Raw genomic sequence first — 47,545 nt, 5'->3', positions numbered from 1 at the left:
GGGCCGGGCCGGCGGTGAGCGTTCGTTGCTCGTCGTAGTGCAGGGGCTGGATACCGCCGGTAAAGGCGGTGTGGCTAGGCATGTCATGGGCATGGTCGACCCGCAGGGGGTGCAACTGCGCTCATTCGAGGTACCGACGGAGGAAGAGGCATCGCACCACTTCCTGTGGCGCATCCGCCGCGCGCTGCCCGTGCCGGGCCGCATCGGCGTGTTCGACCGCTCGCACTACGAAGACGTGCTGGTCCAGCGCGTCGACAACATCGTTCCGGAGGACGTGTGGCGGGGACGCTACGCCGAGATCAACAGCTTCGAGGAGCAGCTCGTCGAGAGCGGCACCACCGTGCTGAAGTTCGCACTCATGGTGAGCTACGACGAGCAGGCCCAGCGCCTCATGGAGCGCCTCGACCGCCCGGATAAGCGCTGGAAGTTCTCGGCGAGCGACCTGAAGACCCGCGCGAAGTGGGACGACTACCAAGAGGCCTATGCAGACGTGTTCCGCTTTACGAACACCGAGTATGCGCCCTGGTACGTCGTGCCTGCGGACCGGAAGTGGTACACCCGTGCGGCCATCACTGAAATCATCACGCGCACGCTCGTAGAGATGCAGCCGCGCTGGCCGGAGGCCGGTTACGACGTCGCGGCCATGCGCGAGCAACTCGCCCAGACCATGTCGAAGGCGGCGTTGGAGGAGTCGCTTGACGGCACCGCCAGCACCGTGCAAAGCGCCATCGAGTCGTCCATCGACGTGCGCAAGGAGGCCATCGAACTGCGCGGCGATAAGCACGCTGCCAAGCAGGCGAAGCAGCAGCGCGAGGAGTGGGAAGCCGATCTCGCCGCAACGCTGGAGCAGAAGAAAGCACTCTTGCAGGCTCGCCGATAAGCGCCTCGATCAGGCGTCGACGGTCGGTGTCAGACGCCCACCGGTGGTTGAGTAGCGGGCGTAGCCCGCGTATCGAAACCCCGGCCAGAGATGATTTCGACACGCCGCTTCCAGCGGCGGCTCAATCATCGGATCGAGACAGGCTCACCTTCCGGTGGCTGAGTAACGAGCGAAGCCCGCGTATCGAAACCACAACCGGCTACTATCCCGCGACGAGTCGGCGCTCGGCGTCGCTCAGTTGCGCACCGAAGGTGGCGATGGTTTGGCGACGCACGTCGTCGGGCAAGGAATCGAGGAGTGCCTTGAGTTCTCTGGCCACCACGACGTGTCGCGGGTGCGCGGCGCGGTACTGCCAGGCACGGTTCACGAGCTCACGGTCGGCCAACTGTTTCTTCGCGAGCCTGTCGAGTACGGTCATCACCGTCGTGTAGGCGAGCTCGCGCTCCTGCCTAAGTTCTTGGTGCACGTCCGCGACGGAGCGAGGCCCATCGGCCTCCCACAGCAGCTCCATAATGCGCTGCTCCAGCTCTCCTCGCGATGCCATACGCATCATGATAGTAACTGCCGAAGAAATCGGTCGGCATTGGGGTCATTTACTCCTACGAAATGTCGTAGCCACCCATGGCGATGGGCGACAGGCCGAAATATTCGGTGTTATTCGCGCGCATACGACTATCCGTAGTAACCTGCCGCCATGGAACCAGTGACCCTTGCACGGTGGCAATTCGGGATCACCACCGTTTATCACTATCTGTTCGTCCCAATCACCATCGCACTGTCGATGCTGGTGGCTGTCTTGCAGACCATCTGGGTCAAGACCGGACAGCACCGCTTCCTGCAGTTGACGAAATTCTTCGGAAAACTCTTCCTCATCAACTTCGCACTCGGCGTCGTCACCGGCATCGTGCAGGAGTTCCAGTTCGGCATGAACTGGTCGGAATACTCACGCTTCGTCGGTGACATCTTCGGCGCCCCGCTCGCGCTCGAGGCGCTGCTGGCGTTCTTCCTTGAATCCACGTTCATTGGCTTGTGGATCTTCGGCTGGGACAAGCTGCCGAAGAAGCTCCACCTCGCAACCATCTACTGCGCAGCCATCGGCACCATGATCTCGGCCGTGTTCATCCTCGCCGCGAACTCCTGGATGCAGAACCCCGTCGGCGCAGTATTCAACGTCGAGTCCGGACGCGCAGAAATCGACGGCCTGGCAGGCTTCGGCGCACTGTTCACCAACCCGGTGTTCATCGCCACCATCACCCACACGCTCACCGCTGCCTACATGGTGGCGGGCGGTCTGATCTGCGGCATTTCCGCCTGGCATCTCGCGAAGCTGAACAAGGCGGTTCGTGACGAGGGCGCCAGCGACGAGCACATCAAGACCTGGCGCTGGGCCACGAAATTCGGCGCCTGGGTGCTGCTGATTTCCTCCATCGGCGTCATCCTCACCGGCGACCTGCAGGCCAAGGCCATCGCGCAAACGCAGCCCATGAAACTCGCCGCCGCTGAGGGACTGTTCGAAACAGAGAAGGACGCGTCGTTCTCGCTGCTCACCATCGGCGACCGCAACGCCACCGAAGCGGTCTTTGAGCTGAAGGTGCCGAAGCTGCTCTCCATCTTGGCTGGCCAGGAGGAGGTCAAGGGCATCAACGACCTCGACAAGCGCTTCCATGAAGAGGGCTACTTCATGGCCGACGAAGGTCGCCAGAAGCTCCAGCAGCAGGTGTACGAGGCCACGCAGAACGGCACGATTTCACCCGAAATCCAGAAGTCCTACATGGATCTCAACTACCGCCCGGACATCATCGTGAGCTACTGGTCGTTCCGCATCATGATGACCCTCGGATTCATCGCAATGGCGATCGCCGCGGTGGTGCTGGTGATGCTGAGCGGCGGACGTAACCCGATGCCATCGAAATTCCTCACGGCCTGCGCATTCGCCTTGCCGCTGCTGCCGCTGCTCGGTAACTCGGTCGGCTGGATCTTTACCGAGATGGGCCGCCAGCCGTGGATCGTCGTGGGTGTGCTTCCCACCGCTTCGGCGGTGTCTCCGACGGTGAGCTCGGGCGAGGTGCTGTTCTCCATGATTGTCTACACCCTGTTGTATGGCGGACTCGCTGTGCTCGAGGTGTGGCTGTTCATGAAGTACACCAAGCACGGACTTCCCGACGTGGAGCCCGTCGAACTCAACGATGACCCCGACAAGCCCATGAGCTTCGCGTACTGAGAGGAGCTGGAGCAATGTTGTTACTCGAAACCGCAGTTCCCCCGTTCACGCTGGTCTGGTTCCTGCTCGTCGCAGTGCTCTGGATCGGCTACTTCTTCCTCGAGTGCTTCGACTACGGCGTGGCGATGCTCATCAAGATCATCGGTGGCAATGACAAGGAGAAGCGCGTCATCGTCAATACCATCGGCCCGCTGTGGGACGGCAATGAAGTGTGGCTGTTGACCGCAGGTGGCGCCATGTTTGCCGCCTTCCCGGGCTGGTACGCGTCGCTGTTCTCCGGCCTGTACCTGCCACTGCTGCTCGTGCTGATCGGCCTGATCCTGCGCGGCGTGGCCTTCGAGTACCGTTCGAAGCACCACACGTCGCAGTATCGCAACATGCTCGACTGGTTCGCCGCCCTCGGCTCGTTCCTGCCTGCGCTGGTGTTCGGCGTCGGGTTTGCGAACTTCGTCTCCGGGTTGCCGAACGACGGCAAGCTGTGGAACGGCAACTTCTTCGGCCTATTCATGCCGTTTGCCCTGGTGGGCGGCCTGATGCTCGTCGCGATCTGCCTGTTCCACGGCTCGGCATTCCTGGCGCTGAAGACGTCGGGCGTCGTGCACGAGAAGGCCAAGAGCTTCGGCACCAAGGTGGGCTGGGTCACCGTCGCGCTCACCGCGATCTTCGTGCTCTGGCAGAACATCGCCTACCCGGCGAAGAGCGAGTTCGGCGACTTCTCGGTGCTCACGTGGATCGTCGGAATCCTGAGCGTGGTGGCGCTCGTCGTGGCTGTATTCATGGTGATGAGAGACCGCGACGGTTGGGCGTTCATCTGCACCGGTCTCGCCATTGTGACGCTGTTCACCGGCATCTTCTTGAAGCTGTACGGCAACATCGGCTTCGCGCAGGACGAGACGGTGGCCGTCGGCGATCGCCTGAACATGATCACCGCCGCTTCGTCGGAGACGACACTCGTCATCATGACCGTGGCCGCGGCCATCTTCGTGCCGATCGTGCTGGCCTACCAGGCGTGGAGCTACTGGGTGTTCTCCAAGCGCATCAGCACGAAGTCGATTCCCGACGACGTGTCCCCCGCCGCGTAGGTCCCCTGGCGACCAGCTAACCAGATTAAGGAATGCTGGAGCCCACCGAATCTGGTGGGTTCCAGCATTCCTTATCTTTCCACCGCCCGTAAGCTAGTGATAACGATTTCACACAACGAAGGAGCACAGACCATGCCAGAGCATGCACTCGCCGGCCCGTGGCGGCAGGCCGCGCTGATTCGCCCCACCCACACACGCTCGATATCCCCCGAGAACTTCACCGGCGCCCCCGGCGAGGGCGGCAAGGCCACCACGGGCACCGGCGCGGAGGCTTCCCGCGAACTGGGCGTCGGATGGAAGGTCTCCCCCAGCATCAAGCTCGATGCCGGCACCACCTTCACCCTCGCCGACATCAGCGGCTCCGGCTGCATCACCCACATCTGGCTCACCACCGACATGCGCAAGATGCGCTCGCTCATCCTCCGCGCGTACTGGGATGGCGACGACGCACCCGCCATCGAGGTGCCCCTCGGCGACTTCTTCTGCCATGGCTGGAACCAGTTCGCCCAAGTCAGCTCGCAGATGATCGCCGTCAACCCGCACGGCGGCTGCAACTCGTACTGGCCGATGCCGTTCCGCAGCGGGGCGCGCTTCACCATCGAGAACCTGAGCGACGAGGACGTGTTCGTCTACTACCAGATCACCTACGAAGAGGGCCCCGTGCCCGAGGAAGCGGCCTATCTGCACGCCCAGTGGCGACGTTCGCAGCCCGTCACCGACGGCCTCCACGTGATGCTCGAGGGTATTGAGGGCCGCGGCCACTACGCGGGCACCTACATGGCCTGGGGTGTCAATTCCACCGGCTGGTGGGGCGAAGGTGAACTCAAGTTCTACATGGACGACGACGTGGACTACCCCACCATCTGCGGCACCGGCACCGAGGACTACTTCGGCGGTGCATGGAACTTCGACGTACCCGGCCAGGGCTACACCGCGTTCACTACGCCATTCCTCGGCATGCCACAGGTGATCCGCCCAGACGGCCTGTATGAGAGCCAGCAGCGCTTCGGCATGTACCGCTGGCACACGCCTGATCCGATCCGCTTTTCCAAGCGCCTCAGCCGCGTCGACGTGCAAACACTCGGCTGGCGCTCGAAGGGCCGCTACCGTCAGCTGCGCGACGACGTTGCCACCACGGCGTTCTTCTACCTCGATCGCACCTCGACGAACCGGCCCGCAGCTCCCACGGCCGACGAGATGGAGCCGTAAACCGGGGGTCTACTGAGGTTGCGCGACTGAGCGCACGCCAGATGCCGATTTTGCCCTGTTTGGGGCGGTTTTCACGATCTGGTGTGCGCTCAGTCGCGTCTCGCGTTCTAGACCACAGTCCGAGCATGAGAGACTAAACCCCGATGCCCGGACCGATTCACCCCCGCCTACTCCAGCGCGCCGCAGCCACGCGCAGGTACCTCGTCGCGTCTGTGGTCGTCGGGGTGATTACCGCGCTACTGGTCACCGCGCAGGCGTGGCTCATCGCCACGGGTATCACGCAGACCTTCGCACTGGGCCACCTTCCCGACGGTTGGCCCCGGCTATTGTTCCTGCTTTCCGCCGTATTCCTCGCCAGGGCGGCATTGGCTTGGGCGAATGCGTGGCTCTCGCACCGCTCCGCGGCGGCGGTGAAGTCACAGCTGCGACGAGACATCGTCGCGGCGCACCTGCGCACCCCCGTGGGCGGGACCCCGTCGGCGTCGCTGATGCGGCTCGTCACCCGAGGGCTCGACGACCTCGACGGCTACTTCTCGAAGTACCTCCCCCAGCTCGGCCTCGCCGCCACGGTGCCGTTCATCGTCGGCGCCTTTGTGCTGTGGGCCGACCTGACATCGGCGATCATCATGGCGATCACACTGCCGCTCATTCCGCTGTTCATGGCGCTCATCGGGTGGACGACGCAGAAGGCGACGAAACGTTCGTTCACAATGGCCGACCGGCTCGCCACCCATTTCGCGGACCTCATCACCGGCCTCCCGACGCTCCAGGCGTTCGCCCGGGCGAGGGCGCAGAAACGAGGCGTCGATCTCAGCGAGGAGCGCTACGCGGAGGCGACGATGCGGGTGCTTCGGGTGTCGTTCCTATCGTCGCTCGCGCTGGAGCTGCTCGCGTCGCTGTCGGTGGCAGTGATCGCGGTCACCATTGGCTTCCGGCTGGTCTTCGACGAAGTCAGCTTCTTCACCGCGCTGTTCGTGCTCGTGCTCGCACCCGAGGCCTATCTGCCCGTGCGCATGGTGGGCACGCATTTCCATGACTCCGCCGATGGGGTGGCCGCCGCCGACGCGGCCTTCGCCATCATCGACGGCGCTCCCACCCACGACGGCACCTCGCCGGCGCCGCGCTCCGGGGCACTGCGTTTCGACGATGTCACTTTCACCTATCCGAGCGCGGACAACCCTGTGCTCGCCCATTTCAACCTCGAGCTGGGCGAGCAGGAGATCGTCGCGCTCACCGGCACCTCCGGCGGCGGGAAAACGACGGCGCTGGCGTTGGCGATGGGTTTCCTCACCCCCACGAAGGGGCGCGTGAGCGTCGGTGGCACCGACCTCGCGAGCATCGATCTCGCGACGTGGCGCGAGCAGGTGGCCTACGTCGCGCAAGACCCGGGGCTGGTGCGGGGCACCGTCGGTGACAATGTGCGTCTCGGCGCCCCGGAGGCCACCGACGACGAGATCGTCGACGTGCTGCGGCTCGCGGGGGCCGATTTCGGCCTCGACAAGGCCGTCGCCGACGACAGCGAAGGGCTCTCGGCAGGCGAACGCCGGCGCGTCGCCCTCGCCCGAGCGCTGCTGCGCATCCGACATGGCGCCCGGCTGCTGATTCTCGACGAGCCCACCGCCGGGCTCGACTCCGACCGCGAGGCGCACGTCGTCGACGCGGTTCGAGCCTCGGGGGCCTCCGCGCTGATCGTCAGCCATCGCCCGGCGGTGCTGCAGGCCGCGGATCGAATCATCGAGTGGCAAGGGGTAACGTCATGATCCGTTTCATGCGCGACCTCCTGCGCGCCGTCCCCGGCGGACGCGCACGGTTCGCACTCGCCACGCTGCTGGCCGCCGCCGCGTCTGCGTGTTCCGTCGCGCTCATGGGCGTGTCGGCGTGGCTGATTTCCCGCGCGGCCGAGTTCCCGCCCGTGCTCTACCTCCAGGCCGCCGCCGTCGGCGTTCGGGCGTTCGGCATCGGGCGCGGCGCGGCGCGTTACGCGGAACGTCTCGTCGGTCACGACGTCGCGCTCCGCGTGGTGGGCGTGCTGCGCTCCCGCACCTACGACAAGCTCTCCCGCACCACCTTGATCGGGCGCCGTCAGGGCGACCTCCTCACCCGCGTCGTGCAAGACATCGCCGCCGTCCAAGACGTGGTGGTCCGCGTCGCGCTGCCGGCGCTGTCGGCGTCGCTGGTGATCGTCGCCACGACGGTGTTGCTGGGCAGTTTCAACCCGCCGAGCGCCGCGGTGCTGTTCGTCACCGCGGTGGTGGCCGGCATCCTGGTGCCCATCCTCGCGCAGCGCATGAGCCACGCCGTCGACCGCGCCGCCGTCGCCACGCGAGGCGAGCTCGCGGATGCGACGAGGGAACTCGCGCTGGTCGGGCCGGACCTCGTGGCGAACAACGCCGAGGCGCGCACCGTCGCCAGGATGCTCGACATCGACGAGCAGCTCCGCCTGCAGGAGGCGCGCGGCGCCTGGGTGCGGGGGCTCGCCACCGCGGCGCAGATCGTCGCGGCGGGGATCGCGGTCGTCGCGGCGCTGTGGATTGGTGGCGAGGCCGTGGCCGCGGGCACGCTGAAGCCGCGCCTGCTCGCGGTGCTCGTGCTCACCCCGCTCGCGCTGCACGACGTGTTCCAAGACTTCACGAAGGCGGCGCAAACCTATACGCGCGCTAAGGCCTCCATCGAGCGGGTGCAGCAGGTGCTCGACGCCGACCCCGTCGGCACCGGCGACGTGCTCCCCGGCGACGGGGTGAAGGTGCAGCTGCGGGACGTCACCGTCGGCTGGCCAGGCGGCGAGCCGGTGCTCGAGCACCTCGACCTCACCGTCGCTCCGGGCGAGAAGGTGGCGCTGGTCGGGCCGTCGGGTGTGGGCAAAACCACCGTCGCGGCCACACTTATGGGGCTGATCCCGCCGCTCGCGGGCGAGGTGGAGCGTGCCGGCCGGGTCGGATATCTCGCGCAAGATGCGCACATCTTCGCCACCTCCGTCGCAGAGAACGTACGCATCGGCAACAAGGACGCCACCGACGACGAGGTGCGCCTGGCGCTGCAGCGGGCTGGGTTGCGCCTCGACCCGGAGCGCGTCGTCGGCGAGGGGGGATCCACGTTGTCAGGGGGCGAGCGGCGGCGCCTCGCCCTCGCCCGCGTGCTCGCCGCCGAGCGCGATCTCATCATCCTCGACGAGCCCACCGAGCACCTCGACCACGACACCGCAGCGCACCTCATGACCGACGTGTGGGAGGCCGCCGCTGGGCACCCGGTGCTCGTCATCACCCACGATGAGGATGTCATGCGCGCCTGCGACCGCGTCGTGCGGCTGCCGTAGCCCCGTCGACACGATCGTGCCGATACGCCACATCGACGCAGGCGCAGCCCACACAAATCCCCAGAATCGGCATGGACGTGCCTATTTGGCTTGCATCACACGACCGCACCCTTCAGAATAGGGGAAACCGGCACGTTCGAACCGATAGGAGCACGCATGGATTTGGGCGCCACCGTGCGCGAGCGCAGAAAAGATCTGCGCCTCACGCAGCAGCAGCTCGCCGACCTCGCCGGCACCTCAGAGCGCTTCGTCCGCGCGCTCGAACACGGCAAGCCGACGGTGCAACTGAACCACGTCGTCGCGGTCCTGGACGCACTCGGGCTCGAGCTTCGCGCAGAGGTCCGACGATGAACCTCACCGAAGTCGAGCGCGCGATCGTGCGCAAAGCCGGGCACATCGCGGCAACCCTCACTCGTGGGTGCGACGGTGTGACCTTCGCGTATGTCGACGGGTACGCGGGGCCGCCCGTCGCAACGACACTCCCTGTGGACGCGCCACCCGTTGTTACGCAGCCAGGGCAGCTTCCAGCTTTCTTCACGGGGCTACTGCCCGAGGGCCGCCGGCTCACGGCACTGCGCCAGAGTGTAAAAACCAGTGTTGACGACGAATTTTCCCTGCTGCTGGCGGTCGGCGGCAACACCGCGGGTGACGTCACCGTGCTACCGGACGGCACCGACCCCACGCCCGTCCCTGCACTCATCAGCGGCGACGAAATCAACTTCGCTAAGCTGAGGGAACGCACCGGCCTCGTGGAGCGCACGGGCCTCGCCGGCACCCAAGACAAGGCATCGGGTGCCATGATGTCGCTTCCCGTGAAGCTTGGTGGCACGGATGCGATCATCAAGCTCGATCCTCCTGAGTATCCGCTGGCTACGGTCAACGAGCACTTCTTTCTGAAGCTTGCCCGCGGCCTGCGGCAGCCCGTCGCGCACAGCGAGCTGATCACCGACGTCAACGGCGAGACAGGCCTCGTCGTCCGGCGGTTCGACCGCGTACCTGAGCCACGGGCCGTCGAGGACGCCTGCCAATTGGCAGACCGGTACCCCGCCGACAAGTACCGCATGACCGCCGCCGAGGTCATCAACGTCGTCGCAGAGGTGTGCCCCGCTCGTCTCGTCGCGATGCAGGCCGTCTTTCAGCAGTTCGTGTTCGCGTGGCTCACCGGCAATGGCGATCTTCACGCGAAGAACGTGTCCGTGCTGCAAACCCACGACGGCGAGTGGCGCGTCGCGCCCATCTACGACATCCCGTCGACGCTCCCCTATGGCGATCGGACTTCGGCACTCACCGTAGCGGGCGCACGGGAGAATCTCACGCGACGCACGTTCCTACGCCTTGCTGATGAGGTGGGGCTCCCAGAGCGTGCAGCGAGCAGAGCCATCGACGAAGCGCTGCGCGCCACGCAGTCGTGTATTGCCAGCGTGAGCGCGGGGACGCTGCCCTACTCGACGCACGTCGTGCGGCAGTGGACGCGCCAGCTTCGTCGCCGCAGAATCGATGTGGCTGGCTGACGCCCCCGAACCGCGCGGGATCACGTCGGTGGCTCCCGTGGCCACGGCGGGCGATAGGCTGTGAGGGTGGACCGACGACTCAAAGTGGCGCAGATCACTGACAATTACGGCCCCGGATCGAATGGGCTCATGGTTGCTGTGCAGCAACTGGAGGGCAACCTCCTCGACGCTGGGCACGAGGTGATCGTCGTCGCCCCCGCCGCGAAGGGTGTCAACCCACACGCTGGGCGCCCAGGCCGCACCGAGATCCGCCTCCCCAGCGTGCGAGTGCCACGGATGCCCACCCGCGTCGCCAACGGCCGGCACTTCGAGCGCACCATCAAGCGTCTCGGAGAGCTCCAACCCGACGTGCTGCACGTGCACGGTTTCGGCACCGTCGGTGCGCTCGGCCTGTGGGCCGCCAAGCAGCTGAATATCCCCATGATGCTCACCTGGCACACCGATTTCGACGCCTACGCCGACCACTACTCGTCGGTACTCCCCCTGCTCACAGTGGTATTGAAGTCGTTCGCGAAGATCTCGCACGGCGGCATCATCGACGGTAAAACCATCAAGGCCGCCGAAATCCGCTACGAGGATCGGGGCAAGTCTACGGCGTCCCTGCTCGGGCTGTGCGCCAAGATGCTGGAATCGGCAGACCTCGTCACCACTCCGTCGCCGAAAACCCTCAACCGCTGCCTGCAAATTGCCCCGACGGCGAAGGTGATCTGCGTGCCGAACGGCGTTGACCCGCTACCGCCAGGCCCGCCACCCGTCGCTCGAGGCGACGGGCCCCTCGTGCTCTACGCGGGGCGGATCGCTCCAGAGAAGGGGCTGCCCTTGCTGATCGACGCGTTCGAACTCGTCGCGGCGCAACGCCCCGACGCGCAACTCATGGTGGTGGGCGACTGGCAGCGCTACCCGAAGATCAAGAAGGCGCTCGCCGCCGCGCGCGACCGCGGCCACTGCGTACTCCCGGGCGAGCAGCCACGTGATGCGCTCGGCGCGTTCTACGGCATGGCCGACGTGTTCGCGTTCCCCAGCCAGACCGACACCCAGGCGCTCGTGCTGCACGAGGCCGCGCTAGCCGGTCTTCCGCTCGTCGCCGTCGATCACGAGCTGCAATTGGTACTCGAGCCCGGCGTCAACGGCGAGCTTGCCCGCCCGACGCCGGCCTCGTTCGCTGCCGCCATCTTGCGGGTGATCCGCAACCTCGACGATCCCGCCTGGAAAGCGCAGGCGGCGCGCCGCTCCGTCGAGCTCGCCAGCCAGTGGAGCGTCCAGTCACAAGCCGAAGAGATGCTGCGGCTCTACGCCGAGGTCGCATCCGGCCGAGCACCAACGTCAACGAGGCACTGAACATAGATCAAGTTCGTGGCTCGACTACCCGCCACGAACTTGATCTATCTTGGCCTGTCTCAGGCGTCAGCCTTCGAGCGCGTCAGGCCCCTGCTCTACGAGCACCTTGAACTGCGCTGCGTCGAGGACGGGAATTCCAAGTTCCTCCGCCTTCGCGAGTTTCGAGCCGGCACCGGGACCAGCTGCCACGTAGTCAGTCTTCTTCGACACCGAGCCCGCCGCCTTGCCGCCTGCGGCGATGATGGCTTCCTTCGCCCCCTCGCGGGTGTAGCCCTCGAGCGTTCCCGTCGCGACGACGGTCAGCCCAGCGAGCACTCCATCGTTCGCCATCGCTGCGCCGGGCCCGGGGTGGCCGGGCGTCGCGAACCGCACGCCGGCGTCGCGCCACCGTCGGATGATGTCTTGGTGCCAATCGACGGCGAGCCAGTCGACGAGCGACGCCGCGATCGTCGGGCCGACGCCTTCCACCTGGGCGAGCTCCTCGGCCGACGCCTGCTCGATGGCCTCGAGCGAACCAAACCAGCTGGCCAGCGCACGCGCCGCCACCGGCCCAACGTGGCGAATGTTGAGGCTCACCAGCTGGCGCCACAGCTCCTTCGTCTTGGCCTTCTCCAACTCGGCAAGCAGTTTCTCCGCCTGCGCGCTCGGCTGAACCTCGCCCTTCACCTTCTTCTGGAACGGCATCCGCACCGACGGGTTCCCCTCAGCGTCGAGCTTGGGTTCGCCGGTCTCCGCGTCGGTCACCACCACCTCGATCGGCACCAACTGCTCCAGCTGCAAATGGAACAGCTCGGCCTCCGTCACCAGCGGCGGCGTCTCCGGCACCGCCGGCTGCGTCAGCGCCGCCGCCGTCACCTCCCCCAACGCCTCGATGTCCAGCGCGTTTCGTGAACCGATGTGCTCGACGCGCCCGCGCACCTGCGCCGGGCACGACTTGGCATTCGGACAGCGCAGGTCCACGTCGCCCTCCCGCATCGGCCGCAATTCGGCGCCACACTCGGGGCACGCGCTCGGCATCTCGAACTCGCGCTCGTCGCCGTCGCGCAGCTCCGCAACAGGCCCAAGCACCTCGGGGATCACGTCGCCGGCCTTCCGCAGCACGACGGTATCCCCGATGAGTACGCCTTTCGCGCGCACCACATCTTGGTTGTGCAGCGTCGCCTGGCGCACGACAGAGCCCGCCACCCTGACCGGCTCCATCACCGCATACGGCGTGGCGCGTCCGGTGCGCCCAACGCCCACCTTGATGTCCAGCAGCTTCGTGTGCACCTGCTCGGGCGGGTACTTGTACGCGATCGCCCAACGCGGGGCACGCGACGTCGCCCCCAGCCTGCGCCGCAGCGCCAGCTGGTCAACCTTGACCACCACCCCGTCGATCTCATGTTCCAGCGTGTTGCGCCGCTCCCCGTAACGCTCGACGTAGGCCACCACCTCGGCAGGATCACTCACCGTGGCCACGTGGGGGCTCGTCGGCAGGCCCCACTCGCTCAGCAGCGTGTACACCTCGGATTGGGAGGCGACCTCGGGTTCCCACGCTCCGATGCCGTGCACGATGAGCTCGAGTCGCCGCAGCCGCTCCTCGCCGGCGCGCAACTCGAGCCCCGACTTCTCGTCGAGCAACTGGCGGAGCGACCCCGCCGCCGCGTTACGCGGATTTGCGAGCGGCGGGAAGCGTCGCTGCGCGGAGGCCTGCGCCTTGTCCTCCTGGAAGTTCGGGCGCCCGCGCAGCTGCTCGACCACCTCGTCACGCAGCCCCTCCAGCGCGCGGTTCAGCTCCTCGAAGGCCTGCTTGCGCAGGTACACCTCGCCTCGCACCTCGACGATGTCCGGGTGCCCCGTGCCCAACAGCCGCTTCGGGATGCCGGGAATACGTCGGACGTTCACGGTGACGTCCTCGCCGGTTACGCCATCACCGCGGGTGGCAGCGCTGACGAGTTCACCGTGCTCATAGCGCAGGCTGAGCGCCAACCCGTCGATCTTCAGCTCGCACAACCACCTCGCCTCACCCCCGGTGCTCTGGGCCGCTTTGTGTAGCCAGGCGGTGAGCTCGTCGGTGGAAAACACGTTGTCGAGCGACAGCATCTTCTCAGCGTGCCTCAGCGGCGGGAACCCGCGCCCGACGGCGCCCCCCACCGTCTGCGTGGGTGAATCCTGGGTGACGAGCTCGGGGAACTCTCGTTCAAGCGCTTCGAGTTCATGCACCAGCGCGTCGTAGTCGGCGTCGGAGACGCTAGGCGCGTCGCGCACGTAGTAGGCGTTGCGGTGCTGCTCGATGGTTTCCCGCAGCTCGCGGGCGCGCTCTTTGGCGGAGTCGAACGATGAGGTCATGCACCCATCTTGGCATCTAGCGCGCAAGCTGGCTGGAGGCGCTCAGTACCAGCGGTTGCGCTTCCAAAACGCGTACGCGCCGGCGTACCCGCCGTAGCGGCTGTTGACGTAGTTGTGTTGCCAGCGCAGCGCGACGACGGGGTCGTTCCAGTTGGGTCCCAGCTTGGAGCAGGGGTAGGCCTGCGCGAGTCCGCACGCCCCGCTCGAGGGATTCTTGGCGTTCGGGTTCCAGCCGGATTCCTTGGAGACAATGTAGTCGACGTACTGCCACTGATTCTCCGGGATTCCGGCGGCGCGCATCCAGTCGTACTTCGTGCCGGTGCGCTTGCCCGCGGTGGCGGGGGGATTGTCAGGCGTGGCGGTAGGCGTCTTGGGATCGGGGGTTGGCGCAGAGGTGGGTGCAGCCGCGGGTTTCTTGGTGCCGACGGTGGTGACCTCGGCGACGGCGTTCTTCAGCACCTTCTCCGAATGCTTCTTCGACGACACCTTCTTGCCGTCGTGATACACGTCGCGGAACGTCTCGCGCTTCAGCCCATCAACGCCCTTGGTGGTGACCTTCTCTTCACCTAGCGGTAACTCGTCGGACTTCTTCGTCGTCTTCTCGAACGGCACCTTCACGTCCTTCACCGACGCCTTCACCTCAACGTCGGTGAACTCGACGCGCATCCCGTCGGTCAGGAGATCTGACGCAGGGTGGCTGAGGATGTCGTCGCCGTCGGGGGTGATGCCCTTGCTGGCGAGGAGTTCTTCCACCGTGCCGGCGAACCGCACCGGAGTCTCCTTGCTCCCCGAGACGAGCGTCACGTCCTTCGCCGTCACGACGTCGACGCTCAACCCGTCGCGCCCAATCGCTGCGGAACGCGACACCGACACCGCCGAATCCGGCTCGTCGAGGCGCAGGAAGCCCAGCGCCTCCTGCACCGTGCGCGCCGTGGTCCAGATCGTTCGGCTCTCGCCGTCAAGGGTGAGCGTAAGTGGACGCCCGTAACGAACGTCGATGGCGAGCCCGTCCGTAACCCGAGCATCCTTCATGGGCAGCACCGCGTCATGGGTGCCCAGGGTGATGCCTTCGGCTGCCAACACATCGCCGACGGTGGCCTCGCTCGTCGCGATCTTCTTGCTCTGGCCGTCGACGTGCAGGGTGACATCGCGCTGCTGCGCCGAGGAGGCGGCAGCCATGCCCCCGACGAGCACCAGCGCGGTGGCAGCGGTGGCGGCCGGGATCAGGACGTGGCTCTTCTTCATCGTGACGTTCGCTCGTCGAATGAGGACGGTTGGCGTTAGCCAACGACCTGCCACGTGACGGTGACAACGCCAGACTTGACGCCGCCGATGGCCTTCATGGCTGCGGTGGAGAGGTCGAGGCAGCGGCCTGCGATGTAGGGGCCGCGGTCGTTGATGCGCACCACGGTGGAACGTCCGTTGGCCTTGTTCGTCACCTTCACGCGCGTGCCGAACGGGAGCGACTTGTGCGCCGCAGTGAAGTCGTGGGTGTTGAACCGCTCGCCGCTGGCTGTGGGCTGCGGATCCCAGTAGTACGACGCCTTGCACTGGTTGCCGACCGCCGGCGTGAGGTTCTCGCCACCGCCGTTGTTGCTGTTGCCACCGGTGCTCTTACCACCGGACTTGTTATCGCCCTTGCTACCGGACTTGTTGTCGCCCTTACGAGCGGCACTCGGCGCAGCTGCTTCCTTCGTGCCGACGGTGGTGACCTCGGCGACGGCGTTCTTCAGCACCTTCTCCGAATGCTTCTTCGACGACACCTTCTTGCCGTCGTGATACACGTCGCGGAACGTCTCGCGCTTCAGCCCATCAACGCCCTTCGTGGTGACCTTCTCTTCACCCTTCGGGAGCTTGTCGGACTTCTTCGTCGTCTTCTCGAACGGCACCTTCACGTCCTTCGCCGACGCCTTCACCTCAACGTCGGTGAACTGGATGGTCATGCCGTCGGCCAGGGCGGTTGCCAGGGCTGGCTTGACGATGTCGTCGCTATCAGGCTTGATGCCGGCGTTCGTGAGCACGTCCTCGACGGTGCCTGCCAGACGCACCGGGGTCTCCTTGCCATCGGAGATGAGCTTGACGTCCTTCGCCGTCACGACGTCGACGCTCAACCCTTCACGACCGATGGCCGCGGAACGCGACGTGGACACCAGGGAGTCCTTCTCGTCGAGGTTGAGGTAGCCGAGCGCTTCCTCCACCGAGCGCGCGGTGGTCCACACCTTGCGGGTTTTCCCGTCGACGCTCACTTCGAAGGGGCGAGCATAGTTCACGGCGACGGAGAGCCCGTCGGTTACCTTCGTGTCCGGCGAGGGCAGCACGACGTCGTGGGCGCCGATCTTGAGCCCCTGTGCCTCCAGCACCTCTGCGACGGTGCCGGCCTTCGCTTCGATAGCCTGGGGCTGGCCGTCGACGGTGAGTGTCACGTCGTAGGTGCGAAACGCCGTTGCTGCGGCGACGCCACCCACGAGAGCGAGGGCGGTGACTCCGGAGACCACGGGGATCAAGATTTTCTTCTGCATTCGGTGCACTCTCAATAGTTGCGGATACTCATGTTTGCGACGAGAACATGGTACGACCTCACTGAGAGAATCCAAAATGTTTTCTGAGAAACGCTCAGCTTCTGTGGAAAAACTTGAGTGTGAGGGAGTTCAACACCACGAACACGGAGCTGAACGCCATGGCCGCCCCCGCGATCATCGGGGTGAGGAAACCGAGCGCGGCCAGCGGAATTGCGGCGGTGTTGTATCCGAACGCCCACACCAGGTTGGAACGGATCTTGCTCAGCGTGGCGCGGGAGAGCCGGATCGCGTCGACGGCTGCCCGCAGGTCGTGGCGCATGAGGGTGATGTCGCCGGCGGCGATGGCCGCGTCGGTTCCCGAGCCCATCGCGATGCCGAGGTCGGCCTGCGCGAGCGCGGCGGCGTCGTTCACACCGTCGCCCACCATCGCCACCTGTTGCCCGGAGCGCTGGAACTCCTTGACGGCCTCCACCTTGTCTTGTGGTGTCACGCCGGCGCGGACCTCATCGATGCCGACGGCGCTCGCCACCGCCTGCGCCGAGGCGTCGTTGTCACCGGTGAGCAGCACCGGCGTGAGCCCGAGTCGTCGCAGTTCGGCAACGACCTCGGCGGCGTCGGGTTTCACGGTGTCCGCGACGACGATGCGCCCCAGCACGCGCTCGCGCTCAGCCACCCACACCTCAGAGCCGACGGTGTCGGACGCGCGCTCAGGGGTGGCGAGCCCGAGCTGGTCGAGCAGCGCCGCGTTTCCCGCCCATGTCTCGATACCGTCGACGAAACCGCGCACGCCTCGCCCGGGGAGGTTCTCGAAGTCGGTGAGTTCACCCGTCGCCTCCGACATCAGCGCACGGGCGATCGGATGTTCCGAGGCGGATTCGACGGTGGCCACCGCGCGCAGTAATTGCTCGGGCGAAACGCCGTCGGCCGGCTCTACGCCCGCCACCGACATGGCGCCGGTGGTCAGCGTGCCGGTCTTGTCGAGACAGATGGTGCGCACGTTTCGCGCCTGCTCCAGCACCTGCGGGCCACGGATCACCACGCCCAGCTCGGCGCCGCGGCCGGTGCCCACCATGAGCGCCGACGGCGTGGCCAGGCCGAGCGCGCACGGGCAGGCAATGATGAGCACCGCGATGCCCGCGGATAGCGCGACGGTGAACCCGGACCCGAGGAGAAGGTGCGCGACGAAGGTGACGGCGGCGATGGCGATCACAGCGGGCACGAAGATTTCGGTGACCTTGTCCGCCAGCCGCTGTACCTTGGCCTTGCCCGACTGCGCCTGCTCGACAAGCCGCGCCATGTGCGCGAGCTGCGAATCTTCGCCCACCGCGGTGGCACGCACGACGAGACGCCCGGTGGTGTTCACCGCTCCCCCGACCACCCCACTGCCCGGCTCAACTTCGTCGGGGAGGGATTCGCCGGTCAGGATGGATTGGTCGACGGCGGAACGCCCATCGGTGACCACACCGTCGGCGGCGATCTTCTCGCCGGGGCGCACGACGAACTCGTCGCCGACGCGCAACAGCCGCACGTCGATGTCCTGTTCCACCCCGTCGACGAGCCGCCTCGCCCGCTTGGCGCCCACCTCGAGGAGCGCGCGCATGGCCTTGCCAGACTCGCGTTTCGCCTTCGCTTCGATGAATCTGCCGAACAGTAGGAATGCGATGATCGCCACCGCCGCTTCGAAGTAGACGAAGCCCATCGCGTCCTGGCGCGTGAGGGTGAATTCGAAGCGGTGCACCGTGCCGATGCGCCCGGCGTGGCCGAAGAACATGGTGAAGTATGACCACGCCATCGCCGTGAGCGTGCCCACCGTGACGAGTGTGTCCATGGTGGTGGAGCCGTGCCGGAGGTTCGTCCAGGTGGCCTTGTGGAAGCCGCGTCCACACCAGAACACGACGACGGTGGAGAGCACCATGGCCACCCATTGCCAGGCCGGGAATTGCAGCGCGGGCACCATGGATACGACGATCACCGGCACCGCCAGCGCCATGGCAAGCAGCATGCGGGGGCGCAGCGCGTCGGCCTCGTCCTGGGCAGGTGCATCCGGTTGCGGCACCGTCGCGCCGTATCCCGCTTTCTCCACGACGCCGACGAGCTGCTCGAGCGTGACCCCGTCGGGAGCTTCGACAGTGGCTCGCTCCGTCGCGTAGTTCACCGCTGCCTGCACGCCGTCGACCTTGTTGAGTTTCTTCTCAATCCGGGCAGCGCACGATGCGCACGTCATGCCTTGGATATCGAGCTGCGTAATCAAGAGTTCCTTCGTTTCTGCTTCAGTGGGCCACTTTCCAGGTGATGGAGTAGTAGTCGGCCACCCTCGGTGATTGAGTAGCGGGCACCCGCCCCCGATGATTGAGCAGCGACCCGGCGCCCGACTCTCGGTGAATGAGTAGCGGGCGCCCCGCCCCCGATGATTGAGTAGCGGGCGTAGCCCGCGTATCGAAATCCCGAGATACGAGGCTGGGTTTCGATACGCCGCCTCCGGCGGCTACTCAACCACCGGGACGAGGAGACGCCAGCGACAGCCCCGCTCAGGCCTCGACGACGGTGTAGTCGCCGGCTTCCTGCACGGCCTCGAGGATGGCGTCGAACGGGATGCGCTCATCGGAGGAGACGACCATCTGGCCCCCGTCGAGCTGCACGTTGACGCCGCTCACGCCGTCGATACCTTGAACCTCCTCGGTGACGTGGTTGACGCAGTGCTGGCAGGTCATGCCGGTGACGGTGTACTTCGTTTCCATGGGTATTCCTTCGCGTCTCATTTCGCCATGCGGCGGATCGCCGCGGTGGCTTCTGCAATTTTTTCGTCGGCTTCCTGCCCACCGTGCTGAATGGCGTGGGCGACGCAGTGGCCGAGGTGATCCTCCAGCAACCCCAGAGCGACGGCTTGGAGTGCCGACTGGACTGCGGAGATCTGCGTGAGGATGTCGATGCAGTACTGATCCTCATCCACCATGCGCGCGATGCCGCGCGTCTGGCCCTCGATCAGCTTCAGCCGCCGCAAGTAGCGTTCCTTCTGCGCGGTATAGCCGTGTGTTGTCATCGCGTCCTCCACCTCGACAATACCCCCACAGGGTATGAACTTCAACGTCGAGCGTGGAGAACCCGTGCACTACTCGCCACTTATCCACAGTCGATGTGGATAAGTCCGTTGTTATCAGTAAAACCCCTGGTCGCAAACAGTTAACAGCCCAGGCACACCCGGCCCACCGCAAGGAGCATCGTCGGGTTACTCAGCCGCGGGAAACACTGCATATCCCCTTGTCAGAGCCATATAGAAGCAAGTGGGCGATGCGCACCCCGCGCCGCTACGACGACACGCCGGGAACTTGACAGAATGCTACGAGCATGCGGGGCGAGCGGTGTGGAGAAGTCGACAGAATCCGTGTATATAACGATTGCATAACAGGATTTCCGTGCTAGAAACGCTTCTCTCCACAAGAGTTAGGCGTGAGAGTCAAACTTGTCCACAAGTTATCCACAGATTTTCCCCAACGTTGCGCACAGCAACTCGCAGCGTGATTTCACAGCGTGTCCTACCCTGAGCCAAGGAGATGAGGAGGCACCGGTGTCGGAAGACGTCTACGGCCAGAATCCGCCGCAGGATTTGGAGGCGGAGCAGAGCGTGTTGGGCGCCATGCTGATGAGCAAGGATGCGATCGCTGATGTTGTTGAGGTGGTGCGCGGCGGGGATTTCTACCGTCCCAACCACGAAATCATCTTCGACGCAATCGTGAACCTGTTTGGCCGAGGTGAGCCTGCGGATACGGTCACCGTCGCTGGCGAGCTCAGCAAGATGGGCGAGCTGCAGAAGATCGGCGGACCGGTGTATCTGCATGATCTCCTCGCCTCTGTATCAGTCGCCGCTAACGCCATCTACTACGCCGAAATTGTGCGTGACAAGGCGATTCTGCGTCGTTTGGTTGAGGCCTCCATGCGCATCGCGCAGCTCGGGTACCGCGGCCAGGGTGAGGTGGATGACATCGTCGACGAGGCGCAGCAGACCCTCTATGAGGTGACTGATCGGCGCGCATCTGAGGATTACCGCAGTCTCGCTGAGCTTATGGAGCCCACGTTCGATGAGCTCGAAGACATCCAGTCATCGAGTGATTCTCTGTCCGGAGTTCCGACGGGTTTCGTTGAGCTCGACCGCCTTACCAACGGCCTCCACCCGGGGCAGATGGTGATTGTCGCTGCGCGTCCCGGTGTCGGTAAGTCCACGTTTGCGCTCGACGTGTGCCGTGCTGCCGCCATCCACAACAACCTCACGACAGCGTTTTTCTCACTTGAGATGAGTCGCACGGAGATCGTGATGAAGGTGTTGTCGGCCGAGGCGTCGGTGCACCTCGGTCGGCTTCGCGGCTCCAGCAAGATGGATGAAAACGATTGGCAGCGCGTCACCGACAAGGGCGTCATGCTCACTGACAAGCCATTCTTCATCGATGACTCCCCCAATCTGACGATGATGGAGATCCGGGCGAAGGCTCGTCGCCTCAAGCAGCGCAACGACCTCCAGCTCATCGTCGTCGACTACATCCAGCTCATGACCTCGGGGAAGAAGGTGGAGTCGCGGCAGCTGGAAGTCTCGGAGTTTTCGCGGCAGATCAAGCTGCTCGCGAAGGAACTCGAGATTCCTGTCATCGCGCTGTCCCAGCTCTCGCGAAACACGGAGCAGCGCAAAGACGGGGTGCCGCAGCTGTCCGACCTACGCGAATCCGGCTCCCTCGAGCAAGACGCCGACATCGTCATCATGCTGCACCGCCCCGAGCTGTACACACAGAATCCCTCCGACGAGGAGCGCGGCCAGGCCTTCTTCCACGTGCTCAAACATCGAAACGGCGAGACCGGCCGCATCGACGCTCTCTTCCAGGGCCACTACTCACGATTCACCAACCCGCCCATCGGCGTCTGACCCGGCGCCGCGTCTCGGGATTTCGATACGCGGGCTACGGCCCGCTACTCAATCACCGAGAAGGGCCGACAGCGGCTCAATCATCGGGGACGAGTGCCCGCGCCGGACCCCAGGTGGTTGAGTAGCGGCGAAGCCGCGTATCGAAACCACGCCAGAGATGATTTCGACACGCCGCCTCCGGCAGCGGCTCAATCATCGATGGCTGATGCGCCCCGGTGCCGGTGAGGTGTATCGCTGAAAAACTGCAAAACTCGCCAACAGCTGATCGGCTGCATGCTCAGCGCAGCGTGGAGGGCTCGCACTGTTGGCGAATTATGCAGTTCCTGTTCCGCTGCGTCTCGAGACTTCGACTCACTGCGTCTCGGGATTTCGATACGCGGGCTACGCCCGCTACTCAATCACCGAAGACGACCGGCACTACTCGACCGCCGCTAGGCGTAGCGGAGTTTGAACTGCGCCGGGGTGAGGCGGCGTCGCAGGGCGATGGCCAACAACGAAATCCCCGCGAGTACGAGGGCGACGAGCGCCGTCGCGAACACCGCTGTGGTCACCGAGGCTCCCGCCAACCAAGAGCGCACCAACAGCATGCCGCCGTGCAGCGGGGACAGCGCGGCCACCGGGTCGAGCCAACCGGGCACGCTCGAACTCAGCCCGAGCGCGGTGGTCACCGCGAGCAGCACCAGCGCGATACCCCGGCCGACGTGCCCGAGCCACCCCGCCAGCGCGTGCTGGGTGAACGCGAACACGACGCCCAGCCCCGCCAGCAGCGCCATCAAACCGATCGTGCGCCCGAGTGACATCGACCACCACAGGCCACCCACAACACCCAGCACCAGCCCGACGGCGGCGAGAAGCGCCGTCGGTAACCCAATCGTGCGCAGCCACAGCAGCGCGCTCGGGGCGCTCGAGGTGACCACGTCGCTCGGCACCGGCCTGACGACGATGAACGCGGCCAGCGCGGCCAGCCACAGCCCGGCGACGAGGATCAGCGCCGACAGCGGCACTCCCCCGCGCGCCATCAACGACTGGTCGAGATCGATGGGGGTCGAGACGACGTCGCCGAGCGCCGTGCGGTCAGCCTCGCTGTAGTTCGGAATCTCGCTCTTGCCCTCGGCGAGCTTGTCCGCGAACGTGCCGACACCGTCGGAGAATTTGGCGGCCCCGTCGTCGAGTTTAGTGATGCCATCAGCAAGCTCCCCGGTGCCCGAAGCAGCCTGGGACACCCCGTCGGTGTACTTCCACACGCCATCGACGTACTGCAGCAGGCCGCCGCTGAGCTGCTCGACGCCGCCCGGCAGCGCACCAATTTCAGAGGCCAGGCGCTGAATCCCAGCGTTGAGTTTCGTCGCGCCGGCCCCCAGTTTCTTACCGTTGGTCACCAGCGGTTGCGCCTCACGTTGCATGGTCTTGGCGCCGTCGCGGAGCTTCCCGAGCCCGGTCTTGAGCTCCCCCATCTGCTGCTCAACCTCGCGCGGCATCACGTCGGCCATCTGGTGGATGCCGTTCGCGAGCTGGCGGTTACCGTCGGCCAGCTGCCGGGAGCCGTCTTTCAACTGCTGCAAGCCAGGCCCGATATTCTGCGCCTGGCCCAGACCGTCGACGAGCTTGCCCAGCCCGTCCTCGCCCCGCGCCGCCGCGAGGCGCGCGAGCTCAAGGTACGTCTTCCCGCTCTCGGGCTCGGTGGAGTGCAGGAACTCCACCGCTTTCTGGGCGCCCTGCTGGAAGCCGCCCTGCATCGCAGCATCGACACCGGCTTCGTAGGCGACCCGCCGCTCCTCGCAGACATCCGGGTCGGCGTCCGTGCACCGGAACTGCGCCTTGAGCGCATCGGCTGCGCCCCTAACCTCCTTCGGCGGGGCGATGGCGCCCGAGGCGTAGCCCTGCAGCTTATGATCGAGATCGACGACGCGCCCGCCCAGCCCGGCAACCTGCTGCTTGAGCTGCTTCGCCTGCTGCACCATGTCGTCGGTGATGAGCCCATCGAGCTGTTCGAGCGGCGCGGCGGCCTGCTCGATGCCGTCGGCGAGCCTGGTGGCGCCGTCGGCGAGTTGGTCCGACCCGTCGACGAGCTGCTGCAGCTGCGAGAAATCCATGTCGGCAGATTCGAGGCCGCTTACCACCTGGTCGAGCCCTCCGGCGAGCTGCCCGATGCCGCCGACGAGCTGAGCCGTGCCGTCGGTGTACTGCTGCACGCCCGGCAGGAGCTGGTTAGCGCCGCCAGCGAGCTGCTCCACTCCACCGACGAGCTGCGGCAACTGCCCCGACATCTGCTGCACCCCGTCGGCGATCTGCTTCCCGCCCGCACGCAGCGGCTCGCCGTTGTCGTCGAGCAGGCTCATGCCCTCCGCCAGCTCGCTGGTGCCGTCGGCGGCCTGGCTCAACCCATCGGAGAGCTGCGCCGAGCCAGACTTCAGCTGCGAGGCGCCGTCGACAATCTGCCCGAATTGCCCACCGACTTCGTTGAATCCGACGTAGACCCCGTCAAGGTACTGCGAGGTGAGCATCTTGTTCAGCGACTGCGTGGCGATGCGCGCGATCTCCTGCGCGAGGTTGGCATCCCAGGCGGGGGCATTGCGCGAGGTGGTTACCTGAAGGCGCGCCTTCTGCGCCGCGTCGGGGTCGTTTTTGGCGAACGACATGACGCGCTTCGAGAAGTCGGGTGCGATGGTCACGACGGCGGCATACTCGCCCGACTTCAGCCCGTCAGCGGCGCTCTGCTCGTCGGCGAGAACCCAGTTGATGTTCTCGCCTTCCCGCTCCATCATCTCGGCGCTCAACTGGCGCCCCATGGGCACGAACTTGCCCTCTACTTCGGTGCCCTCATCGAGGTTGACGATGCCCGCGGTGACCTTCCGCTCGTCGCCTCTGCCGCTCAGCCCGATGAGGCTCCCGACGACGAGTAGCGGCACCAGAAACAGCGCCACCAGCGCCGCCCAGCTCGTTTTCCGGCCCTTCTTGATTCCTTCTGGCCTCATGCCATGCTCCCCTCGTGCGTGGGTTCGACGACGCGCACCACGTCGTCGGGTGTCACTGCGGTGAGTGCCGCCACGCTGCCCGCGAGGCAGACGACGGCGAAACTTCGGTTGCTGCGCGCCCGCTCAGCCAGGCGCTGGAGTGCGAGTTGATCGTCGGGTTTACCGACGGTGTCCACGCCGTCGATGAACCACACGCTCCCCTCGTGGATGCGCAGCCCGTCAAGGCGTGCCGCAACATCGTGTTCGTGCGTGAGGTCGACGTAGCCCGTTCGACGACGAATCGCGCCCGCCGCTTCAGGCAGCAGTCTGCCCACGACGCGCCCCCTGCCCGATGTCACTTCGAGCCGCCCAGTGAGCGCCAGCGCAGCCGCGGCGCGCGCCCCCACCGTGCCGGTGATGCCCACCACTTCGCCCGGCCGCACCTGCATCGATAGTGGGGCGAGGAGGCCCTCCACCTCGATATGTTCGGCGTGCACGAGCGCGTCGGTGCCCGGCCAGTCGGCGAGTTCGAGCTGTTTGGTGAGCACCTCGCCCTCCATGTCGAATTCGGGTAGCAGCCTGTCGAGCCATTTCGGCATCCACCAGGCGTGCTCACCCAGCAGGGCGAGCACCGCGGGCACGAGCGTCATGCGGATGAGGAACGCATCGATGAGCACGCCGATGGCGAGCGCGAACGCGATCTGTTTGATGGCCATCATGCCCGCCGGCACGAAAAACGCGAACACCGCGAACATCACCAGCGCCGCGGCGGTGACCACCCGCCCGGAGGCCACGAACCCGTCGCGAATGGCATCGATGGGCGGTTTGCCGTGGATGTATTCCTCACGGATGCGCGAGGCGATGAAGATCTCGTAGTCCATCGCGAGCCCGAACAGGATGCCGATCAGCAAGATGGGCAGGAAGGAGATGATCGCCGCCGGCTTCTCCAGGTTGATGAGTGCCTTGAACCAGCCCTCGTTGAACACGAGCTGCGTGATTCCGAACGACGCGCCCACGCTGAGCAAGAATCCCGCGGCGGTTTTCAGCGGCACCCACACCGAGCGGAACACCGCGCACAACAGCACCAGCGTGAGCCCCACCACCATGATGACGAACGGCCCGACGGCGTTGCCGAGCTTCGTCGTCACGTCGAGCTGCACGGCGGTGAAGCCGGTGACGTTCGCGTCGAGGTTTCGGGACTCCGCCCACGAGTCCGTGAGCTCGCGCAGCCGTTCGACGGTGTGCACGGTCTCTGGATCGTCGGTGGCGGTCGTCGGATAGAGCTGGATCATGCCGGTGTCCGCATTCTGGTTCGGCACGGCGAGCGCAATCTGGTCGACGCCTTCCACACCCTCGATCTCGTCGGAGAGCTCGTCGAGCAGGCCGAGGGGGTCCGTCGAGCCGATGATGCCGACGGTGACCACCAGCGGCGCGTTGTAGCCGGGGCCGAAGTGCTCGGCGATGGCGTCGTAGGCGACGCGGGCCTGCCTGGATTCCGGGCTTTGGCCGGCGTTCGGCAGCGACAGCGTCAGGTTCATCGCCGGCAGCGAGCATGCGCCGAGCAGCGTCACCACCGCCACGATGGTGGCGATGGGATGCGACGTGCTCACCCCCACCCACCAGTGGAAGATGCCGCGCCGCCCAGCTGGCGCCTGCTCGGAATCGTCGCGCCTGCGGGGGGACTGCTTGGGTCGCATCCGCTCACCGAGGAAGCCCCCGAAGGCGGGAAGTAGCGTGAGCGCGATCAGCACTGCGAAGGCAACCGCGATGGAGGCGAAGATGCCCATGACCGTGATGAACGGCAGCCCGGCGACCGCGAGCCCGGTGAGCGCGATGGCGTTCGTGACGCCGGCGAACACGACGGCGGTGCCAGCCGTACCGATGGCGCGGGCCATCGATTCCTCGGCGTCCATGCCGTCGCGGAGTTGGTCGCGGTGCCTGGAGAAGATGAATAGCGCGTAGTCGATGCCCACCGCTACGCCCAGCATGATGGCAAGCATGGGCGTGACGGAGTTGACGCTGATGACACTCGTCGCGCCGAACATCACGCACATGGCGATGCCGACGCCGAGCAGCGCGGTGAAGATGGGGATGATCGCCGTAATCACCGAGCCGAGCATCACCCACAACACGATGAACGAGAGCACGACCCCCAGCACCTCGGTGATGGAAATCTCGGGCAGCTCCATCTGGAACGCGGGCCCGCCCATGGTGACCCTCGTGCCCGCGGGGAGCTGCTGTTCGATGTGGTGGGCGGCTTCCACGATGGGGTTGAGGGTGTCGAGCGTGGGCACCTCCGTGACGCTCAGCAAGAGGGTCGCCAGCGCCGCGCGGTCGTCGTCGGAAATCTGGCCTTTCGAATACTCGAACCAGGGTGACTGCACCGAGTCGACGAGCTCCAGCTGCTCGAATTCCTTCAGGAGCGGTTCGATCTCGTCCTTGAGTTCACCGACGTGCTCCCCTTCCGGCACGACGATGACCGCCGTGGCGGAGAGGGCAGCTCCCATCGGGAACGTCATCTGGAGGCGGTCGAGCGCTTCCTGCGACGGCGAACCGGGGATGTCGAAGCCGTCGTCGAACTGGCTGCGCACGCTGAGCCCTACCCCGCCCAGCACGAGGGCGACGAGCAACCACAACAGCAGCACCCGCACGCCGTGGTTGTAGCACCAACGACCGAGAGCGTAGAGCGCAGCCGACATGTTCACCCCAATTTGGATACAGTGCTGAATCGAAGCCCAGCATACACTCGTGTATCCAAAGGACTACGTTGTGTGTCGGAGGAAGCCATGACAGAAACGACGCCCAGACGCGAGGCCACGCGAGCCCGTCTGATTGAGGCGGCGATCCAAGAGTTCGCCGAGCGTGGCATCGACGCGACGAGCGTCGAGCAGCTGTGCGAGCGTGCCGATTTCAGCCGCGGCGCGTTCTACTCCAACTTTCAGACGAAAGACGACCTGTGCATCGCGATCCTCGAAAGCTACGCCGAGCAGACGCTGCACGAACTGGACGCGATCTTCCAGCCCCCGCCCGACGCGGACATCGACTGGGCGGCTAATGAGGCAATCCCCGCGTTCTTCCGAGCGCTCGGCCCCACCGCGGATTTCCGTCGCACCATGCTCGAAATCCATCTCCGGGCAACTCGTTCCGACGAGCTCGCCCAGCGGCTGCGTGAACACGAGGCGAAGACCCACCCCGTGATAGCGACGTTCCTCACCAAGGCCGTCGCGCACGTCGGGCGGCGGTTCAGCATGCCCACCGATCAAGTGGTGCGCGCCTTGTCAGCGGTGTTTTTCGAGCCCCGCATGGACGATGACGTCGACTCGAGGTTCCTGGGACGCCTGCTCGTGGCGCTTACCGAGCCGGCTGCATAACCCCGTCGACGGGGTGCGGTTACCGGGTAGGCGTGGGCGAAGGTTGCTCGCTGTCGGAGGGTGCGGGCTCCGTCGGTTTCTCGCCCGCCGACGGTGAATCCTCCGACGTCGAGGGGGAGGGCGACGGCGATGGGCTCGGCGACGGTGACGGCGCGCCGGAAGGGTTCGGATCGGCGGGCTGTTTGGATGGATTCGGGCTCGACGACCCCGGTGAGGAAGGCTTGGGAGCCGGAGGTTTCGTGGCAGTGGGGGGCGCCGTCGGAACTCCCGGCGCTGAGGGCGAGGCCGGCACACTCGGGGAGGGCCAGGGTGAAGGGCTCGGCGAGGGCGACGGAGAAGGCGATGGCGTGAGGTAGTCGGGCATGTCCTTGGCGAACACCACGACCCCATCCTTCGACAGCCACGAGGCCGGGTCGGTGAAATGACCGTTCGCCTTCACCTCGAAGTGGAGGTGGCATCCCGTCGAGTAGCCCGTGTTGCCCACGCGGCCGATGCCTTGGTGTCGCTTCACCTGGTCGCCGACGCGCACACCGGCCGACGACAAGTGGGCGTAGTTGGTGACCACGTCGTAGCCGTTGATCTGGCCATGGCGGATACTCACCATGTAGCCATTTCCGCCGGCCCAGCCGACGAACGACACGACGCCGTCGGCTGCCGCACCGATGGGTGTGCCGCACGGCGCGGCGAAGTCGAGGCCCGTGTGCAGTTTGTAGATGTGCAGCACGGGGTGCATGCGCATGCCGAACGGCGATGTGCGGCGCCCTTGCACCGGCGTTGCGAGGGCGCCGTTGCCCTGGATGTTGACGTATCCGAGCTTGTCGGAGCCCGCTGGCCTGCCTCGCTCGGGGCGCGGCAGGAACCAGTCTTCCTGGTACTTGTACACCGGGAAGATGGGGGCACTCGGCCTCGGCGCGCTCGTCGTGCTCGGAGTCTGCGCAACCGGCGGTGGGGCACTGGGCGTCGGCGTGCTCGTCATGCTCGGAGTTTCCGCAACCGAGGGCGGGTCGCTGGGCTTCACCACGATGAGCGGCTCGGGGCTCGTGCGGACGCTGGGCAGCGCCTCCACGGGCGTAGGGCTTTGCGTCGTCGCCAGGGAGATCCCCGCGACGATTGTCCCCACCGCGATCATCGCGGACAAGCCCTCTTTGATACGCACGTCTCCAATACAATCACGCTCGAGGGTTCAACGCACTCTCGAACGCAATTCAGGTAGCATCGAATCTTGTGCCGTCACTCTCGCAAGCCCAAACCAACGCGATGCAGCACCTGCTACGCATCGCGCCCATCATCGACGAACTGGGCGCCCTATTTCGTGACGCCGGCCACGAGCTATACCTCGTCGGCGGCTCGGTACGCGACGCGTTGCTGGGGCACCTCGGCCACGACCTCGACTTCACCACCTCCGCCCGGCCCGACGCCACCCACGCACTGTTGAAGCGCTTCACGCCGACGACGTGGGACGTCGGGAAAGACTTCGGCACCATCGGCGCCCTGGCCAAGGCGGAGGGCGCCGATTGGCAAATCGAGGTCACCACGTTTCGTGCCGACGCGTACGAGGAGCACACGCGCAAACCCATCGTCGCCTTCGGTGATTCCATCGACAGCGACCTTATCCGTCGCGATTTCACCGTGAATGCGATGGCCATCGACATCGCCACCCGCAAATTCGTCGACCCGTATGGCGGGCTACAAGACCTCGCCGCCGGCATCCTGCGCACGCCCACCAAACCGGAGATCTCCTTCTCCGACGATCCACTTAGGATGCTGCGGGCGGCACGGTTCGCGTCGCGGCTCGGATTCCACGTCGCCACCGACGTCGTCGCCGCGATGAAGGGCATGGCGAAGCGCATTCAGATTGTGTCGGTCGAGCGCATCCAACAGGAGCTCAACGGCCTCCTCATGACCGACAGCCCCCGTGCAGGGCTGAACCTGCTCGTCCAGACGGGGCTCGCGGAGCACTTCCTCCCAGAGCTGCCCGCGCTGCGCCTCGAACGCGACGAACACCACCGCCACAAGGACGTCTACGAGCACTCGCTCACCGTCGTGGATCAGGCAATCGCGCTGGAAAAGGCGCGCGGCCACGAGCCAGACCTCATCAACCGCCTGGCAGCGCTGCTGCACGACATCGGCAAGCCCGCCACCAGACGCTTCGAGGGCACCAAGGTGACCTTCCACCACCACGACATCGTCGGCGCGAAGATGGCGAAGAAACGCCTGCGGGCGCTGAACTATCCGAGCGCGGTGACGCAGTCGGTGTGCAAGCTGATCGAGCTCCACCTGCGCTTCCACGGCTACGCCGAAGGGGCATGGACGGATGCGGCCGTGCGGCGCTACGTGCGCGACGCCGGCGACGAGCTCGAGCACCTGCACATCCTCACCCGCGCCGACTGCACGACGCGCAACAAGGCCAAAGCCACGAAGCTGCGCCGCGCCTACGAAGAGCTCGAGTGGCGCATCGACGAGCTCGCCGCGCAGGAGGAGCTCGACGCGCTGCGCCCCCACCTCGACGGTAATCAGATTATGGAGATCCTGGGCGTCGGACCGGGCAGGGAGGTTGGTCAGGCGTACAAGTTCCTCCTCGACCACCGCATCGAGCACGGACCCCTCGACGAGGAAGCCGCCACGAAGCTTCTCCTCGAATGGTGGTCGAGTCAAAGTTGAGCTTGAAAGATCGGTTTCCGCCGATTGCTGACAGCGCTGTTTGCTTATGTAGTGTTGGGGTGCGTCAGTGAAGGGAACTACTCAGGAGGTAATCAATGCACAGACGTATTCCCGCTGGCTTGTCCGTCGCAGCGCTGCTCGTGGCCGGGGCCGGGGCCCTCGCCTCGGGTCCCGCGATGGCCGAGGAAACCGCACCGGCGGGCGATGAGCCCCAGGTCTGCTACGACCAGGTGAACATCACCTTGCGCACCACGTCGTTCCTCGAGCCGGGCTCCGGCAACGTGGAGCGTCCCCCGAAGGAGATCACCTACGATGGCGACGTCGCCATCGACGGCTGGTCGAGCGGCTACCATGGCAGAAACATCGATACCGACGCCTGGTACGACGGCACCTCGGCGAACTTCCGCGTCATCGTGGGCACCACCGTGCCCCTGACCGACGTGGTCGCCACCGTCTCGGCGAAGAACTTCGAGATGGGCGCCCCGGGCACCGTGGTCTCGCCTGCCGGCGCGGCCACCCCGGATCGCTACAAGGTCCACACCATCTCCCCCGAAGCCCCCGTCGCGAAGGATGCCAAGACCCACACGTGGAACCTTGGCGACATGCCCGCCGACGAGGCCGGCGGCTCGTCCGCCATGTACAACCTCAAGGGCACTCCCGAGCTCGACTCCAAGGATCGTCTCGAGATCAATCTGGTCGTGACCGGCACCGCCACCGTCCCGGTGGACTGCCCCACCGAGGACCCGACCGAGGATCCCACCGAGGACCCGACCGAGGATCCCACCGAGGACCCGACGCCGGACAAGGGCAACCCCGGCCTGCCGAGCACTGGCGTCTGATCGCAACCCCCGCGCACTGCCGCATCCGACTCGTCGGGTGCGGCAGTGTCGTGTTCCGGCCCGGCCGTGGCTGCCGGGTTCCGCACGCCCACGGAGCCCGAGATCTCCTTCTCCGACGACCCGCTGCGCATGATGCGGGCGGCAAGGTTCGCGTCGCGCCTCGACTTCCACGTCGCCACCGACGTCGTCGCTGCGATGAAGGGCATGGCGGAGCGCATTCAGATTGTGTCGGTCGAGCGCATTCAGCAGGAGCTCAACGGCCTGCTGATGACCGACAGCCCCCGTGCCGGGCTGAACCTGCTCGTCGAGACGGGGGTCGCGGAGCACTTCCTCCCGGAGCTGCCCGCGCTGCGCCTCGAACGCGACGAACACCACCGCCACAAGGACGTCTACGAGCACTCGCTCACCGTCGTGGATCAGGCAATCGCGCTGGAAAAGGCGCGCGGCCACGAGCCAGACCTCATCAACCGCCTGGCAGCGCTGCTGCACGACATCGGCAAGCCCGCCACCAGACGCTTCGAGGGCACCAAGGTGACCTTCCACCACCACGACATCGTCGGCGCGAAGATGGCGAAGAAACGCCTGCGGGCGCTGAACTATCCGAGCGCGGTGACGCAGTCGGTGTGCAAGCTGATCGAGCTCCACCTGCGCTTCCACGGCTACGCCGAAGGGGCATGGACGGATGCGGCCGTGCGGCGCTACGTGCGCGACGCCGGCGACGAGCTCGAGCACCTGCACATCCTCACCCGCGCCGACTGCACGACGCGCAACAAGGCCAAAGCCACGAAGCTGCGCCGCGCCTACGAAGAGCTCGAGTGGCGCATCGACGAGCTCGCCGCGCAGGAGGAGCTCGACGCGCTGCGCCCCCACCTCGACGGGAACCAGATCATGGAGATCCTGGGCGTCGGGCCGGGCAGGGAGGTTGGCCGGGCGTACAAGTTCCTCCTCGACCACCGCATCGAGCACAGCCCCCTTGACGAGGAAGCCGCCACGAAGCTCCTGCTCGGTTGGTGGGCTGAGCAGCACTGAGCTTTCAACTGCAAAAGTCGCCAACAGCTGCATGCCTCATGTGTGATTGAGCGAGGAGCGACGCAGCTGTTGGCGAGTTTTGCAGTTTCTCAACGCCCCCCTGTGTGGTGGCTGCTACTCCAGCGACCCGACGCGCGGCCCAGAGGTGGCGATACAGCTGAACCGGCGCTCGCCCGCCTTGAACTTCTCGGGGCTGGGCGGGAGCACGTCGATCTTGAGGCGCACCAGAGGCACGTCGGTGAACTCCTCGAGCGTAGCCGTCGTGCACGCCTTCTTGAACTCGGAACTCTCGCGCACCTTCGCCGGCGCGGGCGAAGGTGCGTCGGCGGAAAGCTTCCCGGTGGCGAAGGTCTGCCAATGATGCTGGTCTTCACAGCGCTGTTCCTCCGCGACGACGCCACCGTCGATCTCGCGAAGCTCCCCGAAACAGGCTCCGACGGCAGGCACCACCCAGGTGATCTCCGCAGGCGGCTTACCCTGCGCGCCGGGCGCCTCCTCGCCGCCGATCCTGATCCAGTTCGTCGCAAACCCGATGCCCGTGAGCACCAGGAGCACGGCGATAAGCGATGCCGCGACGATTGGCCACACCCACCGATTGCGCTGCGGAGACGGCTCAGTAGGCGCCGTGCCGATGTGCGCCGTCGAGTTGACGTCCGTGCGCAGCTCGGGCGCGATCTGGGTGACGTCGGTGTGTATCTCCACGTCACGCCCCGGCCCGAGCCGCCCGCGCAGGGAAACGAGTTGGGCGCGAAGCTCGGCTGCGCTCGGGCGCGAGTCGGGGTCGTGGCTGGTGGCGTGCCAGATGGCCTGCATCAGCGGCTGGGCATAGGGGATGTGCGTCGGCGCGGGCAGCGGGGAGTCGAGCTGTTGGATGATTTCTGCGACGGTCATGGCGCTGCCGTCGGGATTGCGGCGCGGTGGGCGGCCGGTCAACACGGTGTAGAAGGTGGCTCCGAGGCTCCAGATGTCTGAGGCTTTGCTCGGCACAGCGCGCTCGAACGCCTCGGGGGAGGCGTAGGCGGGGGTGAGCGCTTCGAGGGTGACGGAGAGCTCCTCGCCCGGATTGGGCAGCGCGGCCAGGCCGAAGTCACCCAGGCGCGGGGTGCCATAGGAGTCGATCATAATGTTGGCGGGCTTGAGGTCGCGGTGCAAGATGCCGTGCTCGTGGGCGGCGGCGAGCGCCTCGGTGATCGCGATGGCAAGCTCATTCACATCCGCCGGACGCAACGGGCCATGTTTCTTCACGAGCTTCGCGACGGAACCCCCGTCGCACAGCTCCATGACGAGGTAGGGCCGGTTGTCGTTCGTGGTGCCCGCGTCGATGAGGCTCACGACGTGCGGGTGCGACGAGATGAGCGACGCCGCGGTGGCCTCGCGGAAGAATCGTCGGGCGTTGCGGGAGTCGTCGACCACCCGCTGGTCGATCTTGATGGCTACTTCTCGGTCGAGGGATTCCTGGCGGGCGCGGTAGACCGTCGCGAATCCGCCCTTGCCAATGACGAGCCCGAGTACGTAGCCGGGCACGATCGAGTGCTGGTTCGACGTCGTCATGCCCCTCCTTCTCCTCGCACGGCCACCCTCATCATTCCATGCCGAGAGGGCCAAGGAGTTCGCTGCGAGCGGTGGTGCGAGCGCGTCCTTCACCACCTCGCGTCTACGATGGAACGGTGACCCGCACCCAATCCACGCTCTGCGTCCTGTTGGTGCTGGCCCTGGCGCTCGTCGGGATCAGCCCGGCACGCGCCGACGACGCACCCACCGTGCAGGTTGCGGTGACGTCGGTATCTCCGGAGCGCATCGACCCCGCCGCGCCGAGCCAGCAGGTCACGGTGGAGGGCGCCGTCACGAACATCAGCAGCCAGCCGCTGTTTTGGATGGATGCGCAGCTGTGGCACTACGACGGTGCGCTCACTTCCTTCGATCTCATCGACGCCGCCATCGACGCCGACGCAGACGCCCCGGTGGGCGTGCGCCACGTTCCCGGTCAGCCCCTCGCCCAAGGGCAGCCTCTCGCCCCTGGGGCCCGAACGACGTTCAAGCTCACCGTGCCCGCTGCGTCGCTGAGGGCGGCGGAGGGCGATCTCGCGAGCCTCGTCGGCGTGCACATCCAGGCCGCGACCTCGGCCGAAGGCACCCGCGAAACGGTGGGGCGCACGCGCATCCTCCTCCCCCACTCGTCGAAGCCGTTCGAGGTGCTCAACCTTAATGTGATCGCCGCGCCGCCAGGCATCCGTCCAGGTTCGAGCACGGTGACTCCTGAGCTGCAGGACGCGATCAACGGGTACCTCTCCGAGGCGTTGACAGCCTCATTCACCGAGGGCGTCACCACAGCGCTCGACCCGGCTGTCTACACCGCCGCGCAGTTCATGGCGACGCGCAACACCCAGCCAAGCGAGAAGGCCGCGGCCTTCGTGGAGCGCATCGACGAGTTGCTCGCCGAGGGGCGGCTGTGGCTGCTACCTCCCGGCAACCCGAACCTCGCACGCATGCCGAAGGAACTGCGCAGCAAGGTGGCGGGCTGGTCCGCCGAGCTCGCACCGGAACCGCTGAAAAAGGCGCCGTCGGCCGTGTTGACCCCCGACGTGCAACTCGTCCCTGAGGGGTTCGACCACGTCATCACCTACGGCGTCCACGACCAGCATGTTCGCTACTTCCACGTCGCGTCCGACGCCCGCCCCGCCGTGCTCGACGACCTCCCCGCACCGCAGGCGCAGGGCACACTGCCACCCACAGGCGGGGCGTGGGAGCACGTGGACCACGAGTTGCACGTCGCGGAGGTTCGCGCCGGGATGCGTAACGCGCTCACCTCCGGGCCCGACGGCAACCAGCCCACCGACGTGCGTCTGGCGTTCTTGGCTGCCTACAGCCTGGCGTTCAGCACCGAGGACGACGCTCTGGCGTACCTCGCCACGGTGCCCGAGGTGCGCTTCGATCCGAACAGCCTTGCGCTGACCGCGTCGCCGTCGTTCGTCATGGGCGAGCGTACGAGCGAGTTTCCCGTCACCATCTCGAATCCGATGCAGGTGCCGGTGTGGGTGCGCGTCACCTTCACTTCAGACAATCCGCAGCGCATCACCGTGCCGGCTACCGACGTGATCCGCGTCGGCGGCGGCGAATCGCAAACGCTGCGGGTGAAGCCGGCTGCCTCGTCGAATGGCGTTACCACCGTGCACGCACAGCTCGTGACCGTCGGCGGCACCCCCGCCTCCTCGCCGACGGACATCGAAATCACGAGCACCGAGTTTGGGCGCGTCGGCTGGATCATCATCATCATCTCCGGTGCAGTGGTGTTGGCTGGCACCGTGTGGCGCATTCGCTCGGTGCAGCGGGAACGTTCCAAGGAGTCCAGTGAGTCAGGTCAGTAGTACCAAGAAGCTGCTTTCAGCGAGCGCCGTGATGGCCTCCGGCACGCTGATTTCGCGTGCGCTCGGGATGCTCCGGGTGGTGCTGATCGCGTTCATCCTCGGTAACGGCACCCGCCAGGCTGACATCTTGTCGATTGCGACGATGGTGCCCAACGCCCTCTACATTCTTTTCGCCGGCGGCGCGCTGAACACCGTGCTCGTCCCGCAGATTGTGCGCGCGATAAAGCACGACGAGGACGGCGGCGAGGCCTTCACGAACCGCATCATGACGGCCTTCATGCTGATCGTCGGTGCCGTCACCGTGGTGGCGGTGCTGTGCGCACCGCTCATCACGATGCTGTACTCCGACGCGGCGTGGCGCCAACCGGGGCTGGCCGAGCAGTACGCGTCGATGGTGGCGCTCACCTACCTCACGCTGCCGCAGATTTTCTTCTACGGCGCCTTCTTCCTGCTTTCGCAGATCCTCAATGCGCGCGACAAGTTCGGCCCCATGATGTGGGCGCCCATCGCGAACAATGTCATCTCCATCTGCGTGTTGAGCACGTACTTCTTCGTGTGGGGCAACGACGGCGATAAGTCGGCCGCGTTCACCACCCCGCAGATTCTGGTGCTCGGCATCGGGGCCACGCTCGGCATCGCGACGCAGACCCTCGTGCTGTTGCCATTCCTCAAGCGGGTCGACTTCAAGCTGCGCCCCCGCTTCGATCTCAAGGGCACCGGCCTGCGCCACACCTTCTCCCTCACGAAGTGGACGCTTGGCTTCGTCGCGGTGAACCAGCTGGCGCTCATCGTCGTGAACCGACTCGCCACGACGGCGACGGCCGGCGGTGCGGGTGCGGGCGTGAACGTCTACTCAACCGCGCACCTGCTGTGGATCCTGCCGCACTCCCTGGTGACGACATCGCTCGCCACCGCGATGCTGTCCAACGCGTCGCGATTGGCTGCCGACGGTGACCGCGCCGGCGTCGCTGCCGAGATGACGAAGACCGCCCGCCTGGCGCTGATCTTCCTGGTACCCGCGACGGCGATGTTCTTGTCGATGTCGCAGCCGGTGGGCAACATCCTGTTCGGCCACGGCCAGGGCGCGGCAGACGTGGCCTGGGTTGGGCAAACGCTGACGATGTTCGCCATCGGGCTCATCCCCTTCACCGTGCAGTTCCTCTGCCTGCGCACCTACTACGCGCTCGAAGACACCCGCACGCCGTTCCTGCTGCAAATTGGCATCGCGACGGTGAACGCGCTGGGTGCCGTCTTGCTGGTGTGGCTCGCAGCGAACCCGGCTCGCGTCGCGCCGATGCTGGCGCTCAGCTACTCGATCGCGTACTTCTTCGGCGTCTTCGTCTCGTGGCGGGTGCTCATGGGCAAGCTGCCCGATCTCGACGGTGGCGCGCTGCTGATGCACATCGTCCGCCTGCTCTTGGGCGCCGCGCCCGGCGCGGTGCTGGCCTGGCTCTTCCAGCGCTGGTTCCGCGGGCGGATGGCTGCGCCCGGCACCAGCCCAGGGGCTGCCACGGTGCCGTTTTGGGCAGACCTCGTCGCCCTCGTCGTCGGGGCGGTGTTCGTGCTTACCGCGACGGTGCTCGTCGGGAAGGCCCTCAAGATTCGGGAGCTGCGCAGACTGTCGCAGCTGCTGCAGCGCAGGCGCGGCGGGGGCACCGCGACGAAACCCGAGGCATCACCCGACGTGACCATGCCCGCCCGCGCGGCAGCCACCACGGCGGCCGCGGAGTTGGGAGTCGACGATCAGGGCCTCGTCGAGATGACGCTGACGAACCTGCACTTCACGCAGCCTGCGCGCGCCGTGGAAGACGAGAACGCTGAGGCGCCTGACCATGTGGCCTCCGAGCGCGTGGCCCCGACGCCGGGTAGGCAGATGAGCGCGGCCCAGTCCGCGGATATCGGCGAGGCGTCCCAATTGGAAGCTGCGGAGTCAGCCACCGATAAGCCGGCGGGTGGCACGTCGGACACGGAGCCGCGGCTGGCAGTCAACCCGATTGGGCGCACCGGCGATGTGCTGGGGATGCGGTACGCGCTGCTGGAGTGCCAGGTGCAGCGCAGACGGTCTGAGACGTGGATCGCCCACGACCAGGTGCTCGACCGCGATGTCATCGCACACGTCATGGCCAAAGACAACCCCGGCGCCGAGGCCCTCCTCAACGCCGCGCGACGAGGCGCCGTCGCAACCGATTCGCGGTTCCTGCGCGTGCTCGACGTGGCCCGCAGCGAGGACGAGACGCGCGTCGGCGTGTACGCCATCTGCGAGTACGCGGAGGGCAACACGCTCAGCTCGCTGCTCAACGCGGAGCCGATGTCGCCGAAGGAGGGCGCGCACATCGCGCGCGAGGTGGCCGATGCGCTCGGCACCTTGCATGTGCAAGGACTGTTCCACGAACGCATTGACCCCGACCACATCCTCATCACGCAAAGCGGGGCGGTGCGGATCGTCGGTTTTGGCACGGCCTCCGTACTCGAAGGCGTCGACCAGGAGCGGCCGTGGAGCCAGCGGGAGGCCGCCGACGTGATGGCGCTCGCAGAGGTGCTGCGCGCAACGCAGACGAACCGTTGGTCGCCATCAACCGACGACCGCGCCGACGGGTACCCGCTGTGCGAAGTGTGGCAGGGCGTGTTCGACGGCCGGATTGGCACCATGGATGCCCTGGTGGGGGCACTACCAAACCAGGACGCGAGCCAGCAGCTGGAAGCCAAGATGGGGCTCTCCAGCCGGGCGCGAGTGCTACCGCTGGTGGTGGGCGCATCGGCCGCCGTGCCCAGCGAGGATGTCGCACGGGCGGAATCAACCGACATGATTCGCCCGGCCCAGGGTGAGCCGAGCCAGTCCGGCGCGCTCACGGCGCCCCCCGTCCTAGGTGACGAGGCACCGTCGGAGGCGGGCGCGAAGCGCACCCCCGTCGTGCTCACGAAACGTCGGGCGGCGCTCATGCTGGTGGCCATGCTGGTGGGGCTCGCGCTGTTGGTGTGGCTAGCCATCGCGGCGCTGCGCGGCAGCAGCCAGCCTGCGGCCACCTCGACGGCGACCAGCAGCGCTGCTGTCTCGACGGACCCGAACGCCACGAGTGCGGGTGGAGCGATCACCGTCGCTGCGGTCAAGGACTTCGACCCGAGCGGCGACAACGGCAACGACGAGGAGTTCCCCGACAAGGTGGGCAACGTCGTTGACGGCGATACTGTCACCTCGTGGACGACGATGCGCTACCTCAACCGCCCGACGTTTGGCGGGTTGAAGCCAGGGGTCGGGCTGGTGCTCGACCTGGGTGCGCCGCACGAGGTGGGGAGCGTCGACATCACCTTCGTCGGCGCTGGTCCCACGAAGGTGGAGCTGCGAGCGCCGAAGGGCGAGCAGGCCTCGATGAAGACGGTGGATGACTGGAAGGTGGTCGCCAAGAACCAGGCCATCGCTCCCGGCAAAGGCACGATCACGCCCGATTCCAAGCTCACTACGCGCTACGTGCTCGTCTACCTCACGGAGCTGCCGGCTGTGGACGGCGGTTTCCAAGGTGAGATCGCCGATATCACCGTGCAACCGCCGCGCTGAGCGCTCGGGGTCGCAGGGCTCCCGAAGAGCAACTGCAAAACTCGCCAACAGTTGCACGCCTCATGCGTGATTCAGCGAGGAGCGACGCGACTAGTGGCGAGTTTTGCAGTTCGATTGGGTCTGCCTCTGCCCTACAATCGGCTACCGAAGTGGGAGGTGCACATGGCCAGAGCACGGTTAGCCGACGAAGCCGTGGACGCTATCCTCGACCGAATTGTCGACGGCACCTGGGCTCCGGGAAGCGCGCTCCCTCCTGAAACAGAATTGGCAGCGATCCTCACAGTGTCTCGACCCACGATGCGAGAGGCGGTCCGCGCACTCGGAGAGCGAGGTGTGCTGCGTGTCGTGCACGGTAGGGGCACCTACGTAGCTGAGATGGCATCGTGGTCGGATCTACCAACCATCATCGATGTCCTTGCCCGCACTACCCCACCACGCCAGCTCGGCGAGCAACTCACACAGCTGCGTAGGATGATCGAAGTAGGCGCCGCTGGGCTGGCAGCAGTCCAGCGCAGTGATGATGATCTCGATCGATTGGCGCGCTGCCTTGATGAATACGACGACGCAGCGCGGGCAGGCGACATCGACACCATCGTGCAAAGCGACCTTGATTTCCACCGCCAGATCCTCGTCGCTTCTGGAAATCCTCTACTCGCACCGGTGATGTCAGCACTCGATCATGCCGCTCGTCGGTCTCGACGCATCACGTCGGAGCAAAGCGACGTGCGCGAGCGCGCTCGAACACACCACCGAGCTATCCTGACAGCCATTTCCGACGGTGATGCCACCCGTGCCAAGGAAGCAATGCGGGCGCATATGACTCAAACGGCCGAGGACCTGGCTCGCTTTGCAGATCAGGGCTGACCGACACAACTTCTAGACGCAGCACGACCTTCGAGTTCTTGAGAATCTCTTGCGCAGCCGAGCGCCAGCAGCTAACCTCGAACTCAAGACCTCTGAGGTCTGACCACAAAGGAGTGACTATGGCTTTGACCCTTGCCGAGCTCGTGGCCGGGAAACCCGGTCCGGTAGATATTTCCGCGAAGGACGTCAGGCGTGCCCGCTTGCAGGCAGATGACACCACCGTCTACGTCGTGCTCGACGACGACCCCACGGGCACCCAGTCAGTAGCAGGCTTGCCTGTGCTCACGCATTGGGAGGTGGAGGACTTTCGGTGGGCTTTCGCCACGGGGAAGCCTGCCATCTATGTGATGACTAATTCTCGCTCGCTGAGCCCGTCAGATGCGCAACGCGTCAACAGGGAAGTGGTGGCTGCTGCCACTCAGGCTGCTGGCGACGATATTCCCATCGCGTTCATTTCCCGCTCGGACTCCACGCTGCGCGGGCACTTCCCCCTCGAACCCGCCACCATCTCAGATGAGTTGGAACAAGCAGGCAGACGCGTAGACGGCATCGTCATCGTCCCTGCTTTCGGAGACGCTGGGCGTATCACCATCGATGGCATCCACTATGCAGGGTCAGCAGAAGAGGGGTACCTTCCAGTCGGGGAAACTCAGTTCGCACAAGATGCCACGTTCTCCTATTCCGCTTCTTCTCTCCCCGATTGGGTGCAAGAGAAGACAGGCGGGCAGGTCGCCTCTCGTGATGTTCTCCTCGTGGATCTGGCAACGCTGCGTACCAATCACAAGGATGTCGTGGCGATCCTGCGCAAGGCCGAGAATAGGCAGCCGATCGTCGTCGACATCGTGGAAGAGACCGACCTGCGACTGCTGGCGCTCGCGCTCATCGAGGCTGAGAGCGCTGGATCTTGCTTCGTGTACCGCGTCGGGCCCCCGTTTGTTCGTAGCCGCATCGGGCAGGCAGTCCCCTCCCCAGTCCCCCTCGACGAAGTACGCGCATCGCGTGGCGAGCGGGAGGTGGCAGCCGGTGGGCTCATCGTGGTGGGCAGCCACGTCGACCTCACCACACGTCAGCTAGACCACCTGCGTGAGCGCAATCATCCCGTGGAACTGGAACTCGACGTGCGGAAGGTCATCGACCCGGATCAACGAGACGCCCACGTCGCCTCGTTAGCGTCCGATGCCGTCAACCAGCTGAAGCAAGGCAACGTCGTGGTGCGCACGTCGCGAACTCTCGTGACGGGCATAGACGGCGACCAATCCCTCGATATCTCCCGGCGAGTATCAGCAGCGGTCGTCGAAGTGGTGCAACGAATCCTGGCTGAACTCGCGCCGAGGTTCGTGATCGCAAAGGGTGGCATCACATCATCAGACGTCGCCACTCACGGGCTGGGATTTCGACGCGCACAGGTGGTCGGTCCCATGCTGCCCGGCATCGTCTCGCTGTGGTCCGGCCAAGATGGGCCAGCCGCAGGAATCCCCTATGTCGTCTTCGCCGGCAACGTGGGCGGTGTTGAGTCACTCGCGGACGTCGTCGACAAACTTTCTGAAGCCTAAACAACACCCGAAAGGAACCAACCATGAACATCGCTGTTCTCGGACTTGGAGCCATGGGACTACCCATGGCCACCTGGCTTTCGCAATCGTTCTCCGTCATCGCATTCGACGTGGCTGAGGCGCGCGTGGCGTTGGCACAGCAGGCCGATATCGATTGTCATCCCTCTGCACGCGAAGCCGCTGACGGTGCTGACGTCGTGCTCGTCGCGGTACGCAACCAAGCCCAACTCGAGGATCTGCTCTACGGCACCGACGGTATCTGCGCTGTTCTGAAGGCGGGTGCATCGATCATCCTCACCTCCACCGTAGGGATCACGGCAGTGGAAAGTGTCGCTGATCGGCTTGGCCGCGACGGTATCGGCCTCGCCGATGCGCCTGTCTCAGGCGGTCCGCTGCGGGCTAGCAGGGGAGAACTCCTCGTGACTGTCGGAGCTACTCCCGACGTGTACGAACGCTGCCTACCCGTGCTGGAAGCCATGGCATCCAACCTCGTTTGGGTGGGAGAGACGCCCGGCAAGGGTCAGTGCATGAAAACGGTCAACCAGCTTCTGTGCGGTGTGCACATTGCCGCTGCGGGTGAGGCGTTAGCCCTCGCTGGCGAGCTCGGCCTTGATCAAGATAAGGCGCTCGAGGCACTCATGTCTGGCGCAGCTGCATCCTTTATGCTCGGTGATCGTGGTCCGCGTGCTATTCAGGCGTACGACGGCGAGACTCCCGAGGTGAAGTCACGCGTCGACATCTTCGTAAAGGACATGGGCATCGTCACCTCGGCAGCCAAAGCCGTCGGTATGCCGGTTCCCGTCGCCGCGGCGGCCGAGCAGCTCTACTTGCAGGCCTTCGCCCAGGGCCGTGGGGCAGATGATGACTCCAGCGTCATCAATGTTGTGAAACCTCAGCGAGACTGACATGTCTGCTCCTGCTCTACTCGGAATCGCGATCGGCGCGATTGCGCTACTGCTTCTCCTCGTTATTCGGGTCAGGATGTCGGCGTTTGTCGCAATGCTGCTCGTATCGTTCGGTACGGCGATCGCGGCGGGTATCCCCATCGCAAACGTCATCCCGACGATGACGGAAGGCATGGGTAAGACTCTATCGTCGGTGATGATCGTCGTCGGGTTGGGCGCGATGTTGGGGCGCCTCATTGAAGCTGCTGGCGGCGCCGACGCTTTGGCGCAGCGCTTTTCCGCGGCGCTGGGAACAAAACGTGTTGTGGCTGCTGTGACTGCCGCCGCTTTCGTTTTGGGAATCCCCGTCTTCTTCGATGTTGGATTCATTATTCTTGCACCTATCGTGTTTGGTTTCGCCCGCATGGCGAAGATCAATCCCGTACGTATCGGCCTACCCGTTGCTGGTGCGATGCTCACCGTTCATGTCGCGTTGCCCCCACACCCTGGACCCGTAGCAGCTGCTGGCATCACGGGTGCAGACCCTGGCCTCTTGTTGCTGATTGGCCTTCCCATCACAGCGACGACGGTCGTCGTCGGCTACTCCGCCTCGAAACGAGTGGACCCCCAGAAAGTCACCCTTCTGGAATCTCCAGCAACCGTTTCCGTTCGTACTGACGACACAGGACGAACGCCACTCAGTGCTGGGGTGGTGGTGGCGTTGATCTTGTTGCCCATCATCCAGATCATGGTGGGAACGGTCGGCTCGATGACGCTCGAGGGGGACACCTTCGCCCATCGGCTAGTTTCCATGGTGGGAGCCTCACCCCTAGCACTGCTCACTGCTGTGCTCGTGGCGTATCTCGTCGTGGGGCATCAGCAAGGTTGGTCACTCGAGAAGCGCGGAAGTGTTCTCGATTCGGCTTTGCCGGACGTCGCTGTGATCGTCTTTGTCACCGGCGCTGGTGGAGTGTTCGCCAATGTGCTGGTGACTTCGGGCATCGGGAAGGCCTTCTCCGACGTACTCATCAGCATCCACATGCCCATCATTCTGGCTGGGTTCCTCATCTCACTGGCCCTGCGTGCATCGCAAGGCTCGGCCACAGTTGCAATCCTGACCGCTGCCGGGCTCCTGGCTCAGCCCATCGCAGATGCCGGATACTCCAACCTGCAGATGACCTTGGTCACGCTCGCCATCTGCTTCGGCGGTCTCGGTCTGTCGCACATCAACGACTCCGGGTTCTGGATCGTCACGAAATACATGGGACTCAGCGTGAAGGATGGGTTGAAGACCTGGACGGTACTGTCCACAGTCTTCGGACTGACCGGATTCTTGCTGACCTGGGGGGCCTTCGCGTTGGTCTCCTGACCTACTCTTCCGACGAAGAACTGCAAAACTCGACACTAGCTGCGTCGCTCCACGCTGAATCGCGCATGAGGCGTGCAGCTAGTGTCGAGTTTTGCAGTTCGATTGCGTCTGCCTCCCGGAGCTGAGAGGCGAGCGGAATCAGAAGCGAGGGCGGTCCCAGGTGGTGTTGAAACTGCCGTGGTGGGGCACGTCGGAGAGCATCTCGCGGCGATTTGAGCTGGGGGCTTGCTGTTGCGCCTGGCCCGCCTGTGCCCCACCTCTCTCGTCAGCACCGCCGGAGCCCGGTTCGGGCGCCTCGCCGCCGCTCGCCTCGGCTTCGCGGGCTGCGGGGGCCACGTCGGAGGAGAGCCAGCCGACGAGCTTCCTCGCCGTGTCCCCAGGCTGCAGCCCGGCTTTGCTCGTTCCCGACGGCCACTGCTCACCAAGCACGGCTGTGAGGGAGCGGATATCGTCGACGAATCCGGCGACGTGGTCGGTGCCCTCGGCGGAGATATCGAGCGCATCGGGCAGCAACTCGGTGTTGCAGCGTTCGATGGCGCGCTCGAATTGCTGCACCCGGCGGAACAACTGCCCTGGGAAGCCCGGCTGCGTGGAGGTGGCCTGCTGCAGCGTGGTGCGCAGCACGTCATGCACGGCGATGAGCACCGCCCGGTTCAGTGTGCTGATCACGTCGTACGCGTCCGCCATGGCGCGCGGCAGATGCTGGTACTCCTCGTTCGCCGCCACCTGCACGTCGGCCATCTCGCGGTAGGTCATGGCCGCCGGGCCGCTCCACCCCTCCACGCGCGTGAGCGTGGGCAACGTGGGCGCTACCCGCTCCACCACGTCGGCGGTCTCCGACCACGCCTGCGCCGTCTCCCCCACTTCCTCAGGCACATTCAGGTGGATGGTGACTTCTTCCTCGATGCGACGGCGCACCTCGGCCATCGTGCTCCGAGCGCGCTGCCTAACCTCGTCGGAGAGTTGCGTGAAGAGCCGCTGCTCGGGCAGGAACGAGCGCATGTCTCCCATCAACGCCTGCAGCACCGTAAAGAAATCGTCAAAGTCGCGGGCGTCGGCGGCCAAAGCCTCCTCGAGCGCCGCTTCGAGCTGCTCGACGACGCCCATCATCTGCCGGTACTCGCGGGTCTGCAGCGACGCCTCGCCCACGCTCAGCCGCTGCATGTAGCCGTCGAGCGTCTCCTCGAGCCCTTCAGCGTACCGCTCCACGGCCTGCTGCATGGTCTCAGTTTCCGCTTCTTGTGTGGCGTCGGGGGCACCTGCCGACGGGCACCCGACGCCGGTTCTCGTCGCGACGGCTCTGGAGAGTTGCACTGCAGTCATATCAGCCTTCCTGCTTCCCGGCCGTAGCAACGGCGACGTCCTCGGACTCCTCGTAGGCACGCACCGAGCTCACCATCGAGTGGCTGATGGAGAGGAATTCGCGCGCCGCCTCGTGCCCCCAACGCTGAGCGGCCGACGCGAGCCCGTCGGTGGACACCCTGGCCTTCTCCGCAAACCCGAGGCTCACAGGTGCCGGCATGCGCGACGACGCGTGCCCGTAGGAGTCCGCCACCTGCGCCCACAGCTCGGCCACCTGCGCCATCTTTCCCTGCTCGACGGTGAACCCGTCGCGGTTGACCTCGTCACCCTCCCCGGTGGGGGCGTTCGCTTCGCGTGTGCGTTCGGGCTCGGTGTGCTCGGCCGCCTCATCTCCGACGCTATCCCCGCCCTCCGGCAGGGCGTCGTCGCCGGCGGCCATGGGCCCGCCACCAGCAGGCATCCCGCCGCCCGGCACCCCGCCGCCGGGCATCCCCTCGCCGGCGTTCTCGGGCTTGATTTCCTTCGCCGAGGTGAGCGTTCCCGCTTGTCGGGGCGCGTAGTTCGACGGCGCACCGCCAGCCGGTGCGGGGCCCGTCGATCCCCCAAGACCGCCGCCTCCACCACCGGAGCCGTTCCCGCCACCCCGGCCGCCCATGCCGCCCATCATCATCGGGGGCATCATGCCGGGGCCGCCGCCCATCGCGCCGGGGCCGCCCCCCGCGTTGGGGGTCAGCAGCCCTTCGCGCAGCTCGGCAGAGCCGAGCAGGTCGTCGCTTTCGGCTGCGACTCCGCTGAACTTCGACTCTAACGCGCGCCGGGCGAGTTCCCTCCAGATTTCGCTCAGTTCGCTCACGCTTGCTCCTCACGTTGTGGGCTGAGTAACCGTCGGAACCCGGCCATCAGCACCTCATGTTCGAGGCGAAAGCGGTCGAGTTCGCGTTGCTTGTGGTTCGTGGTGGGGACGAACGCCTGGTACGCCTTCATCGTGGCCCCGTACACGGCGCTGCAAATCGATCCGACCTGCACCTCTTCGAGCCATTCCTCGTCGAACTGCACCCGCGCCGGATGCCCCGCGCGGTTCAGCATTACCACCGCCCCGGTGTACTCCCCCGTCGCTTCGGGCGGGTCTTCCGGGAGGTGCGCGGCCTCATCGATGGCGCGTTGCCACGCCGCGGAGTGATCGTGCAGCATGGCCGCGTACGCGTCGACGGCGGCGGCACTCAGCGGGGGAAGATGCAGCGTGAGCCCCGAGGTGTCGAGCTTCGCGTCTTCCTCCTCGACGAGCGCAGCCGAGGACAGCAAGAAGGCCTCTTCGAAGGCCTGCGCCAGTGTTTGGCCGGGCTCCAGCTTGTCGAACCAGGTCGGGAAGACTCGCACCGTCTTCAACCGCCCTTGCTCGAACCACAGTTTGACGACGCCGCCACCAGCGAAACCTCCGGTGCCGAGCTCCTCCTCCAACGGCACATCAGATTCCCCGCTAGGAGGTGGAGCGAGCGGGTCGTATTCGTCGTCAAACAAATCTTCGGACACGTCGTTCAGTATTCCAGCGAAGGGGATCACTTCGACGGGTTGGAGCGCCGCACCTCTGGCATCTCCGAGACAAACACCGACGGTGGGGCCACCTTGTCAGGCATCCCCACCGTGCGTGTGAAGGTCGACCCCTAGCTACCCTCTGCCTAGACCATCAGGATGAATCTAGGCCCCTTCCGTTTGAGGGGCCATCGGCGCACCCATGTCAATCTCCGGCGCCGGGACGCCCTCCTGCCCGTGCTGCGAAGAGCCGCTGGGCCAGCCGGAGTGCAACACTCTCGCCGAGGATTCGATTTCCTCCAACTGTCGTTGCAGGTTAGCCGCAGAAACATCAGCCAGCTTGAGCACATGCCCCAGCAGGGTTGCCAGCTGAGCGAGCACCGCGCCGCAGCGCCCTGTATTCACGTAGAAGCGCCCTTCGGTGACACCATTGCGTTGCCGCATGCGCCCCAGCGCGGTCTCGATGTTCGAGTTCGCGCCCGACAACACGCCGTAGTTAATACTCTCGGCGAAGTGGAGCGCCTGACACACTTCCTTTGCCCGCGGGAACAGTTCCTTACACGCCTCCACCTGCACCTGCGTCATCTTGAGGTATTCCTGGCTGGCCGGCCCGTGCCAATTCGGAATGTGACCGTACTGCGGGATCGGGTCGATGATGGCCTTCAAGTCCTGCGCATGAGCGCTCCAGTCGTGGAAGTCTCCGCTCAGCTTCTGAGGGACGTCGAGAAACTTCTCAAAATTCTTAACCTGGCCCTCGACCCTCTCCAAGGCCCCGTAGGCCTTCGTAACAATATTGCGGCAGTCTTGCAGGAATTTGGCGCGAATGAACTCAGAGCCAGGCGCGAACCCGCCTGCCATCATCACTATCCGCAAAAAACGAGCGACTTCCTGTTCGTCCAACGCCACGGCGGCGTCGAGGCTCGTGCGCAGCGCCTTCGCGTTCAAGGGAAGGCGCTTGTAC

34 protein-coding genes and 1 pseudogene are annotated in these 47,545 nt (G+C 65.6%); 20 read left to right on the top strand and 15 right to left on the bottom strand.

Annotated elements, in window-relative coordinates; translation table 11 throughout:
* On the top strand, positions 1–880 hold an 880-nt coding region (locus tag Q0X61_RS05225), incomplete at its 5' end, for a PPK2 family polyphosphate kinase (RefSeq protein ID WP_297741044.1).
* A 202-nt stretch (positions 881–1,082) separates the two neighbouring features.
* Here the strand turns inward: Q0X61_RS05225 and Q0X61_RS05220 are convergent.
* Complete coding sequence (locus Q0X61_RS05220; RefSeq protein ID WP_297741042.1) at positions 1,083–1,424, bottom strand: BlaI/MecI/CopY family transcriptional regulator; 342 nt, start codon at positions 1,422–1,424, stop codon at positions 1,083–1,085.
* A gap of 150 nt (positions 1,425–1,574) precedes the next feature.
* Between Q0X61_RS05220 and Q0X61_RS05215 the strand changes: the two genes are divergently transcribed.
* The 8 genes from Q0X61_RS05215 to Q0X61_RS05180 all read left to right on the top strand — a co-directional run bounded on the left by Q0X61_RS05215 (position 1,575) and on the right by Q0X61_RS05180 (position 11,554).
* Complete coding sequence (locus tag Q0X61_RS05215) at positions 1,575–3,101, top strand: cytochrome ubiquinol oxidase subunit I (protein WP_297741040.1); 1,527 nt, start codon at positions 1,575–1,577, stop codon at positions 3,099–3,101.
* Positions 3,102–3,115: 14 nt separating this feature from the next.
* Complete coding sequence (gene cydB / locus Q0X61_RS05210) at positions 3,116–4,183, top strand: cytochrome d ubiquinol oxidase subunit II (RefSeq protein WP_297741038.1); 1,068 nt, start codon at positions 3,116–3,118, stop codon at positions 4,181–4,183.
* A gap of 132 nt (positions 4,184–4,315) precedes the next feature.
* Positions 4,316–5,392, top strand: coding sequence for a glycoside hydrolase family 172 protein (locus tag Q0X61_RS05205; protein ID WP_297741036.1), 1,077 nt, complete (start codon positions 4,316–4,318; stop codon positions 5,390–5,392).
* Positions 5,393–5,535: 143 nt separating this feature from the next.
* Entirely contained in the window at positions 5,536–7,152 is a 1,617-nt protein-coding gene (gene cydD, locus Q0X61_RS05200; protein WP_297741034.1) for a thiol reductant ABC exporter subunit CydD, read from the top strand.
* Positions 7,149–8,705, top strand: a complete 1,557-nt coding sequence (gene cydC / locus Q0X61_RS05195; protein WP_297741032.1) for a thiol reductant ABC exporter subunit CydC — start codon at positions 7,149–7,151, stop codon at positions 8,703–8,705. The genes cydD and cydC overlap by 4 nt, the downstream gene beginning before the upstream one ends.
* Before the next feature lie 156 nt (positions 8,706–8,861).
* A complete protein-coding gene (locus Q0X61_RS05190) occupies positions 8,862–9,056 on the top strand; it encodes a helix-turn-helix transcriptional regulator (RefSeq protein WP_108872377.1) in 195 nt (64 codons plus the stop codon).
* Positions 9,053–10,216, top strand: coding sequence for a type II toxin-antitoxin system HipA family toxin (locus Q0X61_RS05185; protein WP_297741030.1), 1,164 nt, complete (start codon positions 9,053–9,055; stop codon positions 10,214–10,216). Before Q0X61_RS05190 ends, Q0X61_RS05185 begins: the two co-directional genes overlap by 4 nt.
* Before the next feature lie 66 nt (positions 10,217–10,282).
* Positions 10,283–11,554, top strand: a complete 1,272-nt coding sequence (locus Q0X61_RS05180) for a glycosyltransferase (RefSeq protein WP_297741028.1) — start codon at positions 10,283–10,285, stop codon at positions 11,552–11,554.
* Between the two features lie 66 nt (positions 11,555–11,620).
* On the opposite strand, the gene ligA is transcribed toward Q0X61_RS05180, so the two are convergent.
* The 6 genes from ligA to Q0X61_RS05150 form a co-directional block, all read right to left on the bottom strand.
* Positions 11,621–13,882 carry an NAD-dependent DNA ligase LigA gene (gene ligA, locus Q0X61_RS05175; RefSeq protein WP_297741026.1) on the bottom strand — a complete coding sequence of 754 codons (2,262 nt, stop codon included), beginning with the start codon at positions 13,880–13,882 and terminating at the stop codon, positions 11,621–11,623.
* A gap of 42 nt (positions 13,883–13,924) precedes the next feature.
* Entirely contained in the window at positions 13,925–15,127 is a 1,203-nt protein-coding gene (locus Q0X61_RS05170) for a ubiquitin-like domain-containing protein (protein WP_297741024.1), read from the bottom strand.
* A 35-nt stretch (positions 15,128–15,162) separates the two neighbouring features.
* The gene (locus Q0X61_RS05165) at positions 15,163–16,401 is read right to left on the bottom strand and encodes a septal ring lytic transglycosylase RlpA family protein (protein WP_297741022.1); all 1,239 of its coding nucleotides are present in this window, start codon (positions 16,399–16,401) and stop codon (positions 15,163–15,165) included.
* A gap of 94 nt (positions 16,402–16,495) precedes the next feature.
* Positions 16,496–18,652 carry a cation-translocating P-type ATPase gene (locus Q0X61_RS05160; RefSeq protein ID WP_297741020.1) on the bottom strand — a complete coding sequence of 719 codons (2,157 nt, stop codon included), beginning with the start codon at positions 18,650–18,652 and terminating at the stop codon, positions 16,496–16,498.
* 277 nt (positions 18,653–18,929) lie between these two features.
* A complete protein-coding gene (locus tag Q0X61_RS05155) occupies positions 18,930–19,139 on the bottom strand; it encodes a heavy-metal-associated domain-containing protein (RefSeq protein ID WP_297741018.1) in 210 nt (69 codons plus the stop codon).
* Positions 19,140–19,156: 17 nt separating this feature from the next.
* Positions 19,157–19,441: a metal-sensitive transcriptional regulator gene (locus Q0X61_RS05150; RefSeq protein ID WP_297741016.1), complete on the bottom strand. Its 285-nt coding sequence runs from the start codon at positions 19,439–19,441 to the stop codon at positions 19,157–19,159.
* Between the two features lie 525 nt (positions 19,442–19,966).
* On the opposite strand from Q0X61_RS05150, the gene dnaB reads away from it, so the two are divergent.
* On the top strand, positions 19,967–21,310 hold the full coding sequence (gene dnaB, locus Q0X61_RS05145) for a replicative DNA helicase (protein ID WP_297741014.1): 1,344 nt from the start codon (positions 19,967–19,969) through the stop codon (positions 21,308–21,310).
* 431 nt (positions 21,311–21,741) lie between these two features.
* Here the strand turns inward: dnaB and Q0X61_RS05140 are convergent, their stop codons facing one another.
* Positions 21,742–24,285, bottom strand: a complete 2,544-nt coding sequence (locus Q0X61_RS05140) for a hypothetical protein (RefSeq protein WP_297741012.1) — start codon at positions 24,283–24,285, stop codon at positions 21,742–21,744.
* The gene (locus tag Q0X61_RS05135; protein ID WP_297741010.1) at positions 24,282–26,963 is read right to left on the bottom strand and encodes an efflux RND transporter permease subunit; all 2,682 of its coding nucleotides are present in this window, start codon (positions 26,961–26,963) and stop codon (positions 24,282–24,284) included. The genes Q0X61_RS05140 and Q0X61_RS05135 overlap by 4 nt, the downstream gene beginning before the upstream one ends.
* A gap of 87 nt (positions 26,964–27,050) precedes the next feature.
* Here Q0X61_RS05135 and Q0X61_RS05130 point away from each other — a divergent pair, with 87 nt between their 5' ends.
* On the top strand, positions 27,051–27,635 hold the full coding sequence (locus Q0X61_RS05130) for a TetR/AcrR family transcriptional regulator (protein WP_297741008.1): 585 nt from the start codon (positions 27,051–27,053) through the stop codon (positions 27,633–27,635).
* A gap of 19 nt (positions 27,636–27,654) precedes the next feature.
* On the opposite strand, the gene Q0X61_RS05125 is transcribed toward Q0X61_RS05130, so the two are convergent.
* Positions 27,655–28,791, bottom strand: coding sequence for a M23 family metallopeptidase (locus Q0X61_RS05125; protein ID WP_297741006.1), 1,137 nt, complete (start codon positions 28,789–28,791; stop codon positions 27,655–27,657).
* Between the two features lie 101 nt (positions 28,792–28,892).
* Between Q0X61_RS05125 and Q0X61_RS05120 the strand changes: the two genes are divergently transcribed.
* The 3 genes and pseudogenes from Q0X61_RS05120 to Q0X61_RS05110 all read left to right on the top strand — a co-directional run.
* The gene (locus tag Q0X61_RS05120; RefSeq protein WP_297741046.1) at positions 28,893–30,296 is read left to right on the top strand and encodes a CCA tRNA nucleotidyltransferase; all 1,404 of its coding nucleotides are present in this window, start codon (positions 28,893–28,895) and stop codon (positions 30,294–30,296) included.
* A 95-nt stretch (positions 30,297–30,391) separates the two neighbouring features.
* Positions 30,392–31,135 carry a hypothetical protein gene (locus tag Q0X61_RS05115; RefSeq protein ID WP_297741004.1) on the top strand — a complete coding sequence of 248 codons (744 nt, stop codon included), beginning with the start codon at positions 30,392–30,394 and terminating at the stop codon, positions 31,133–31,135.
* Positions 31,136–31,216: 81 nt separating this feature from the next.
* A pseudogene (locus Q0X61_RS05110) lies at positions 31,217–32,164 on the top strand (CCA tRNA nucleotidyltransferase); the annotation flags it as partial.
* Between the two features lie 114 nt (positions 32,165–32,278).
* On the opposite strand, the gene Q0X61_RS05105 reads toward Q0X61_RS05110, so the two are convergent.
* The gene (locus tag Q0X61_RS05105) at positions 32,279–33,715 is read right to left on the bottom strand and encodes a serine/threonine-protein kinase (RefSeq protein WP_297741002.1); all 1,437 of its coding nucleotides are present in this window, start codon (positions 33,713–33,715) and stop codon (positions 32,279–32,281) included.
* Positions 33,716–33,831: 116 nt separating this feature from the next.
* Between Q0X61_RS05105 and Q0X61_RS05100 the strand changes: the two genes are divergently transcribed.
* The 6 genes from Q0X61_RS05100 (at position 33,832) to Q0X61_RS05075 (ending at position 43,752) form a co-directional block, all read left to right on the top strand.
* On the top strand, positions 33,832–35,529 hold the full coding sequence (locus Q0X61_RS05100) for a DUF6049 family protein (RefSeq protein ID WP_297741000.1): 1,698 nt from the start codon (positions 33,832–33,834) through the stop codon (positions 35,527–35,529).
* Positions 35,513–39,082 (top strand): murein biosynthesis integral membrane protein MurJ, encoded by a 3,570-nt coding sequence (murJ, locus tag Q0X61_RS05095; protein ID WP_297740998.1) that lies wholly within the window; start codon positions 35,513–35,515, stop codon positions 39,080–39,082. Before Q0X61_RS05100 ends, murJ begins: the two co-directional genes overlap by 17 nt.
* A gap of 162 nt (positions 39,083–39,244) precedes the next feature.
* Positions 39,245–39,946 carry a FadR/GntR family transcriptional regulator gene (locus Q0X61_RS05090; protein WP_297740996.1) on the top strand — a complete coding sequence of 234 codons (702 nt, stop codon included), beginning with the start codon at positions 39,245–39,247 and terminating at the stop codon, positions 39,944–39,946.
* A 119-nt stretch (positions 39,947–40,065) separates the two neighbouring features.
* Positions 40,066–41,499, top strand: a complete 1,434-nt coding sequence (locus Q0X61_RS05085; RefSeq protein WP_297740994.1) for a four-carbon acid sugar kinase family protein — start codon at positions 40,066–40,068, stop codon at positions 41,497–41,499.
* A 23-nt stretch (positions 41,500–41,522) separates the two neighbouring features.
* Complete coding sequence (locus tag Q0X61_RS05080) at positions 41,523–42,404, top strand: NAD(P)-dependent oxidoreductase (protein WP_297740992.1); 882 nt, start codon at positions 41,523–41,525, stop codon at positions 42,402–42,404.
* A 1-nt stretch (position 42,405) separates the two neighbouring features.
* A complete protein-coding gene (locus tag Q0X61_RS05075; protein WP_297740990.1) occupies positions 42,406–43,752 on the top strand; it encodes a GntP family transporter in 1,347 nt (448 codons plus the stop codon).
* A gap of 138 nt (positions 43,753–43,890) precedes the next feature.
* Here Q0X61_RS05075 and Q0X61_RS05070 read toward each other — a convergent pair whose 3' ends face one another.
* The 4 genes from Q0X61_RS05070 to Q0X61_RS05055 all read right to left on the bottom strand — a co-directional run.
* Positions 43,891–45,075 carry a hypothetical protein gene (locus tag Q0X61_RS05070; protein WP_297740989.1) on the bottom strand — a complete coding sequence of 395 codons (1,185 nt, stop codon included), beginning with the start codon at positions 45,073–45,075 and terminating at the stop codon, positions 43,891–43,893.
* 1 nt (position 45,076) lies between these two features.
* On the bottom strand, positions 45,077–45,907 hold the full coding sequence (locus Q0X61_RS05065; RefSeq protein WP_297740987.1) for a hypothetical protein: 831 nt from the start codon (positions 45,905–45,907) through the stop codon (positions 45,077–45,079).
* Positions 45,904–46,584, bottom strand: a complete 681-nt coding sequence (locus Q0X61_RS05060) for a hypothetical protein (protein WP_297740985.1) — start codon at positions 46,582–46,584, stop codon at positions 45,904–45,906. Before Q0X61_RS05060 ends, Q0X61_RS05065 begins: the two co-directional genes overlap by 4 nt.
* A 165-nt stretch (positions 46,585–46,749) precedes the next feature.
* Positions 46,750–47,545 (bottom strand): hypothetical protein (locus Q0X61_RS05055; RefSeq protein ID WP_297740983.1); only part of this gene is annotated, 796 nt, incomplete at its 5' end.

The organism is uncultured Tessaracoccus sp. (assembly GCF_947255005.1).
In the GTDB taxonomy this organism is placed as follows: domain Bacteria; phylum Actinomycetota; class Actinomycetes; order Propionibacteriales; family Propionibacteriaceae; genus Arachnia.
Note: the sequence above shows the minus strand (reverse complement) of the source record. Positions and strands in the feature narration are given on the sequence as shown.

What these genes read in the sequence shown, in the direction of transcription:
- Q0X61_RS05190 (WP_108872377.1), top strand. Translation starts at nt 8,862, where the DNA reads ATGGATTTGGGCGCCACCGTGCGCGAGCGCAGAAAAGATCTGCGCCTC.
- cydB (WP_297741038.1), top strand. Translation starts at nt 3,116, where the DNA reads ATGTTGTTACTCGAAACCGCAGTTCCCCCGTTCACGCTGGTCTGGTTC.
- Q0X61_RS05155 (WP_297741018.1), bottom strand. Translation starts at nt 19,139, where the DNA reads ATGGAAACGAAGTACACCGTCACCGGCATGACCTGCCAGCACTGCGTC.
- Q0X61_RS05220 (WP_297741042.1), bottom strand. Translation starts at nt 1,424, where the DNA reads ATGGCATCGCGAGGAGAGCTGGAGCAGCGCATTATGGAGCTGCTGTGG.
- Q0X61_RS05075 (WP_297740990.1), top strand. Translation starts at nt 42,406, where the DNA reads ATGTCTGCTCCTGCTCTACTCGGAATCGCGATCGGCGCGATTGCGCTA.
- Q0X61_RS05135 (WP_297741010.1), bottom strand. Translation starts at nt 26,963, where the DNA reads ATGTCGGCTGCGCTCTACGCTCTCGGTCGTTGGTGCTACAACCACGGC.
- Q0X61_RS05090 (WP_297740996.1), top strand. Translation starts at nt 39,245, where the DNA reads ATGGCCAGAGCACGGTTAGCCGACGAAGCCGTGGACGCTATCCTCGAC.
- Q0X61_RS05105 (WP_297741002.1), bottom strand. Translation starts at nt 33,715, where the DNA reads ATGACGACGTCGAACCAGCACTCGATCGTGCCCGGCTACGTACTCGGG.
- Q0X61_RS05150 (WP_297741016.1), bottom strand. Translation starts at nt 19,441, where the DNA reads ATGACAACACACGGCTATACCGCGCAGAAGGAACGCTACTTGCGGCGG.
- Q0X61_RS05085 (WP_297740994.1), top strand. Translation starts at nt 40,066, where the DNA reads ATGGCTTTGACCCTTGCCGAGCTCGTGGCCGGGAAACCCGGTCCGGTA.
- cydD (WP_297741034.1), top strand. Translation starts at nt 5,536, where the DNA reads ATGCCCGGACCGATTCACCCCCGCCTACTCCAGCGCGCCGCAGCCACG.
- Q0X61_RS05215 (WP_297741040.1), top strand. Translation starts at nt 1,575, where the DNA reads ATGGAACCAGTGACCCTTGCACGGTGGCAATTCGGGATCACCACCGTT.
- cydC (WP_297741032.1), top strand. Translation starts at nt 7,149, where the DNA reads ATGATCCGTTTCATGCGCGACCTCCTGCGCGCCGTCCCCGGCGGACGC.
- Q0X61_RS05165 (WP_297741022.1), bottom strand. Translation starts at nt 16,401, where the DNA reads ATGCAGAAGAAAATCTTGATCCCCGTGGTCTCCGGAGTCACCGCCCTC.
- Q0X61_RS05070 (WP_297740989.1), bottom strand. Translation starts at nt 45,075, where the DNA reads ATGACTGCAGTGCAACTCTCCAGAGCCGTCGCGACGAGAACCGGCGTC.
- Q0X61_RS05115 (WP_297741004.1), top strand. Translation starts at nt 30,392, where the DNA reads ATGCACAGACGTATTCCCGCTGGCTTGTCCGTCGCAGCGCTGCTCGTG.
- Q0X61_RS05170 (WP_297741024.1), bottom strand. Translation starts at nt 15,127, where the DNA reads ATGAAGAAGAGCCACGTCCTGATCCCGGCCGCCACCGCTGCCACCGCG.
- Q0X61_RS05185 (WP_297741030.1), top strand. Translation starts at nt 9,053, where the DNA reads ATGAACCTCACCGAAGTCGAGCGCGCGATCGTGCGCAAAGCCGGGCAC.
- Q0X61_RS05120 (WP_297741046.1), top strand. Translation starts at nt 28,893, where the DNA reads ATGCAGCACCTGCTACGCATCGCGCCCATCATCGACGAACTGGGCGCC.
- Q0X61_RS05080 (WP_297740992.1), top strand. Translation starts at nt 41,523, where the DNA reads ATGAACATCGCTGTTCTCGGACTTGGAGCCATGGGACTACCCATGGCC.
- Q0X61_RS05140 (WP_297741012.1), bottom strand. Translation starts at nt 24,285, where the DNA reads ATGAGGCCAGAAGGAATCAAGAAGGGCCGGAAAACGAGCTGGGCGGCG.
- Q0X61_RS05130 (WP_297741008.1), top strand. Translation starts at nt 27,051, where the DNA reads ATGACAGAAACGACGCCCAGACGCGAGGCCACGCGAGCCCGTCTGATT.
- ligA (WP_297741026.1), bottom strand. Translation starts at nt 13,882, where the DNA reads ATGACCTCATCGTTCGACTCCGCCAAAGAGCGCGCCCGCGAGCTGCGG.
- Q0X61_RS05205 (WP_297741036.1), top strand. Translation starts at nt 4,316, where the DNA reads ATGCCAGAGCATGCACTCGCCGGCCCGTGGCGGCAGGCCGCGCTGATT.